45 protein-coding genes and 1 tRNA gene (1 of these 46 running past the window's edge) are annotated in these 57,671 nt (G+C 71.3%); 32 read left to right on the forward strand and 14 right to left on the reverse strand.

Annotated elements, in window-relative coordinates:
• Positions 1 to 247 precede the first annotated feature (247 nt).
• The 4 genes from ACTWQO_RS26565 to ACTWQO_RS26580 all read right to left on the reverse strand — a co-directional run bounded on the left by ACTWQO_RS26565 (position 248) and on the right by ACTWQO_RS26580 (position 4,070).
• Positions 248 to 1,273 carry an L-idonate 5-dehydrogenase gene (locus tag ACTWQO_RS26565; protein ID WP_443239878.1) on the reverse strand — a complete coding sequence of 342 codons (1,026 nt, stop codon included), beginning with the start codon at positions 1,271 to 1,273 and terminating at the stop codon, positions 248 to 250.
• A 16-nt stretch (positions 1,274 to 1,289) separates the two neighbouring features.
• Positions 1,290 to 2,051 carry an SDR family oxidoreductase gene (locus tag ACTWQO_RS26570; RefSeq protein WP_443239879.1) on the reverse strand — a complete coding sequence of 254 codons (762 nt, stop codon included), beginning with the start codon at positions 2,049 to 2,051 and terminating at the stop codon, positions 1,290 to 1,292.
• 29 nt (positions 2,052 to 2,080) lie between these two features.
• On the reverse strand, positions 2,081 to 3,478 hold the full coding sequence (locus ACTWQO_RS26575; RefSeq protein WP_443239880.1) for a GntP family permease: 1,398 nt from the start codon (positions 3,476 to 3,478) through the stop codon (positions 2,081 to 2,083).
• 73 nt (positions 3,479 to 3,551) lie between these two features.
• On the reverse strand, positions 3,552 to 4,070 hold the full coding sequence (locus tag ACTWQO_RS26580) for a gluconokinase (RefSeq protein ID WP_443239881.1): 519 nt from the start codon (positions 4,068 to 4,070) through the stop codon (positions 3,552 to 3,554).
• A 147-nt stretch (positions 4,071 to 4,217) separates the two neighbouring features.
• Here ACTWQO_RS26580 and ACTWQO_RS26585 point away from each other — a divergent pair, with 147 nt between their 5' ends.
• Positions 4,218 to 4,919, forward strand: a complete 702-nt coding sequence (locus ACTWQO_RS26585) for a FadR/GntR family transcriptional regulator (protein ID WP_443239882.1) — start codon at positions 4,218 to 4,220, stop codon at positions 4,917 to 4,919.
• Here ACTWQO_RS26585 and ACTWQO_RS26590 read toward each other — a convergent pair.
• Positions 4,916 to 5,341 carry a YchJ family protein gene (locus ACTWQO_RS26590; protein ID WP_443239883.1) on the reverse strand — a complete coding sequence of 142 codons (426 nt, stop codon included), beginning with the start codon at positions 5,339 to 5,341 and terminating at the stop codon, positions 4,916 to 4,918. The two genes, ACTWQO_RS26585 and ACTWQO_RS26590, sit on opposite strands and share 4 nt — an antisense overlap.
• A gap of 367 nt (positions 5,342 to 5,708) precedes the next feature.
• On the opposite strand from ACTWQO_RS26590, the gene ACTWQO_RS26595 reads away from it, so the two are divergent.
• The 20 genes from ACTWQO_RS26595 (at position 5,709) to ACTWQO_RS26690 (ending at position 35,123) form a co-directional block, all read left to right on the forward strand.
• Positions 5,709 to 7,574, forward strand: coding sequence for a phage tail sheath family protein (locus ACTWQO_RS26595; RefSeq protein ID WP_443239884.1), 1,866 nt, complete (start codon positions 5,709 to 5,711; stop codon positions 7,572 to 7,574).
• A 20-nt stretch (positions 7,575 to 7,594) separates the two neighbouring features.
• Positions 7,595 to 8,119, forward strand: coding sequence for a phage tail protein (locus tag ACTWQO_RS26600; RefSeq protein WP_004003113.1), 525 nt, complete (start codon positions 7,595 to 7,597; stop codon positions 8,117 to 8,119).
• 23 nt (positions 8,120 to 8,142) lie between these two features.
• Positions 8,143 to 8,943, forward strand: coding sequence for a hypothetical protein (locus ACTWQO_RS26605; protein WP_443239885.1), 801 nt, complete (start codon positions 8,143 to 8,145; stop codon positions 8,941 to 8,943).
• Positions 8,936 to 9,673, forward strand: coding sequence for a hypothetical protein (locus ACTWQO_RS26610; protein ID WP_443239886.1), 738 nt, complete (start codon positions 8,936 to 8,938; stop codon positions 9,671 to 9,673). Before ACTWQO_RS26605 ends, ACTWQO_RS26610 begins: the two co-directional genes overlap by 8 nt.
• Positions 9,674 to 9,721: 48 nt before the next feature.
• Positions 9,722 to 10,543, forward strand: coding sequence for a Pvc16 family protein (locus ACTWQO_RS26615; protein WP_443239887.1), 822 nt, complete (start codon positions 9,722 to 9,724; stop codon positions 10,541 to 10,543).
• Between the two features lie 33 nt (positions 10,544 to 10,576).
• Positions 10,577 to 12,568 (forward strand): ATP-binding protein, encoded by a 1,992-nt coding sequence (locus tag ACTWQO_RS26620; protein ID WP_443239888.1) that lies wholly within the window; start codon positions 10,577 to 10,579, stop codon positions 12,566 to 12,568.
• 17 nt (positions 12,569 to 12,585) lie between these two features.
• Positions 12,586 to 12,876 (forward strand): hypothetical protein, encoded by a 291-nt coding sequence (locus ACTWQO_RS26625; RefSeq protein WP_443239889.1) that lies wholly within the window; start codon positions 12,586 to 12,588, stop codon positions 12,874 to 12,876.
• Complete coding sequence (locus ACTWQO_RS26630) at positions 12,873 to 19,346, forward strand: eCIS core domain-containing protein (RefSeq protein WP_443239890.1); 6,474 nt, start codon at positions 12,873 to 12,875, stop codon at positions 19,344 to 19,346. The genes ACTWQO_RS26625 and ACTWQO_RS26630 overlap by 4 nt, the downstream gene beginning before the upstream one ends.
• A gap of 33 nt (positions 19,347 to 19,379) precedes the next feature.
• Positions 19,380 to 20,072, forward strand: coding sequence for a hypothetical protein (locus ACTWQO_RS26635; protein WP_443239891.1), 693 nt, complete (start codon positions 19,380 to 19,382; stop codon positions 20,070 to 20,072).
• On the forward strand, positions 20,069 to 20,755 hold the full coding sequence (locus ACTWQO_RS26640; protein ID WP_443239892.1) for a hypothetical protein: 687 nt from the start codon (positions 20,069 to 20,071) through the stop codon (positions 20,753 to 20,755). The genes ACTWQO_RS26635 and ACTWQO_RS26640 overlap by 4 nt, the downstream gene beginning before the upstream one ends.
• A gap of 7 nt (positions 20,756 to 20,762) precedes the next feature.
• Positions 20,763 to 21,137, forward strand: coding sequence for a hypothetical protein (locus tag ACTWQO_RS26645; protein WP_443239893.1), 375 nt, complete (start codon positions 20,763 to 20,765; stop codon positions 21,135 to 21,137).
• 43 nt (positions 21,138 to 21,180) lie between these two features.
• A complete protein-coding gene (locus ACTWQO_RS26650; protein ID WP_443239921.1) occupies positions 21,181 to 22,272 on the forward strand; it encodes a hypothetical protein in 1,092 nt (363 codons plus the stop codon).
• A 46-nt stretch (positions 22,273 to 22,318) separates the two neighbouring features.
• A complete protein-coding gene (locus ACTWQO_RS26655) occupies positions 22,319 to 22,852 on the forward strand; it encodes a phage baseplate assembly protein V (protein WP_443239894.1) in 534 nt (177 codons plus the stop codon).
• Between the two features lie 19 nt (positions 22,853 to 22,871).
• Positions 22,872 to 23,216, forward strand: a complete 345-nt coding sequence (locus tag ACTWQO_RS26660) for a hypothetical protein (RefSeq protein WP_443239895.1) — start codon at positions 22,872 to 22,874, stop codon at positions 23,214 to 23,216.
• Positions 23,213 to 23,593: a GPW/gp25 family protein gene (locus ACTWQO_RS26665; protein ID WP_443239896.1), complete on the forward strand. Its 381-nt coding sequence runs from the start codon at positions 23,213 to 23,215 to the stop codon at positions 23,591 to 23,593. Before ACTWQO_RS26660 ends, ACTWQO_RS26665 begins: the two co-directional genes overlap by 4 nt.
• Positions 23,590 to 26,688, forward strand: a complete 3,099-nt coding sequence (locus ACTWQO_RS26670) for a putative baseplate assembly protein (protein ID WP_443239897.1) — start codon at positions 23,590 to 23,592, stop codon at positions 26,686 to 26,688. The genes ACTWQO_RS26665 and ACTWQO_RS26670 overlap by 4 nt, the downstream gene beginning before the upstream one ends.
• Positions 26,685 to 30,446 carry a putative baseplate assembly protein gene (locus ACTWQO_RS26675; RefSeq protein WP_443239898.1) on the forward strand — a complete coding sequence of 1,254 codons (3,762 nt, stop codon included), beginning with the start codon at positions 26,685 to 26,687 and terminating at the stop codon, positions 30,444 to 30,446. The genes ACTWQO_RS26670 and ACTWQO_RS26675 overlap by 4 nt, the downstream gene beginning before the upstream one ends.
• On the forward strand, positions 30,446 to 32,602 hold the full coding sequence (locus tag ACTWQO_RS26680; RefSeq protein WP_443239899.1) for a hypothetical protein: 2,157 nt from the start codon (positions 30,446 to 30,448) through the stop codon (positions 32,600 to 32,602). The genes ACTWQO_RS26675 and ACTWQO_RS26680 overlap by 1 nt, the downstream gene beginning before the upstream one ends.
• Positions 32,603 to 32,679: 77 nt before the next feature.
• The gene (locus ACTWQO_RS26685) at positions 32,680 to 34,227 is read left to right on the forward strand and encodes a DUF6519 domain-containing protein (RefSeq protein WP_443239900.1); all 1,548 of its coding nucleotides are present in this window, start codon (positions 32,680 to 32,682) and stop codon (positions 34,225 to 34,227) included.
• On the forward strand, positions 34,227 to 35,123 hold the full coding sequence (locus tag ACTWQO_RS26690) for a peptidoglycan-binding protein (RefSeq protein ID WP_443239901.1): 897 nt from the start codon (positions 34,227 to 34,229) through the stop codon (positions 35,121 to 35,123). The genes ACTWQO_RS26685 and ACTWQO_RS26690 overlap by 1 nt, the downstream gene beginning before the upstream one ends.
• 15 nt (positions 35,124 to 35,138) lie before the next feature.
• Here ACTWQO_RS26690 and ACTWQO_RS26695 read toward each other — a convergent pair whose 3' ends face one another.
• The 3 genes from ACTWQO_RS26695 to ACTWQO_RS26705 form a co-directional block, all read right to left on the reverse strand.
• Positions 35,139 to 36,518 carry a M1 family metallopeptidase gene (locus ACTWQO_RS26695; protein ID WP_443239902.1) on the reverse strand — a complete coding sequence of 460 codons (1,380 nt, stop codon included), beginning with the start codon at positions 36,516 to 36,518 and terminating at the stop codon, positions 35,139 to 35,141.
• 68 nt (positions 36,519 to 36,586) lie between these two features.
• Positions 36,587 to 40,453: a Pls/PosA family non-ribosomal peptide synthetase gene (locus ACTWQO_RS26700; protein WP_443239903.1), complete on the reverse strand. Its 3,867-nt coding sequence runs from the start codon at positions 40,451 to 40,453 to the stop codon at positions 36,587 to 36,589.
• Between the two features lie 292 nt (positions 40,454 to 40,745).
• Positions 40,746 to 40,833, reverse strand: a tRNA-Leu gene (locus tag ACTWQO_RS26705).
• Positions 40,834 to 41,019: 186 nt separating this feature from the next.
• Between ACTWQO_RS26705 and ACTWQO_RS26710 the strand changes: the two genes are divergently transcribed.
• The 3 genes from ACTWQO_RS26710 (at position 41,020) to ACTWQO_RS26720 (ending at position 43,640) form a co-directional block, all read left to right on the forward strand.
• The gene (locus tag ACTWQO_RS26710) at positions 41,020 to 42,345 is read left to right on the forward strand and encodes a M20/M25/M40 family metallo-hydrolase (RefSeq protein WP_443239904.1); all 1,326 of its coding nucleotides are present in this window, start codon (positions 41,020 to 41,022) and stop codon (positions 42,343 to 42,345) included.
• A 145-nt stretch (positions 42,346 to 42,490) separates the two neighbouring features.
• On the forward strand, positions 42,491 to 42,724 hold the full coding sequence (gene chpH, locus ACTWQO_RS26715; RefSeq protein ID WP_362943711.1) for a chaplin ChpH: 234 nt from the start codon (positions 42,491 to 42,493) through the stop codon (positions 42,722 to 42,724).
• Positions 42,725 to 42,839: 115 nt separating this feature from the next.
• The gene (locus tag ACTWQO_RS26720; protein WP_443239905.1) at positions 42,840 to 43,640 is read left to right on the forward strand and encodes a chaplin family protein; all 801 of its coding nucleotides are present in this window, start codon (positions 42,840 to 42,842) and stop codon (positions 43,638 to 43,640) included.
• Between the two features lie 68 nt (positions 43,641 to 43,708).
• On the opposite strand, the gene ACTWQO_RS26725 is transcribed toward ACTWQO_RS26720, so the two are convergent.
• Positions 43,709 to 43,897: a DUF5703 family protein gene (locus tag ACTWQO_RS26725; RefSeq protein WP_005485166.1), complete on the reverse strand. Its 189-nt coding sequence runs from the start codon at positions 43,895 to 43,897 to the stop codon at positions 43,709 to 43,711.
• Between the two features lie 47 nt (positions 43,898 to 43,944).
• On the opposite strand from ACTWQO_RS26725, the gene ACTWQO_RS26730 reads away from it, so the two are divergent.
• Positions 43,945 to 44,703 carry a hypothetical protein gene (locus ACTWQO_RS26730; RefSeq protein WP_443239906.1) on the forward strand — a complete coding sequence of 253 codons (759 nt, stop codon included), beginning with the start codon at positions 43,945 to 43,947 and terminating at the stop codon, positions 44,701 to 44,703.
• Between the two features lie 90 nt (positions 44,704 to 44,793).
• Here the strand turns inward: ACTWQO_RS26730 and ACTWQO_RS26735 are convergent, their stop codons facing one another.
• Together ACTWQO_RS26735 and ACTWQO_RS26740 are read right to left on the reverse strand one after the other, a co-directional pair.
• Complete coding sequence (locus ACTWQO_RS26735; RefSeq protein ID WP_443239907.1) at positions 44,794 to 47,097, reverse strand: helix-hairpin-helix domain-containing protein; 2,304 nt, start codon at positions 47,095 to 47,097, stop codon at positions 44,794 to 44,796.
• Entirely contained in the window at positions 47,094 to 48,077 is a 984-nt protein-coding gene (locus ACTWQO_RS26740; RefSeq protein ID WP_443239908.1) for an aldo/keto reductase, read from the reverse strand. The genes ACTWQO_RS26735 and ACTWQO_RS26740 overlap by 4 nt, the downstream gene beginning before the upstream one ends.
• Before the next feature lie 119 nt (positions 48,078 to 48,196).
• Here ACTWQO_RS26740 and ACTWQO_RS26745 point away from each other — a divergent pair, with 119 nt between their 5' ends.
• Together ACTWQO_RS26745 and ACTWQO_RS26750 are read left to right on the forward strand one after the other, a co-directional pair.
• Positions 48,197 to 49,252 (forward strand): LLM class F420-dependent oxidoreductase, encoded by a 1,056-nt coding sequence (locus ACTWQO_RS26745; RefSeq protein WP_328367642.1) that lies wholly within the window; start codon positions 48,197 to 48,199, stop codon positions 49,250 to 49,252.
• A 219-nt stretch (positions 49,253 to 49,471) separates the two neighbouring features.
• Positions 49,472 to 50,260, forward strand: coding sequence for a ferritin-like domain-containing protein (locus ACTWQO_RS26750; RefSeq protein WP_443239909.1), 789 nt, complete (start codon positions 49,472 to 49,474; stop codon positions 50,258 to 50,260).
• Between the two features lie 25 nt (positions 50,261 to 50,285).
• On the opposite strand, the gene corA is transcribed toward ACTWQO_RS26750, so the two are convergent.
• Entirely contained in the window at positions 50,286 to 51,284 is a 999-nt protein-coding gene (gene corA, locus ACTWQO_RS26755) for a magnesium/cobalt transporter CorA (protein WP_443239910.1), read from the reverse strand.
• A gap of 62 nt (positions 51,285 to 51,346) precedes the next feature.
• Here corA and ACTWQO_RS26760 point away from each other — a divergent pair, with 62 nt between their 5' ends.
• The 4 genes from ACTWQO_RS26760 (at position 51,347) to mshC (ending at position 54,854) form a co-directional block, all read left to right on the forward strand.
• Positions 51,347 to 52,033, forward strand: coding sequence for a histidine phosphatase family protein (locus ACTWQO_RS26760; protein ID WP_443239911.1), 687 nt, complete (start codon positions 51,347 to 51,349; stop codon positions 52,031 to 52,033).
• Positions 52,034 to 52,132: 99 nt separating this feature from the next.
• The gene (locus ACTWQO_RS26765) at positions 52,133 to 52,723 is read left to right on the forward strand and encodes a DUF3090 domain-containing protein (protein WP_301978567.1); all 591 of its coding nucleotides are present in this window, start codon (positions 52,133 to 52,135) and stop codon (positions 52,721 to 52,723) included.
• A complete protein-coding gene (locus tag ACTWQO_RS26770; protein WP_443239912.1) occupies positions 52,687 to 53,508 on the forward strand; it encodes an SCO1664 family protein in 822 nt (273 codons plus the stop codon). Before ACTWQO_RS26765 ends, ACTWQO_RS26770 begins: the two co-directional genes overlap by 37 nt.
• A gap of 116 nt (positions 53,509 to 53,624) precedes the next feature.
• Positions 53,625 to 54,854 (forward strand): cysteine--1-D-myo-inosityl 2-amino-2-deoxy-alpha-D-glucopyranoside ligase, encoded by a 1,230-nt coding sequence (gene mshC / locus ACTWQO_RS26775; protein WP_443239913.1) that lies wholly within the window; start codon positions 53,625 to 53,627, stop codon positions 54,852 to 54,854.
• Between the two features lie 57 nt (positions 54,855 to 54,911).
• Here mshC and ACTWQO_RS26780 read toward each other — a convergent pair whose 3' ends face one another.
• Together ACTWQO_RS26780 and ACTWQO_RS26785 are read right to left on the reverse strand one after the other, a co-directional pair.
• Positions 54,912 to 55,475 (reverse strand): hypothetical protein, encoded by a 564-nt coding sequence (locus ACTWQO_RS26780; RefSeq protein WP_443239914.1) that lies wholly within the window; start codon positions 55,473 to 55,475, stop codon positions 54,912 to 54,914.
• A 35-nt stretch (positions 55,476 to 55,510) separates the two neighbouring features.
• Positions 55,511 to 57,238, reverse strand: coding sequence for a S8 family peptidase (locus ACTWQO_RS26785; RefSeq protein ID WP_443239915.1), 1,728 nt, complete (start codon positions 57,236 to 57,238; stop codon positions 55,511 to 55,513).
• 318 nt (positions 57,239 to 57,556) lie between these two features.
• Between ACTWQO_RS26785 and ACTWQO_RS26790 the strand changes: the two genes are divergently transcribed.
• Positions 57,557 to 57,671, forward strand: partial view of an SMP-30/gluconolactonase/LRE family protein gene (locus ACTWQO_RS26790; RefSeq protein ID WP_443239916.1) — the start only. Its footprint extends 854 nt past the window's final position; only the first 115 of its 969 coding nucleotides appear in the window; it begins with the start codon at positions 57,557 to 57,559; the stop codon falls past the right edge of the window.

Raw genomic sequence — 57,671 nt, forward strand, 5'->3', positions numbered from 1 at the left:
GGGCGTGACTGAATAAGCCCGCGCCCAGGAGGTCCCCCCATGATGGGACGCGCGCCCCTGTCCGGGAAGCGGCTTCACCCAGGCTGCGAAAGATGGGGCAAACCGGTACTCAAGAGACGAAGTCGAGCAAGCGCTCCGCGGGAAGTGCCGCGATGGGGCATCTTTCGTCCGCGGCACCGTTGTGGCTGGTCGCGCCCACGCGGCGGAGCCGCACATTGATACAGCCCCGCGCCCCTTCGGGGGCGCCTCAGTCGCCGAAGTCGAGCAGCACCTTGCACGACCGGCTCCGGTCGGCGGCGAGGGCGAAGGCCGACTCGGCCTCCCGCACCGGCACCACCGCACTCACCAGTCCGTCGAACGACGGCTCGGCCGCGAGCAGCGTCAGGGCCTCGTCGAACTCCGTGTCGAAGCGGAACGCCCCGCGCAGGTCGATCTCCCGGCTCACCACCAGGTTGCCCGCGAAGGGACTCTGACCCGGCGGCAGCATCCCGAGTTGTACGACGGTTCCGCCGCGCCGCACGAGCCGCAGACACGCGTCCAGGCCCGCGGCCACTCCGGACGCCTCGACTGCGGTGTCCACCTCGGACGGCCACCCGGGGTCGGACGGATCATCGGCCCGTACGACGGTGTCGGCGCCGGCGACCCGCGCGTACCGCAGCGCTTCCGGCAGCAGGTCCGTCACCGTGACGCGTCCAGCCCCGGCCGCCTTCGCCGCCGCGACCACCAGGCAGCCGATGGGCCCGGCACCGGTGACCAGGACATGCCTCCCGGCCACCGCTCCGGCCCGGCGCACGGCGTGCAGGGCCACGGACAACGGCTCGGCGAGCGCCGCCCGGCGCGGTTCCAGGCCGGCGGGGAGGGGCCGCACCTGCTCCGCGGGCACCGTGAAGCGGCCCGCGAATCCGCCCTGGACGTGCGGGAATCGGGCCGCGCTGCCGAGGTACCGCGTGTCCCGGCAGACGTTCCGCCGCCCGTCCGCGCACTCCGGGCAGACCCCGCAGGGCGTGGCCGGGTGCACCGCGACGGCCGTACCGGGCAAGGGACCCGAGGCGCCGGCGCCGTACGAGACGACCGTCCCGACCACCTCGTGCCCGAGCACCATCGGCTCCTTGAGGCGGAAGTCGCCGACCCCGCCGTGCCGCCAGTAGTGCAGGTCGGAGCCGCAGACCCCGCCGTAGCGGACGGCGACGAGAGCTTCGCCGGGGCCGGGGGAGGGGGCCTCCAGCTCGGCGACGCGCAGATCGCCCTGACCGTGGATCACACAACCCAGCATCAATGCCTCCCGGAAGTCACAGCACGCTGGTCATGCCGCCGTCGACGTACAGCACTTGCCCGCTGATGAAGTCCGCGGCGGGCGAGGCGAGGAACAGCACCCCGCCCACCAGGTCCTCCGTACGGCCCCAGCGGCCGGCCGGGGTGCGCCGCCGGACCCAGGCACTGAACTCCTCGTCCGCGACCAGGGGCCCGGTCAGCTCCGTCTCGATGTAGCCGGGGCCGAGGCCGTTGACCTGCACGCCGGAAGGGCCCCAGTCGGCGCACATGCCCTTGGTGAGCATCTTCAGGGCGCCCTTGGTGGCGGCGTAGGGCGCGATACCCGGCCGGGCCACCTCGCTCTGCAGCGAGCAGATGTTGATGATCTTGCCGTGGCCGCGTTCCGTCATCCGGCGCGCCGCCTCGCGGCCGACCAGGAACGCGCTGGTCAGATTGGTGTTCAGGATCCGGTGCCAGTCCGCGTCGGTGAACTCCAGGAGCGGTGCCCGCAGTTGCATGCCCGCGTTGTTGACCAGGATGTCGAGCGGGCCCACCCGCTCTTCGACATCCGCTGTGCCGGCCGCCACCGAGGGGCCGTCGGTGACGTCGAACACCGCGGTGTGGACGTCGCCGGGCAGTTCGGACGCGGCCTTGGCAAGGCGCTGTTCGTCCCGCCCGTTGAGGACGACCGTGCAGCCTGCCTCCAGCAGTCCGCGGGCGAGCGCGAGGCCGATGCCGCGGCTGGAGCCGGTGACCAGGGCCGTGCGGCCGGTGATGTCGAAGAGGGGGTGAGCCGTCATCGTCGTACGCCTCCTACGTCGCCAAGTCCCTAAATCACCAAGGACAACAGCAGGACGATGCCGCCCGCGACCACCGAGATGATCGTCTCCATGACGGACCAGGTCTTGATGGTCTGGCCGACGTTCAGGCCGAAGTACTCCTTCACCAGCCAGAATCCGGCGTCGTTGACATGGCTGAAGAAGAGCGAGCCGGCGCCGATGGCGAGGACCAGCAGGGCGGTCTCCGTGGTGGACATGCCGGCCGCGAGCGGGGCGACCAGACCGGCCGCCGAGACCGTCGCCACCGTCGCCGAACCGGTCGCGAGCCGGATCGCCACCGCGATCAGCCAGGCCAGCAGCAGGGCCGGTATCGACCAGTCCTCGGAGATCTCCAGGATCATCTGGCCCACGCCGGAGTCGATCAGCGTCTGCTTGAAACCGCCGCCCGCGCCGACGATCAGCAGGATGCCCGCGATGGGTGCGAGGCCCTTCTCGACCAGCCCGGAGACCCGCTCCTTGGCGAAGCCCGCGGGCCGCAGCAGCGTGAAGATGCCCAGGAGGACGGAGGCGAGCAGGGCGATCAGCGGGGAGCCGATGACGTCGAAGACGCGCTGCGTGGTGTTCTCGGGGTCGTCGATGACGATGTCGACGAGCGCCTTGGACAGCATCAGGACGACCGGTAGCAGGATGGTGGTGAGGGTGGCGCCGAACCCGGGGCGCTTCTCCAGTTCCTCCGAGGCGCGCTGCGGGATCATCTTGTCGGGAGCGGGGACGTCGACCCAACGGGCCGCGTACCGCGAGAAGAGCGGACCGGCGATGATCACCGTCGGGATGGCGACCAGCACACCGAGCGCCAGCGTGACACCCAGGTTGGCCTTGACCGCGTCGATCGCGACCAGCGGGCCGGGGTGCGGCGGAACCAGACCGTGCATCACGGACAGGCCCGCGAGCGCCGGGATGCCGATGCGCATCAGGGAGTAGTTGCCGCGCTTGGCGACCATCAGCACGACCGGGATCAGCAGCACCACGCCGACCTCGAAGAACAGCGGCAGACCGATCACCGAGGCGATCAGCACCATCGCCCACGGCATCGAACGGCCGCTCGCCCTGGCGAGGATCGTGTCGACGATCTCGTCCGCGCCGCCGGAGTCGGCGAGCATCTTGCCGAGGATCGCGCCCAGCGCGATCAGCACACCCACGCCCGCGACCGTGGTCCCGAGTCCGGTGGTGAAGCTGGTGATCGCCTTGTCCAGCGGCGCCCCGGCGAACGCGCCGAGCGCCAGCGACCCGATGGTCAGCGACAGAAAGGCGTGCAGCTTGAACTTGGTGATGAGCAGGACGATGACGGCGATGCCCGCCAGGACGGCTATGCCCAGCTGAGCGTGGCCGGCCGAGGTGATGGGCTCGACGGTGTCCGCTGCCAGCAGCTCGGCGTTGAGTCTGGTCACGGGGGTTCCCTTGCAGGTACGGGGGATGGGGGGAGGGCGTGGGGGGTTGCCCGGATCACCGGGAAAATGGGGGTTACTGAGTCGGCTCGGGGAGAGCCGTGAGAGCGGTCATGGCCCGCTGGGTGATGTCCTCGGGGCTGCCGGAGACGTCCACCGCGACGCCCGCCTCGTCCGGCTCCAGTGGCTGGAGCGTGGCGAACTGGGAGTCGAGGAGCGCCGTCGGCATGAAGTGCCCCTGGCGGTGTGCCATGCGGTCCTCGATGAGGGCACGGTCGCCGGTGAGGTGCACGAAGACGACGCCGGGGGCCGCGGCCCGCAGCCGGTCGCGATACGACCGTTTCAGCGCGGAGCAGCTGACCACCCCGCCCAGCCCCGCCCGCCCGTGCGCCCAGGAGCCGATGGCGTCCAGCCAGGGCCACCGGTCCTCGTCGGTGAGCGGGGTGCCGGCCGACATCTTGGCGATGTTGGCCGGCGGATGGAAGTCGTCGCCCTCGGCGTACGGGACGCCGAGCCGGGCGGCGAGCAGGGGACCGATGGTGGTCTTGCCGGTGCCCGCGACGCCCATGACCACGACGACATGGGGGGTACTCATCGCTGCCTCACTGTCTGCAATGTCTTCGTCGACACGTGCCTCAAAAAATCTGAGTGAACTGAAACCCATTAGGTACGACGAATTCAAGAGTCTGTGACAAATAAGTCTGACTTTTTGGTTCCGTGACCTTCCCCGTACGCTGAGTGCATGAGCACACCGGGCCGGGGGCTGCACGGCCATGTACTGGAATGCCTCGGCCCCGCGATCACCGCGGGCGAGTACCCGCCGGGCAGCGTCCTGCGCACGGACGAACTGGCCCAGCGGTTCGACGTGTCACGCTCGGTGATGCGCGAGGCGGTCCGTGTGCTCGAATCCATGCACCTGGTCGAGTCCCGCCGCCGCGTGGGCGTCACGGTCCGGCCCAAGGCCGAGTGGAATGTGTACGACCCTCAGGTCATCCGCTGGCGGCTGGCCGGCGCCGACCGCCCCCAGCAACTGCGCTCCCTCACCGTGCTGCGCTCCGCGATCGAGCCGGTCGCCGCGGGCCTCGCCGCCAAGCACGCCACCGCCGAGCAGTGCGCCGAACTCACCGAGTGCGCCCTCGGCATGGTCGCCCACTCCAAGGGGCACCAGCTGGAGGGCTACCTCCTCCATGACGTCGCGTTCCACCGGGTGATCCTCAACGCCTCCGGCAACGAGATGTTCGCCCGCCTCGGGGACGTCGTCGCCGAGGTTCTCGCGGGCCGCACCCATCACGACGTCATGTTCGAGGACCCCGACCCGGCCGCCGTCACCCTGCACGTCCAGGTCGCCGAGGCGGTCCGCGCGGGCGACGCGGCCCGCGCCGAGCACCTGACAAGGGAAATCACCGAGGGCGCCCTCCAGGAACTGGACATCCTCGCCCCCTAGTCGGCCAGGAACTCCCCGTCGACGTACACCCACGCCCCGTCGACCCGCTCGAACCGGCTGCGCTCGTGCAGTGAGCCGCCCCGGTACGAGGCGCGGAAGGTGACCGTCCCGGTGGAGTGGAACGCCGACCCTTCACCCGTGCCGAGGATCTCCAGCCCCGTCCACTTCATCCCGGGATCGAACTCGACCCGCGCGGGCCGGGTGCGCGGATGCCAGGTGCGCAGCAGATACGCCTCGTCCTGTTTCGTAAAAGCGCTGTAACGCGAGCGCATCAGTGCCTCGGCGGTCGGTGCCGTCGCGTCACCCTGATGAAACCGGCCACAGCACTTCTCGTACGTCTCCGCAAGACCGCACGGGCAGGAACGTGTGTGCGCGGCGGTGGAAGCGCGTTCTGGCCGGTGAGCCGCGTTGCGTCGGGACATGCCCCCATTCTGCGGCAACACCGGGTGTGGAGGGACTGTGGAGCATCCGTTCCGACACGCGCACATCGTGTGCGAGTCACGTTCGGCACCCTTCATGGAACCTTCTCCAGGGCTGGCGTGAACACGCCTTGTATGCCAACTGCTCACTCACCAAGGTGGGTTGAGCACATGAGCATCAGGAGTCACAAGCGCGCTGCTTGTCCTGGACGGCCGTCCGTCCGGGAACTGACGGGGGAAAGCTGATGCGGTGTCCGTGGACCGGCCGCGTCGTCACGCGCCGGGGGTCTCCGCGTGCGCCGGAACGGACGTCACCCTCTGCCGCCTCTTGGTGCCTTTGACCGGTGCCTGAGAAGGGATTGGAGGGGGAATGCCGACGAATGCAGTGAGCGCCGCCAGGCCGACGTACCCGGGCGTCTACGTCGAAGAGCTTCCCAGCAGCACCCGCACGGTCTCCGCCGTGACCACTTCGGTGACCGCCTTCGTGGGTCACACACGGCGCGGTCCGCTGAACGAGCCGGTGCGCGTCACCGGCTTCGCCGAGTTCGAGCGCCGCTTCGGCGGGCTCAGCTCGCAGAGCGCCGTCGCGTACGCGGTGCACCAGTTCTTCGCCAACGGCGGCTCCGTCGCCGTGATCGTCCGGGTCGCCAAGGCCGGCAGCGGCAAGGCCGCATGCGTCGTCCTGGAGTCCACCGAGGGCCACAGCGAGTCCCGCGTCCTCGAAGTCCACGCCAAGGAACCCGGCGTGTGGGGCAACGGCCTGCGCGTCGCCGTCGACTACGACACGCCCCACCCCGACGAGACCTTCAACCTGCGGGTGTACGACGCCAAGGGCGACGCCCGCGAGAGCTTCACCGGCCTGTCCATGGACACCTCGCACGGCCGGTACGCGCCGACCGTGATCAACGCCGGCTCGAAGCTCATCCGCGTCGAGGCGGTCGGCGAGGGCCGCCCCGACCCGTCCGGCACCGTCTCCAAGCCGTTCGGCGACGAACTGCCGAACCTGGAGGTCGACCTCACCGTCAAGATCGGCGACGTGGAGCGCGAGTTCAAGCTCTACGACCCCGACTGCGACGGCGAAGCCCCGTGCAGCGTCGCCGAGTTGGCGCTGCTCCTCGAACGCAAGCTGCGCGCGCTGCCCGACGCGCCCGGCAAGCACGCCTTCGCCGGCGCCGAGGTCACCGCCTTCGGCCGGCGCATCCAGGTCGTCGCGGGCTCCACCGACCCCGAGGACGTCGTCCGCTTCCTCGGCGAGTGCGCCAACGACCTGGGCCTGGAGGCCTCGGTCAACCCGCCGGTGTTCCCGCTGGAGGGCGGCGAGGACGGCGAGGCGCCCGGCCCGCGCGACCTCATCGGCTCCGAGGCCGACAAGACCGGCATCCAGGCGCTGCGCGGCGTCGCCGACGTCAACCTTCTCGCGCTGCCCGAGCTGGCGGCGTACGAGAACACCGAGGACATGGTCACCGTCGTGTCGGCGGCGCAGCGGCTGTGCCAGGAGCGGCGGATCTTCCTGCTGGTCGACGCGCCCAGCACCTGGGTCAGCGTGGACACCGCACGCGCCGGGCTCGCCGCCTTCGACGCGGTCCGCGGCAACCACGCCGGCCTGTACTTCCCGCACGTCCAGCTCACCGACCCGCTCACCGGGCGGCTGCGGGCCTTCCCGCCGTCCGGCGCGGTCGCCGGCGTCATCGCGCGCACCGACTCCGAGCGCGGCGTGTGGAAGGCACCGGCCGGCACCGAGGCGCGGCTCGCGGGCGTGCGCTCGCTCACGGTCGACCTGACCGACCGGGAGACCGGCCTGCTCAACCCGCTCGGCGTCAACTGCCTGCGCACCTTCCCGGTGACCGGCCCGACGGTCTGGGGCGCGCGCACGCTGGAGGGCTCCGACGCCCTGGACAGCGAGTGGAAGTACGTGCCCGTGCGGCGGCTGGCGCTGCACGTGGAGGAGAGCCTCCAACGCGGCCTGCAGTGGGTCGTGTTCGAGCCCAACGACGAGTCCCTGTGGCAGCAGATCCGCCTCAGCGCCTCCTCGTACCTGCACACGCTGTTCCGCCAGGGCGCCTTCAAGGGCAAGACGCCGCGCGAGGCGTACTTCGTCAAGTGCGACCACGAGACCACCACCGACGAGGACATCGCCAACGGCGTCGTCAACGTCCTGGTGGGCATTGCTCCGGTCCGCCCGGCCGAGTTCGTGATCGTCAGGATCCAGCAGACGTCCGGGCAGTTCGAGCTCTAAGGAATCCCGAGGACATTTCGATGGCAGAGTTCACGGTCAACGCCCATCGGTTCGACCCGTACAAGAACTTCAAGTTCCTGGTCCTCTGGGACGGTCGTACGGTCGCGGGCATCAGCAAGATCAGTCCGCTGAAGCGGACGACGGAGGTCGTCAAGCACCGGCACGGCGGCGACCCGTCGTCGCCGCGCAAGTCGCCCGGCCGCTCGGAGTTCGAGGGCATCACCCTGGAGCGCGGGGTCACCCACGACCCGGAGTTCGACCGCTGGGCCAACAAGGTCTGGCAGGTCGGGGCGGGTCTCGGTTCGGAGGTGTCCCTCGCGGACTTCCGCAAGGACATCGTGATCCAGGTGCTCAACGAGGCGGGCCAGGTCGCCGTCTCGCACAAGCTGTACCGGACCTGGCCCAGCGAGTACCAGGTGCTCGGCGAGCTGGACGCCAACGCCAACGCGGTGGCCATCCAGTCGCTGAAGCTCGAGTGCGAGGGCTGGGAGCGGGACTATGAGGTGCCCGAGCCGGAGGAGCCGTCGTTCCTCAACCCGGCCTGAACTGAAGGACGTTGGGGGAGCTGATGGCTGGGGCGGCTGATCTGCTGGCCACCTGGGAGGCCGGGCTCGGCGCGGCGCCGGCCGGGCGCGCGTTGCTGCTGCACGGCACCGCGCGCCCGGACCTCGACGCCGGTACCCTGCCCCGGCTTCCGGTCGGGGAGCGCGAGTCGGACCTGTTCGCGTTGCGCCGGGCGCTGTTCGGCGAGCGGATGCAGGTGCGGCTCGCGTGCACGGCGTGCGGCGAGGACATGGAGTTCGACCTGGACGCCGGGGAGTTCGCCGGAAACGGTTCGGCAGCGACCCAAAGGGGCGCGGGGAACTGCGCGACCAGCCACGACGGCGCCGCAGCCGACGAACAACAGATCGCGGCCCATCCAGCGGAGCGCTTGGTGCGGGTGTCCGAGGGCGGCTGGGAGGTCGAGTTCCGGCTGCCCGGCGTCGCCGACCTGACGGCGGCGGCCCGGGCCGCGGACCCGCGCGGGGAGCTGATCGCGCGGTGCCTGGTCTCGGCCGCGTACGCCGGCGAGGTCCGCCCCGCCGACGCGCTGCCCGCGCCCGTGCAGCACCGGATCGCCGAGGCGGTCGAGGCCGCCGACCCGGGGGCCGACGTGACGCTCAACGTGGCCTGCCCCGAGTGCGGGCAGGCCACCCGGGCCGAACTGGACATCGCCTCCTACCTCTGGACCGAACTGGACGCCTGGGCACGGGACGTGCTGCTCGACGTCCATCTGCTCGCCACCGCCTACGGATGGAGCGAGCCGGAGATCCTGGCGCTCAGCCCGCTGCGGCGCCGCTACTACCTGGAGCTGTGTGCGGATGTCTGACGCCGACGGGGCGCCGGTCCCCGACTTCCTCGACCGGCTGCTCGCCCGGCACGCCGCCCCAGCCGCGGCGCCGCGGCCGGGTGTGGTGCGGGTACAGCCCCGGCTGCCCGGCCCGTTCGAGCGGATCGAGGCGGTACGGGCCGGGGCGCCGGACCCGGACGGCACCGACCTGCTGTGGCCGGCCCCGGCCCCGACGGCCGCCCCACCGCGGGACGTACCGCGCCCGGCGCCTGCCCCGGCGGGACCGCGCACGGAACGCGAGCGGACGATCGTACGCACCGAACGGGCACTCGCCGACCCGGTGGTGCGCAACATGCCTCCCGTCGTGGCGGAGGCACCCCTGCTGCGCCCCGCCACGCCGGTCACGCCGGGCCCGCGTGCCGTGCCGGACGCCACCCGGCGCACGGCGGGCCCGGGCCGCGGGGACCAGGACACGTCCCGGACCGCGGCGTCCGTGCCCATCCCCCCGGGTACGGACGCCGCCCCCCGCACCGCACCACCGGCCCTGCGTCCCAGCGCGGCCGAGACGGCGGCGGCCCGCGAGGCCGTACGGCAGGCCGCGGCACGGCGTCCGGGGCGGGCGGCCGAGCAGGTGGTGCAGGTGCAGATCGGGCGGTTGGAGGTCACGGCGGCGCCCTCCGCGAACGGCGCCCGGCCGCGGGCCGGGGCGGCGCCGCGGCAGGCCGCGACCGTGAGCCTCGCCGACTACCTGGCACGGGGGCACGAGTGAGCCGTACGCCCACAGCAGCAGGACGAGAGAAGCCGAGGAACTGACGTCATGAGCAACGCACTGGCCATCGCCCATGTCACCCAGGCCCTCGCCCTGCTGATCGAGAACAACGTGGGGCCGGAGTTCGGCGAGGCCGTCAAGGTCGAGCCGCGCAAGCCGCCGGCCGACCCGCAGCTGGACCAGCCCACGATCTCCGTGTTCCTGTACCAGGTCACGCCCAACACCTCGCAGCGGAACAACGATCTGCCGACCCGCGCGGCCGACGGCACGCTCGTCAAGCGGCCCGCGGCGGCGCTCGACCTGCACTTCCTGATCAGTGCGTACGGCGACGAGAAGGAACTGGTCGGCCAGCGGCTGATCGGCTCCGTCGTGCGCACGCTGCACGAGATTCCGGTGCTGCCGAAGGACGTCATCGAACAGGCCGGTGAGCGGCCCTACTTGGCGGGCAGCGATCTCGCCGAGGCGGCGCAGCGGGTGCGGTTCACGCCGACCGTGATGGACGTCGACGAGACGTCGAAGCTGTGGGGGATGCTCTACCAGACGCCGTACGCGCTGTCGGTCGTCTACCAGGCGGCCCTGGTCTTCATCGACGGCCGCGAGGGCCCGGTCCCTGGCAAGCCCGTGGAGCGGCCCGAGGTGCGGGTGCTGCCCTTCGGGGCGCCGGGCGCGCCGGTCCCTCCGGGGGCGGAACCGAGGCCCGAGACACCGCCGGCTGCCGTGCCGGACGGGGCGGTGGTGAAGGCGGCGGCCGAAGAGCCCGCACCCTCAGGTGCCAAGAAGGCGACGAAGGCTGTCGCCAAGACCGCCGCCAAGTCCCCGGCGCGCGCCCGCAAGACGACACCCCGGGCGCCCAAGCCCGCACAGGACTGAGACGGCATGGAAACAACGGGGGCAGGTGAGGACATGGGGACGAACGAGCACAGCGGGCAGGCGAGCGCGGCCACGCTCACCGCGGAGATCCAGCGCGTCCTGGCCCGTGTCGACGCCCACGCGGCGCGGGCCGCGGAGAGCGACACATCCGCTGCGGCTGCCGGAGACGGCCAGACACCCGCCGCCGGAAACGGCGCGACACCCGCCACCTCCCTGGTTCCCGCCGCGGGCCCCGGCACCGCCCCCCTCGAAGCCCTTCTCGCCTGCTTCGGGCTCACGCCCTTCGAGCGGGACCTCGTACTCCTCGCCGCCGCACAGGAGTTGGAGCCCACGACCGCCGCCCGGTGCGCCGCCGCCTGCGGGGACCCCGAGCGGGCGTACCCGACCTTCTCGCTGGCCCTGGCGGCGCTGGCCGAGCCGCACTGGAGCGCGCTCACCCCGGTGGCGCCGCTGCGGCGCTGGCGGATCGTCGAACTCGACGACGAGTCACGGCTGACGCTGTCCCGGCTCCGGCTCGACGAGCGCATCCTGCACTTCCTGCTCGGCTCGCCCTATCTGGACACCCGGCTGCACGGCCAGCTGCGCCGCACCCCGGTGCCCCAGTCGCTGCCGCCCGCCTACGACCTGGCGGCCACCCGGCTCGCCGAGGGCTGGACGAACGGCACCGAGTCACCGCTCGTCGAGCTCACAGGCGGTGATCTGCGCAGCCGGGCCGACATCGGCGCCGCGGCGGCCGCCCGCTCGGGGCTCGGGCTCTACTCGATGAGCGCCGAGGACGTCCCGACCGACCCCGCCGAGCGCGACCGGCTCGCCCGGCTGTGGCAGCGCGAGGCGATCCTGCTGCCCGCCGCGCTGCTCGTCGAGGCGGGCGACCTGGACCGCGACCAGCGGGCCGCCACTGAGTCCTTCTTGGCCGGGGCCGCCGTACCCGTCGTCGTGTCGAGCGAGGACCCGCTGCGGTCCGAGCGCTCGTACGGCGCGCGGATCGCCGTACCCCTGATGGACGACGAGGAACAACTCGGCCTGTGGACCGACGCGTTCGAGGAGCTCGACCTGGACGAGGGCGAACTGCGCTCCCTCGTCGCCCAGTTCCAGCTGCCGCCGCACGTCGTGCGGTCCGCGGCGGCCACCGTACGGCGCCGGCTCCCGCAGGAGGACGAGCTGGACGCCGCCGAACTCGCCTGGCGGGCCGGGCTCGACGAGGCCCGGATCGGCATGGACGAGCTGGGACGGCGGATCGAACCGCAGGCCGGCTGGGGCGACCTCGTCCTGCACGAGCGGCAGACGAGCGTGCTGCGCGAGATCGTCGCGCATGTGCGGCAGCGGGCGACCGTCCACCAGGAATGGGGATTCGGCGCCACCCTGCGCCGCGGCCTGGGCGTCACCGCCATGTTCGCGGGCGGCTCCGGCACCGGAAAGACCCTGGCCGCGGAGGTGATGGCGAAGGAACTCGGTCTCGACCTCTTCGTCATCGACCTCTCCCAGGTGGTCAGCAAGTACATCGGCGAGACCGAGAAGAACCTCCGCCGTGTCTTCGACGCCGCCGAACGCGGCGGCGCGCTCCTGCTGTTCGACGAGGCCGACGCCCTGTTCGGCAAGCGCAGCGAGGTGAAGGACAGCCACGACCGGTATGCGAACCTGGAGGTCAGCTATCTGCTGATGCGCATGGAGGCCTACCGGGGCCTCGCCATCCTCACCACCAACATGAAGAGCGCCCTCGACACGGCCTTCCTGCGACGCATCCGCTTCGTCGTCGACTTCCCCTTCCCGGCCGAGCACGAGCGCGCCGAGATCTGGCGGCGCGTGCTGCCGCCGCAGGCGCCCGTGAAGGACATCGACCCCGGGCTGCTCGCCCAGCTCACCGTCGCCGGCGGCTCCATCCGCAACATCGCCCTGTCCGGGGCCTTCCTCGCCGCCGAGGAGGGCGACCGGCTCCAGATGCGGCACATGCTGGCCGCCGCCCGCACCGAGTATCTGAAGCTGGAGCGCTCCCTGACGCCGACGGAGGTCCGTGGATGGGTGTGAAGGGTGTGAACTCGGGTGTGAACTCCCCCCGGGGCCAGGGGCCTTCGGCGATCCGCGTCGAGATCGGCGAGCTGGCCCTCGACGGCTTCCGGGCCGACCCCGAGCGGGTCTCGGCCGCCTTCGAGCACGAACTGACCCGGCTGGTACGGCTGCACGGCGTGCCGCTGGCCGCGGACGGCCCCCTGTCCGTCGACGCCCTGTCCGCGCTGCCGTCCCTGCCCGCCGGGCTGTCCGCGCGGCGGCTCGGCCAGGAGCTGGCGCGCGTCGTGCACGAAGGACTGAGCGGTCACGGGGAGGTGAGCCGGTGAGTTCCCAGACCCAGGACGCCCGTGCCGAACAGACCGCCGAGCAGCGGCGTCGCAAGCGCAAGGAACGGGCCGCCAAGTCCCGTACGCCCGAACCGAAGAACATCGTCAGCGGTGCCGGCCAGCCTCTCGACCCCGGCCTGCGGCGGGAGTTGGAGGAACAGCTCGGCCACGACCTCGGGCGGGTCCGGCTGCACACCGGCCGGGACGCCGGACAGCTGACCGAGCTGCTCGGCGCGGACGCGGTCGCCGTCGGCCAGGACGTCTTCTTCCGCGAGGGCGCCTTCAAGCCCGGCACCGACGAGGGCCGGCGCCTGCTCACCCACGAGCTCCAGCACACCGTGCAGAACCCGCACGGCCTCGGCACGCTGCGCGCGGGCCGGGAACTGGGCGCCGTCAGCCTGCCGCAGCAGGCCATCGAGCGGGAGGCGGAGGCGGCGGCCCAGGCCGTCGTGCAGGCCTCAGAAGAAGCTCCGCAGGTGGAGGAGGGCCAGGCCACCCCCGGCTGGCTGCGCTACACCACCGTCGACGCCGACCGGATGCGCGCCGAGGCGATCGACCCGGCGACCCTGGTGGACCGGCTCGCGGGCAACGTGCTGCGTTCCTTGCGCGGCGATCCGACCGACGCCTCGGGGCGGGTGCGACTCCAACTGGGCCGGATGTCGGACCGGTTGGCGGAACCGGTCCTCGACCGGCTGGAACAGCGGCTGCTCAGTTCCGAGTACGAGAGGCTCCTCGACCTCTTCGAGGAGTCGGCGTCCTCCGGGCCGCTCGACCTGCAGCCCGGCGATGTGCCGCTGCCCGAGATCGACCTCTTCGAGGAACTCGGCGTCGAACGCACTCAGTGGAAGCGGCAGGAGGAGACACGCCGCGGCTCCGACGACCAGCGCGCGGAGGACGCCCGCGAGGAGCAGAAGGACGCCAAGGACCGCGACCAGCAAGCCGGTTCGCAGCAGAGCAGGGCCCAGTCCGACGTGGCGGCCGAGGACCAGGAGGCCGCGCAGCGCAAGGAGCAGGAGGACGAGCGGGCCGCCTCGCGGGAGCGGGCCGAGGAGGAGCAGCGGCAGGAGGACGAGCAGGCCTCCGGTGAGCGCGAACGCGTCGACGAGGCCGCCGACCGGCGTACGGAGGGCCAGCAGGAGGGCGCCGAGGAGGCCAAGGAGGAGCGCAAGGAACAGCGCGAGCGCGAGGAGGCCGACCCCCAGCAGGCCTCCGCTCCCGGGGCCGACAAGCGTCGCCGCCGCGATCAGCAGACCCAGCCCGCCGCCGGGTCCAAGCGGGAGGAACTGGACCCGAAGGCCAGGGCACAGGCCGGCCGCGTACGCGCCGAGAAGGTCGACGAGCGCGCCGAGCAGCGCGATTCGGCGCTGTCCGAGCACGGCCTGCACGAGAAGGACGAGCACGAGGACGACGTCCGCGAGGAGGAGAAGCCGCTCGGGCTGGAAGCGGGCGCCGACGACGAGGTCAAGGGCGGCGAGGCCGACGAGAAGGGACCGGAGGCCAAGCCCGAGCCGACGATCAAGCCCGAGGACCATCTGCCGGAGGCCGACCTCGACCTCAGTGCCGTACCCACCGCCGATCAACTGCAGCCCGGCGCCGCCGAACCGTCCGTACCCTCCTTCCCCACTCCGCCTCCCACCAAGGCGGAGAAGATCGAGCGGGAGCGGGAGAAGGACGAGCAGGAGCGGGACGGTGACGACGCGGTCGCGGACGGGCCCGAGACCAAGGCCCCCGGGCAGGACGAGGGACCCGTCGAGGGCGAGGCACCGCAGCCCGAGGGCGGCCCCGCCGCCCTTGCCGAGGACCGCGGCGCGAAGGACCTGCAGGAGACCGAGAAGCCCCTCGACCAGGAGGTCGGCCCCGACCCGGTCACCGAGGACAAGGAGCGGCCCGAGCCCGAGGCCGAGAAGCCCGATCCCGCGCAGGAACAGGAACAGCAGCAGGCCAAGGAGCCGGGCGCCGAGGAGGAACCGGACGCGGGCTCCGGCGACGAGGACGAGCGGCCGGACGCGGAGGAGCAGGGGAGCCCTGCCGCTTCCCGGACGGCGCGGACCGCGGCCGAGCCCGCGGAGCGTACGGCGGAAGGGGCGCGGGCAGCCGCCGCACCGGCCGCGCCCGCGGTGAACGCCGCCCCCGCCCCCGTACGCAAGCCCGCCGGTGCCGCCACTCCGCGGACGGCGGTCGAGGACCGCAACCCGTCACCGGCCGCGCGGCGCGCCGCCGCGCCGCCGAAGCCGGAGCGGGAGGCTCCCAAGGCCAAGTCGCAGGTGCCGCAGGAGTCCGGGCCCGTGGCCGCGCCGCGCGCTCCGGTCGGCGGCAGCGAGAAGACGCCCGGGCCGACGGCGGCAGCCGGGCCCGGTGCCGCGCCGTCCGCCGCGCAGACCGGGGTCAGTCCGGCCGCTTCCCCCGAACAGGCACCCGGCACAGCCCAGGCGCCGGCTCCGCAGCCCGAGGCGTCCCTGGAGAAGGACGGCGGGGGCTGTGCGCCGCCCGAACCGGCCGCCGAGCCCGAAGGCGGCGCCAGTTGCGGTGGCGGTGGCGGTGGTCAGGCCGCGGCCGAGGAGAAGAAGCAGGAGCCGCCGGACGTCTCCGGACAGGACCCGAAGGCCGCCGTCCAGACCGTGAGCAAGCTCGCGCCGGACCAGGCCGCCGCCGCCATGCCCGGAGTGGACCAGGCCGCGGACAAGAAGATCAGCGAGGAGCAGCAGCGCCTGGACTCCGCCCCGCCCACGCGGGAACGGCCCTCGGGCGCGCCGCAGACCCGTTCGGCACCGCCGGAGGCGGCGCCCGCGGCGGCCCCGGTCACCGGCAAGGTGGAGAAGCTCGGCCCGGAGGACCAGGCCGACAAGCAGAAGGCCAAGGGCAGCGAGAAGGCCGCGGGCGAGAAGCCGAGCGCGCCTCCGCCGCCGCCTCCCGCCGTGCCGACGGAGGGGCTCAGCGAGGCCGAGGCGCAGAACGTGGAGGCCGCGGCCGACGCCGTGCCCACGCGCGACCCGGCCCTGGAGAACAAGACGGTCGGACCGGCACCGAAGATCCGTCTGGAGGGCGCCAGCGACCCGACCCGTACGGACGACCAGCAGAAGGCGCTCAAGGAGAAGCAGTCCGACATCCAGGCGACCGGCCGTGACGACGCGGCCAAGCCGATGGGCGAGGACCAGATCTTCCCCGACGCGCCGCAGGAACAGCTCACCGGCAAGGCCTCCGGCGGCCCCGGCGGGGGCAAGGGCGGTGCGCTGCGGGCCATGTCGCCGCCCAAGGCCGGGGTCGGCAAGGTCGCCCAGGAGGAGAAGGGCGGCGAGATCAGCGGTGCCGCCGGGCAGGCGCAGGGCGACCTCGCCGCCAAGGAGCAGGAGCAGCGGCAGGGCGAACAGCAGGCCAAGCAGGAGAAGCAGGCCGAGATCGACCGCGAGGTCTCCCAGAACACGGAGAAGCAGACCGCCGAACGGGGCAAGGTCGCTCGTGAGACCCAGGTCCAGCGTGAGCAGTGGCGGTCCGAGCAGGACAAGAAGGTCGAGGAAGCGGACACCAAGTCCGAGGAGGAGCACGGCAAGAAGAACAAGGAGATCGTCAAGGCCCGCGACGAGAAGGACAAGGAGGTCGCGGACCGCAAGGACAAAGACAACGAGAAGATCGACACCGAGCGGGAGAACGCCGAGAAGGAGGCCGAGAAGAAGAAGGAGGAGGAGAAGCCCTCCGGCGGATTCTTCGGCATGCTCGCCGACGCGGTCGGTGACTTCTTCAGTGCTCTGCTCGACGCGGTCACGGCGGTCTTCGAGGCGGCGCGGGCCGCCGTCAACGGGATCATCGACCAGTTCAAGGAGTGGGCCAACGCGGCGATCGACTTCGTCCGCGACCTGGCCATCTCCGCGATCAACGCGCTCGCCGACGTCCTGATCGCGATCGGTGACGTGCTGCTCGCCGCCTTCCCCGAACTGCGGGACAAGTTCCGCAAGGCGATCGAGGGGATGCGGGACGCGGCCATCTCGGCCGTCAATCAGCTGGCGGACGGCCTGAAGAAGGCGGTCAACGCCCTACTGGACGCCTTGGCCGCGGGCCTGAACGCACTGCTGACCGCCCTTGAGGCGGGCGTCAAACTGGTCATCAAGGCTTACCAGGCGGTGATCGAGGGCGCGATCAAGTTCGCGCAGGCCGCGATCGAGGCGCTCGGCAAGTTCGCCGCGCTGATCGCGGACATCGCCCCGGACCCGGGCGGCTGGCTCGCCAAGGCCGGCTCGTCCGCGAAGTCCGGCATCACCGACCACCTTTGGGGCGCCATCAAGGTCGCCGTCAAGCGGTGGTTCGACACCAAGGTCGAGGGCATCCTCGGCCTCGGCAAGGCCGTCATCAACGTCCTCGTCAAGGGCTGCGTCTCGCTCAAGCAGATCGGCAAGATGGCGTGGGACGCGATCGTCGCCTCCCTGCCGATGATGATCGCCTCGTTGGTCATCGAGAAGGTCGTCTCGATGCTGGTCCCCGCGGCGGGCGCCATCCTGACCATCGTCCAAGGCCTGATGGCGGCGTGGCAGAGCATCAGCTCGATCCTGACGGCGTTCTCGAAGTTCTGGGCGTACTTGAAGGCAGTGAAGGCCGGTCCGGCGGCCTGTCTCTTCGCGGAGGCGGTCGCGGCGGGAGTTGTCGCCCTGCTGGACTTCATCGCCAACTTCCTGATGATCCGTCTGTCCTCGGCCACGAAGGGCGTCGGCGAACGCCTCCAGGACATGTCGCAGAAGATCATGAACGGCCTGAAGCGGACCGGGAAGGGCGGCAAGCAGGCGGCGGGCGACGCGGTCAACAACGCGCGGGGCGCGATGCGGAACGCGAACCAGAAGGTTGCCGCACCGGGGGCGGCGACGCCCAAGCCGAAGGGCGCGACGTCTCCTGCGCCGAAGGCGCCGGTGAAGCCCAAGGATGCGGCTACGCCCAAGGGGCCGGCCAAGGCGGATCCGGGGGCGGCGGCCAAGCCTAAGGATGCGGGGCCGGCGAAGTCGGAGGCACCGGGCAAGGACCGTACGCCCGACAGGGACCGCACGCCGGACAAGGACCGCACGCCGGAGCCGTCGAAGGACAAGACGCCGGGCAGCAGGGACAAGACGCCGACCGGGGACAAGACCCCCGACGCCCCGAGCCCCAAGAAGAAAAAGGAGATCGAGGGCCCCAAGCCGAAGAAGCCCAAGAAGCCCAAGTCCCCTGCCAAGAAGGCCCTGTCGAAGGCCAAGGGTGCGGTCAAGTCCGCCTTGAAGAAGGTCGGCAACGCGGCGAAGACCCTCGGCAACAAACTGAAGAAGTCGAAGCTCGGGAAGGCGCTGAAGGACGGTGCGAAGAGGCTTCGCGATCTCTTCAAGAAGAAGAAGGACCGGCTGCGCGACGACAAGAGGCGACAGCAACAGCGCAAGAGGCAGGATCGGGATCGACGGCGTAAGGACGAGAAGTCCCAGGATTCCAAGCAGGAGCGCTTGAACCGAATCCTCCCGCGCCTGCGTCGGAATCTCAAAGAACGCCTCACGCGAGGAATCCCGGAACGCGTCCTTCGCCCCACCCTTGACGCACTACGCCGCCACTACCGCCTGACCAGTCTCACCGCAAGTGGGAATCCTGTCGTCGACTTCGACGTAACGCTCAATCCAGGGCGCGATCTCGGGATCGACGGTGTGCGTGTACAGCCGTCGGACAAGGAAGCGCAGCCCGAGGACATGGAGCGCCCGGAGACTTCCGACCAGCAAATCGAAGAGTCGGAGGAGCAGTCCCCGGCGGGGCTGCAGGCCGAGGCGCCAAAAAATCAGGTGGAGTCGTCCAAGCAGGGTGCCGTCGTTTACGACAGGAACAAGACCGAGAAAGAAGAAGAGGACAAGAACCCGCCTCCCTATTCTCGTATGAAGGTATTCGCCAAACGCCCCGGTGCCGGGTGGTACATGGGGCAGATCCAGAGTGTGGGAAAGAAGACGTTCTCCTTCTACGGTCATGGCAAGGAGGGTCCGGCCGAGTTCGATGTGACAATCAAGAACAAGGGGGCATGGAGCAAGATCGCCAAACCTGGAAACTTCAAGTACGGCAGGAGTTTCGAACAGATCAGGAACGGCGATCCCTGGTCCCAGTATGATCCGGATGCGCGCCAGTCACTCAACTATCGGAAGGCCTACAAGTTCAAGAATCCCGGGGGGCGTAAGTGGAACTGGCATCACATTCATGAGCAGGTGGCCAGCGGGCCGAACACCGTCAAGAACTTGGCGTACTCCAGGGATTATGCGAACCAGGAGTTCAATGTCTGGATGGCACGGAAGCAATCGGGTGTCCAGGCGCCAGACGGCACGCTGCTGCCGTCCACGGGAAGCAAGTCGGTCCGAAAATTCCTCAAGGACACCGGTGCTTCTCCGGAAACGCATCGCAAGTGGGGGCTCGCCTGCATCCGCGTTCTCGGGTACCGAATAGAAGAGATTGACAAGGGACGCGGACTTTTTCAGCAGATCAGAAAGTAGTCGGCCATGCGAGTGACCCAGTTTATTGTGACCATGCCGAGCTCCGAGGTTGAGGAGCTCATGACGAGAAGCGGTACTACTTCACGACGCCCCGGTCAATGGACCGGATCAGCGGAGGCGGTTCTGCAGGCATACGCAGAGCTGCGACAGCGTGGGATCCAGTGTTATCTGCTCCACGAGTTCCGTCCGGACGACACCGATCAGCCCGAGAACTACGGGGCGTTGCTGCCCCTCAACCCGGAGGGTGAGGCGGACGTACGGGAGGACTTCCCTGTGCTCCTGGAGACGGACGACGAAGAAGTCACGCTGGCGAACCGTGCTCTGCTCGCATTGTTGGCACCGCTCAGCAGGGATGTGGAATGGGTCGAGCGAGAAGGCAGCCCACTCTGGGAGCTTGTGCAGGCGCCCCGGCTACCGGAACCGGTGTCGCTTGTCACCACCTTCGGGTTGGAGCAGGGTACGACCGGACTTTGGATGATCTCGCATGATGGGCGGATGGTGCTCACGAAGCGAAACCTTAACTTCCTCGGGCAACATGGAATTGCTTGGTCGGACAGTTATGAAGTGAGTGGGGAAACGTACCCGGTCGCACCCTCCCTGGTCTTCGGAGGGAAAGTCACCCAAACCCTTGTCTCCCACGGCGTGGAGTTCTCCGACCCGCCCATCTATTTGATTGACGAGGTCACGGCGGATGCTGTGGACACGGGCAATGAGGAGGGGTCATGACCCGCTACGCAGACATCCCCAAACCCATCCGCTCCGGCCTGGTCGTAGTCGACCCCGACACCGGCTCCCCCCAGCGCGTCATCGTGCTGCAGTTCAACCCGGACACCCTGGAGCGCTCGCTCGCGCCGCAGGCCGCCGGGGGTCAGGGCGGCGAAGGCGGCGGGACAGGCAGTGGCGACCGGAATGAGGCGCTCCGCCTGAAGGGTCCCGCCGAGGAGACCTGGAAGTTCACCGCCGAGATCGACGCCACCGATCAACTCGAGATCGCCGCGCCCGACGGCATCCACCCCCAGCTCGCCACGCTCGAGATGCTCGTGCACCCCACCACCGCCCAGCTCCGCGAAGCGGCGAAGCAGACGCAGAAGGGGACCATCGAGATCACACCGATCGAGATGCCGTTGACGCTCTTCACCTGGGGGAGCAAGCGCGTGCTCCCCGTGCGCCTCACCGAGCTGTCCATCAACGAGTCCGCCTTCGACGTCAACCTCAATCCGATCCGCGCGAGCCTGAGCATCGGGCTGAAGGTGCTGAGCGTCAGCGACCTGCCCGCCGGGCACCGCGGTGCCGATCTGTACATGGCGCACCTCGCGCAGAAGGAGCGGCTCGCCGCCTCTGCCCGTGGCGGCAGCCTCGGTGCGCTCGGGCTGAGCGGGCGCGGCGCCGTCACCTTGGGAAGGGGCTGACACCGACATGGCCGGTAACGACGGCATCCAGCCGTACGAGAGCGCTCTGGACGCGATACCCGGGGCCCACCCCTACCCCCGCTCCAGCCGGTATCACGACGCGGAGATCGGGGTGCACGTCACCGAGGATGGCACCGAAGTGCGGTACACCAAGCGCCGGCTGCTGCCCCCGCTCGATGCGCAGGAGACCGAGGAGCACACGGTCCGCGAGGGCGAGCGGCCGGATCTGCTCGGGCAGCGGTACTTCGGTGACCCGGGGCAGTGGTGGCAGATAGCGGACGCCAATCCCGCCCTCGATCCACGCGAGTTGACCGACGAGCCCGGCCGGGTCGTGGACGTACCGCTGCCCGGTGGGTTCCCGCAGGGAGGCCGGCGTGCCTGAGGAAGTGCCCGTCGGGGCCGGGCCCGTCCACATGACCCTGCACATGGGCCCCAAGCTCACCCGGCCCGTGCCCGCCGAGGTCATGGAGGCCCTGCTCTCCGCGCAGATCACCGTCACGGCGGGGGAGCGCAGCGGCTTCCAGATGGCCTTCGACCTCAGCAAACGCGGGCTCATTCAGCGGAATCTGCTGCCCGAGGGGTTCTTCGATCCCAAGACGCGGATCATCGTGAGCGTCAGTGTGCGTGGGACTCCTCAGGTCCTCTTCGACGGGCTCATCGTCCGGCAGGAAGTCGGGGCCAGTAACCAGCCGGGGCAGACCACCCTCACCGTGACCGGCGAAGACCTGACCCTGCTCATGGACCTGGAGGAGCGAACTGACCGTTACCCCAATCTCGCCCCTTCCCGCCGCGTCCACGCGATCCTCGGCCGCTACCGCGACTACGGCATCCGGCCCGACGTCAAGGACGAGCAGATCCTGCAACCCCCGCACGAGCAGCTGCGGGTCCACTACCAGGCCGGCACCGATCTGCAGTACGTGAACGAGCTGGCCCAGGCGAACGGGTACGCCTTCTATCTGGAGCCGGGGCCCACGCCCGGGCAGTCCTCCGCGTACTGGGGGCCCGAGGTGCGGCTCGGCACTCGACAGCACGCCCTCAACGTCAACATGGGCCCCAACTCGACCGTCGATCAGCTGACGTTCGCGTACGACGGGACCGCCCGCGAGGAGCCCCAGGCGCGCTGGCAGGATCCGGCGAACCGGCAGGCGACGCTGCTCGGCCAGCCATCGATCAGCCCGCTGCGACCGCCGCTCGGCCGCCGCCCCACCCCCGCGCTGAAGCGCAGGACCCTGACCGGCACGGCCAAGCAGCAGATCCAGCAGGCGCAGGCCGAACTCCTGGCTCGGGCCGCCACTTCCGCTGACGTCATCACCGGCTCCGGCTCCCTCGACGTCACCCGGCACGGCTATCTGCTCCACCCGCGCAGCCTCGTCGGCGTCCGTGGCTCCGGGGCGATGTACGACGGCGACTACTACGTCAAGTCCGTGACGCACACGCTGCGCCCGGGTTCGTTCACCCAGAACTTCACGCTCTCCAGGGAGGGCCTCGTCGCGCGCGGCGACACAGTACGGCCGTGACGGCGGAGCACACCCCGAAGAATCCGAGAAACAGGAGCAGTTCAGCATGGCGGCAGCGAACAACCGGTACATGGGCAAGTTCCGGGGCCGGGTGATCGACAACAACGATCCCCTGGGCATCGGACGGATCACCGTCCAGGTCCCCGATGTGCTCGGCGACGAGCCCTCCACCTGGGCGCTGCCCTGCCTGCCGTTCACCGGCGAGGAAGCAGGGCAGTTCGTGGTGCCGCCGAAGGACGCCGGCGTGTGGGTCGAATTCGAGCAGGGCGACCCCAGCTTTCCGATCTGGACGGGCTGCTGGTGGGGCGAGCGCACCGAGCTTCCCCCCGACGCGCAACGGGAGTTGGCGCGGCCATCGGCCCTGAAGCCGGTCGTCGTGCAGACCCAGCTCGCGCACAAGATCGTGATGAACGACGTGACGGGACCCGACGAGGGGATTCTGCTGCAGGCCAAGGGGGGCGCGTTCATCCGGATCACCGAAGAGGCGATCGTCATCGCCTCGGGTCCGGCCCGGATCACCCTCAAGGACGGCAGGGTCACCGTCAACGAGGGCCAGTTGACCGTGGATTCGAAGCGTTAGGAACGGGGGAACGAGGATCGTGTCCGGGACTTCCGGGAACCTGCTCGGCGCCGACGCCGTGATCATCTGCCCGCATGGGGGGCGCGCCACAGCGGCACACGCGCCGTCTCCGGCGGTGCTGATCGGCGGCCGGGCGGTAGCCACCACAGCCGACACCTACACCGTCGTCGGCTGCACCCACACCGTGAACGGCGTACCGCATCCGTGCGTGTCCGTACGGTTCACGGCATCCGCGAGCGGTGTCACCCTCGCGGGCGCCCCGGCACTGCTCGACACCTCCGCGGGCCAGTGCTTCAGCGCGGCCCTGGTGCCACAGGGGCCGCCCGTCGTCACCGGCTCCCAGCGGGAGGTGTCCGTCCGATGAGCCCACGCCCCCGTACCGACATCGCGTTCCCCTTCCGGGCCGACCGTCGCGGCCGTACCGCGCACGCCCGCCACGGCGAGCACGTCCACGACCTGATCGAGCAGCTGCTGTTCACCAGCCCCGGCGAGCGTGTCATGCGCCCCGACTTCGGCTGCGGCCTGCTGGACCTGGTCTTCGCGCCGAACAGCCCCGAGCTGATGAGCACCCTCGAACTCTCCGTCCAGGCCTCCCTCCAGCGGTGGCTCGGCGACCTCATCGACGTCGAGACCCTCGACGTGGTCAGCGAGGACCACGTCGTCCGCGTCTATCTGTCCTACGTCCTGCGCGCAGACGGGGCCCGCCGCGACGACGTCTTCGAAGGGAGGGCCACCGCATGACGGACACGACAACTCCCCGCCGAGCCAAGGTGAGAGCCGCCCAGCTCAACGGCGTCGACGCCGTCGAGGTCAGCGACGACGGGCTGCTGCTCACCGTCACCTTCCTCGGCAAGGCCCCGCACGGCCTCGGCCCGGAGAACATCCGCATCGACGGCGGCCGTCGGATCACCGGCATCACCGCCGTCGACGTCAGCGTCGAACGCGAGGAGGACCCGGAGCTCGACGACCGGCTCTACGTCACCCTCGACCGGGCCGGCGACACCTCCCGCTACCGGTTCGCCCTCGTGGAGACGGACCCGTACGGCCGCCCGGGCACGGAGCCTTACCGCGGCTTCGACCAGCGCTACCACAGCGCGGCCTTCTCCTTCCGGCCCGACTGCCCGACTCCCTTCGACTGCAAGGACGACGGCGACGAGACCCCGGACTTCCCGGACGCCCCCGTCGTCGACTACACGGCCCGCGACTACGACACCATCCGCAAGCTCCTCTTCGACCGGCTCGCCCTCACCACCCCCGACTGGGTCGAGCGCAACCCCGCCGACCTGGGTGTGACCCTCGTCGAGCTGCTCGCGTACACCGGCGACCAGATCAGCTACCAGCAGGACGCGGTCGCCACCGAGGCCTATCTCGACACCGCGCGCCGCCGGGTCTCCGTACGCCGCCATGTCCGCCTCATCGACTACGCGATGCACGACGGCTGCACGGCCCGCGCCTACGTCGCCGTGGAGACCGCGGGCGACCACACGCTGGCCCCCGGCACCTACCGCTTCGCCTCCGTCGACGTCCGCACCCTCGACCCGCACGACCGCCCAGAACCCGGCACGGTCATCGGCGAGATCGACCTCGGCGACCTCGACGAACGCGGCTCGGTGGAGGTCTTCGAACCTGTCCTCACCGTCGACCCGCTGGAGCTGCGGGTCGCGCACAACGCGATCCGCCTGTGGACCTGGGGCGGCGAGGTGTGCACCCTGCCCAAGGGCGCCACGGCCGCCACGCTCAGGGACGAGTGGCAGGACCCGGAGACCTGCCGGGACCGCCAACTCGACCTGAAGCCGGGCGACTTGCTGATCCTGGAGGAAGTGAAGGGCCCGCGCACCGGCACTCCCGGCGACCAGGACCCGGCCCACCGCCAGGCCGTACGCCTCACCTCCGTCACCCCGGCCGTCGACCGCATCGAGGACCAGCCGGTCCTGGAGGTCACCTGGGCCGCCGAGGACGCCCTGCGCTTCCCGCTCTGCCTCACCACGCGCGGCGGACGCGACTGTCTGCCCGTCGAGGACGTGAGCCTCGCCCGCGGCAATGTCGTCCTCGTCGATCACGGCCGTTCCCTGACCGGGCTCCCCGAGACGGTCACCGTGCCCCAGGAGCCCGCCGTGGTCGCCCCCTGCGACCCCCCGGCCTTCGGCTGCCACGACCGCGAGGAAGGCAACGCGCCCGCGCGGCTCATCAACTCCCTGTCGGACAAGGCGGAGGACGGCCAGGCGCTCACGCCCGACGACGTCCGCGAGCTGTTCGAGGTGGTCGGCGAGGCCGCGACCGTACGCGCCGGACTCGGTCTGGAGCGGGCGGGGCAGCGGCACGAGCGTGTCGTCCCCGGCACCGCGTACGCCCAGGCCGCCGCCCTGCGCACCCTGCTCGCCCAGTCCGTCTACCCGGGGATCCGGCCTCGCTTCCGGCCGGTCCTCGGCCGTACGCCCGTCACCCAGGCCGTCCCGTTCCCCGACCCGCGGACCGTGTCCGCCGGACAGGCGGAGCGGATCGCCGCCATCCCCGGGCGGATACGGCAGCGGCTCGTCGAACTGTGGCGCAGCGCGCGGGACCGGGACGGGCTCGGCGACGAGGAGATCGCCGAACTCACCGTCGTCTACGGCCTGAAGATCCTCGAGCGCCTGGAACTCCGCCTGCATCCGGTCCGGGCCCTGCGGGAACTGCTGTACCGCAGCGACCAGTTGCTCGACGCCAAGCTCCAGCGCGTCGAGGTGCTCGCCGCTCGGGCCCGTGCGGGCACGGTCCTCGACGGCCATATCGCCTGGGAGATCGCGCACAGTTGGGGCCCGTCGTACGCGGCCGGGCTCCACCCCGACGAGCCGGTGCTCCGTGGCTCCGCGACCGCCGGGCTCGCGCAGGATCCGCGCCGCGCACTGCCTGCCGTACGCGCCCTCGAAGGCGACGACGTCGTCTGGGAGCCGCGCAGGGATCTGCTCGACAGCGGCTCCCGCGACCGGCACTTCGTCGGCGAACTGGAGGACGACGGCCGTATCGCGCTGCGCTTCGGCGACGGACGGCACGGGGCGAAACCGACCCCCGGCTCGCGCCTCGCCCTGCACTACCGGCTCGGCGGCGGCACCGCGGGCAACGTCGGCGCGGAGGCCATCAACCACCTCGTCGTCCAGGACGACTGCGAGCCGCCACCGGCCGCCGTGGTCCGCAACCCGCTGCCCGCCATCGGCGGGACGGAACCCGAACCCGTCGAGCAGGCACGCCAGTTGGCCCCGCTCGACCTGCGCCGCACCCGGCTGCGCGCGGTCACCGCCGAGGACTACGCGGCCCTCGCCTCCGCCCTGCCCGGCGTACAGCGGGCCGCCGCGGAGATCCGCTGGACCGGCAGCCTCCAGGAGGCCCACATCGCGATCGACGCGTACGGCACCGGCGCCCCGTCGGCGACGCTGCTCGCCTCGGTCGAGCAGGCACTGGAGCCGTACCGGCGCATCGGCCACGACCTCGTGGTCGGCCCTGCCCGGCTGGTCCCGCTCGACATCGCGCTGACCGTGTGCGCCCGGCCCGGCCATCAGCACGGGCAGATCCTGGCCGAGCTGTACCGGGTGCTGGGCACCGGCCGCAACGGCTTCTTCCACCCCGACGCGCTCAGCTTCGGCGAACCCGTCCGGCTCAGCCGGCTGGTCGCCGTGGCCGCCGCGGTCGCGGGCGTGGAGAGCGTCCGGGTCACCCGGCTGCGGCGGCTGTTCGAACAGGACCGAGGAGAGAGGGAGGACGGCGTGCTGCGGCTCGGCCCGCTGGAGATCGCCACCTGCGACAACGACCCGGACCGGCCGGAGAACGGCCTGCTGGCGATATCCCTGGGAGGTGCCCGATGAGCGACGCGTGCTCCTGCGGCGGCGCATGCGGCGGCCACGACGAGCGCCTCGCCCCCGCCCCGCTCCACAACCCGCCCGGCCGCACCGCGCTGGACTACCGCGTCGGCGAGTACGGCTCCTTCCTGGCGGCCCTGCTCGACCGGCTCGCCTCACCGGCGTACCCGGCGCTCGACGGCTTGACCGTCCGCACCCCCGACGACCCGGCGATCGGCCTGCTCGACGCCACCGCCGTCCTCGGTGACCTGCTCACCTTCCACTCGGAGCGGATCGCCGACGAGGCGTACGTCCGTACCGCGAACGAGCACCGGTCGCTGGTGCTGCTCGGGCGGCTCGTCGGCCACCGGCCCCGCCCGGGCGTCGCTGCGGCCACGCATGTCGCCTACACCCTGGAACGCGATCCGCGCGCCGAGACGCTGCCGGTGGTCATCCCGCGCGGCGCGCGCAGCCACAGCGTGCCGGCGTCCGCCGACGAGCAGTCCCAGACGTTCGAGACCAGCCGGGATCTGGTGGCGCGCTGGGACTGGAACGAGCTGAAGGTGCGTCGGCGTCGGCCGTCGCTGGTGACCCCGGCGGATCTGGAGCGCCGGTCGGAGTTGTTCGTCGAAGGCACGGCGAACTCTCTGCAGACCGGTGACCAGTTGCTGTTCGTGTTCGGTGAACGGGCCGGTGGCGAGCGGAAGTTGCTGCCGGTCGCCAAGACGCGGGTCGATCGTGATGATGAGATCACGGCGATCTCGCTGCCGAAGTCGGCGCCGCCGACCTTGAAGGAACTCGTCGACGAGGTACGGCGTTGGATCGCCGAGCCTGCGGTGCCGGGCGAGCCGGGTGATGAGCCGCCTACCCCGGAGGTTCCTAATCCGCGTCCGGTCAGTCGGCTGATCGAGGACTTCGAGGATCAGGTTCTTGCGCCGTTGCGGGCCGATCTGGGTGCGGTGAAGACGCCAGAGCAATTCGCTGCGCGGCTGAATGAGCCGGTTGCGAGGCTTGGTGAGGCGCAGGTCTTGGCTACGCCGTATGAGGATGTGGCGGAGTGGTTTGCTCAGCTTGAGGCGGTGCTTGCGGAACTGGGTGAGCGGGCCTTGGAGTTGGCGCCTGCGCAGACAGTTGAGTCGGGTGGTTTGGCGGGTGCGGCGCCGTCTGGGCTGGTCGCGCAGTTCCCCGCGCCCCTTCAGGGCGATTCTCGTGCCGCTGCTCTTAAAGCCCTGAGCGCTGTACTGCCCGCCCTGCGTTCCTCCGCCCCGGCCCAGAGCAGTGCTCCACGCCGAGCCGCCGACCCTGCCCGGATGCTCTCCGCTCTCAATCCCGGTCTCTATCCGGCCTGGCGCACCGCCGCCGCCCCCGGCGCCCCCCAACTCCTCCGCGAACTCCTCGCCATGCGCGTCACCACGGCGCCCTTCGGGGCCGCCGCTCCGCTCAAGCCGGTGCAGGACGAGCGGGGGCGGGTGATTCGTACGGCGGACTGGCCGCTCACGGGGGCGGCGCTGACCAGCATGCGCATCGTGTACGACACGGCGGGGAAGGTGCCGGTCCGGGGGGAGTTCCAGTACGTCGAGGGCAGCAGCTCCGATCAGCGTGCCGAGAATCTGCCCGTGCCGCAGTTCGTGAACTTTCCGCTGGGTCCGGGGCAGGTCGAGCTGTCGGTCCGGGCCGGGCAGGACAGGGACCTGAACTGGCTCAACCGGCGGCCCGCCGACTCCCAGGAGCCGGGCGTCACCGTCCGGATGCACTCGGGTCTGCCCGAGCGCACCCTGCATGTGTCGCGGCCCGACAACGACGGCCTCGTCCACGTCGGCATCAACAACGGCACGGCCGAGGAGGTCGCGCTGCGGCCGGGCGGCAGCGAGCAGTTCACCCATGGCGAGTACGAGGTGAGCGTGCGCTACACCGTCGGCAGCGCCGAGCCCAACGTCGAGGTGGTCATCGCCAGCAAGCCGCAGCCCATCAACCGCCGTGTGCTGCAGCTCGACTCCGTCCACACCGGCATCACGGTCGGCAGCTGGGTCGCCGTCCAGCGCCCCAAGAAGGGCGCCGAGGGCGGCATCCCGGGCGACGACAAGCTGGCGTTCGTCACCACCCAGGTGGTCGCCGTCCGCACGGCCGCGTACACCAACTACGGCATCACCGGCCGCGGCACCGAACTCACCCTCGCCGACCCCTGGCTGGACGAGTTCGACGTCCTGCTCTCCCACATCCGCGACACCACCGTGCACGCCGCGGGGGAGCCGCTGCGCCTGGCGGACGAGCCCCTGGCCGAGGACGTGTACGGCAACGAGATCGAACTGGCGCAGCTGTACGACGGGTTGCAGCCGGGGCGCACGCTGATCGTCACCGGCGAGCGCACCGACATCCCCGGCGTGGCCGGCGTCACCGCCACCGAGGTCGTCACCATCGCCTCGGCCGACCCGGCCGTCGACCCGCAGCTGCCCGGCGACCACGTCCACACCGCGCTGACCCTCACCGCCGACCTCGCCCACCGCTACCGGCGCGCGACCGTCCGCGTCCTCGGCAACGTCGTCGAGGTCACCCACGGCGAGAGCCGCGAGGAGGCGATCGGCAGCGGCGACTCGGACCGGGTGAACCAGACGTTCGCGCTCTGGCAGTCCCCGCTCACCTGGCTCGCCGACGACAACCCCCTCGGTGCCACACCGGTGCTGGAGATCCGGATCGACGGGGTGCTCTGGCACGAGGTCGACAGCCTGGCCGGACGCGGCCCGAACGAGCGGGTCTACATCACCGGCAGCACCGCGGACGGCCGGACCACCGTCACCTTCGGCGACGGCATCCACGGCGCCCGTCTGCCCAGCGGCCACGAGAACGTCCGCGCCCGCTACCGCTTCGGCACCGGCAAGGCCGCCAACGTCGCCGCCGACCGCATCACCCAGCCCCTCACCCGGCCGCTCGGCGTCACCGCGGTCACCAACCCCCGCCCCGCGACCGGCGGTTCGGACGCGGACGGGCCCGGCCTGACCCGCCGTACGATCCCCCTCGCGGTCTCGGCCCTGGACCGGCTGGTGTCCACGCCGGACTACGAGGACTTCGCCCGCTCCCGCGCCGGCATCGGCCGGGCCGCCGCACGGGAACTCTTCGACGGGCGGCGGCGCGTGGTGCACGTGACGGTCGCGGGCACGGACGACGTACCGCTCGGCGAGGAGACGCTCCGGCCGCTGCGTGCCGCCCTCACCGAGTACGGCGACCTGGGCCTGCCGGTCCGCGTGGATGTGCGCGAGCTGGTCCTGCTCGTCGTCGCGGCCAAGGTGAAGGTCGCTCCCGACCACGCCTGGGAGATCGTGGAGCCGCGCCTGCGGCAGGCACTGCTGCGCCGGCTCGGCTACGAGGGACGGGAGTTGGCGCAGCCCGCCCGGCTCTCGGACATCCTGGCCACGGCCCACACCGTGCCCGGCGTCGACTACGTGGACGTCGACGTCTTCACCGGCATCCCCGCGTCCGCAACCCCGGACCGGCTCACCGAGCTGCTCACCCGCCCCGGCGCTCCGCGGACGAGCGTGCCCGCGCACCCGGCGACGTACGACGAGACGGTCCACACCGTCCGCGCCGACGACGGCGAGACCCTGAGTGCCATAGCGGCTCGTTACGGCGTTCCGCTCGCCGAACTCCTGCGCCTCAACCCCGACATCACCGACACCCGGCGCCTGCCGAAGGGCCGGTCGGTGTTCGTCTTCCGCGGTATCCGCCCGGCGCAGCTCGCGCTGCTGTCACCGAGGGCCGCCGACACCCTGATCCTGACGGAGGTCAAGTGATGGCCGTGAACTCGACGGATGTCCAGTTCGAGACGACGACCGCCCCCGCGACGTCCAGGGAGCCCGACGGCCTGGCCGCGCTGCTGCCCCGCTGGCACCTGCTGCGGGACGCCGAGGAGGGCGAGGCGCTGCGCGCGCTGCTCGCCGTGATCACCGAGCAGCTGGACCGGGTCCGCGACGGTGTCGAGCAGGGCTACGAGGACCTGTTCGTGGAGACGGCGGCGCCCTGGGTGCTGCCGTACCTCGGCGACCTCGTCGGCTACCGCACCCTGCCCGGCTATGAACGCGTCCTCACCACGGGCCTGCACGAGGGCGGCCGGGCGGCACTCGCCGAGGCCGTCGCCCCGCGCGCCGACGTGGCCGCGACCGTCGCCAACCGGCGCCGCAAGGGCACCCTCCACCTCCTGGAGGAACTCTCCGAGCAGATCACCGGCTGGCCCGCCCGCGCCGTCGAGCTGTCCCGCCTGGTCGCCCACAACCAGCCCGTGAAGCTGTACGGCGGCACGGAGCGCGCCGTCCGCGGGCGCCTCGTCGACCTGCGGAACTCATCCGAACTCGCCCTCGCGGGCGGCCCGTTCACCACATCGGCCCGTACGGCCGACGTCCGCAGCGCCGACTCCCGCCACCGGCAGGGCGGCTGGACCCCGGCCGGCGTGGGGCTGTTCGTGTGGCGGCTCAAGGCGTACTCGCTGACGTCGTCACCGGCGTACTGCATCGACCGCGCCCGCCACCTCTACACCTTCTCGATCCTCGGCAACGACAGCCCCCTGGTCACCAAACCCGTCCCGGAGCCGTCGCCCACCCACATCGCCGCGGTCGACAACGTGCCCGCGTTCATCACCCGCCGCATGCTCCACGACCGGCTGGCCGACTACTACGGCCCCGGCAAGAGCTTCGTCGTCCGGCGCGACGGCGAGGACAAGCCCGTACCGCCGCAGGACATCGTCGTGGCCGACCTGTCCGAATGGCGCTACCGGCCCAAGCGCGGGCAGGTGGCCGTCGACCCGGAGCTGGGCCGGATCGCGTTCGGCGCCCGGTCGGCGCCCCGGCAGGGCGTGTGGGTGGACTACCACTACGCGTTCGGCGCCGACATGGGCGGCGGCGAGTACGAGCGGAACAGGGAGCCGCGCCCCGACGCGGAGACGTACCGGGTCGGCCCCGGACAGCCGTACCGGCAGATCATGGACGCCTACCGGGCCTGGCAGCACGACCGCCGGGCCGACCGGACCGGGCCCGAGGGCATCATCGAGATCACGCACAGCGGCGCCTACCAGGAGCAGCTGGACTTCGACCTCGACCCGGGCGACCGCCTCGAACTGCGGGCCGCCGAAGGCACCCGGCCGGTGATCCGGCTGCTCGACTGGTACAGCAACCGCCCGGACGCCCTCAACATCCGTGCCGTGTCCGAGGACTGCGCCCCGCACGAGCGGCCCCGCCTCGTCCTCGACGGGCTCCTCGTCGCCGGCCGCGGCATCAACGTCACCGGCCCGATGGGCGCCGTCGTCGTACGCCACTGCACGCTGGTGCCGGGCTGGTCGCTGGAGCCGGAGTGCGAGCCGCACTCGCCCGAGGAACCCAGCGTCGTCCTGGAACGCACCACCGCCTGCCTCCAGGTCGAGCACAGCATCCTCGGCACCATCGAGGTCATCGGCGACGAAGTCACCGAGGAACCCCTCGACATCCATCTGCGCGACAGCATCCTCGACGCCACCGGCGACGACCGCGAGGCCCTGTCCGCCCCGGACTGCCGGCACGCCCACGCCGTGCTCCATCTGCACCGGACGACGGTGATCGGCGAAATCCACACACACGTCGTGGAGATCGTCGAGAACTCCGTCCTCACCGGGAAGCTGCACGTGGCCAGGCGCGGCATCGGCTGCCTGCGGTACTCGGCCGTGCCCGCCGGCTCGCGCACCCCCCGACGTCACCGCTGCACGCCCGTACGGGCGTTGTTCGCCGCCGTGCGCTACGGGACGCCCTGGTACGGGCAGTTGGCCGACCGGGGCCCCGAGGAGATCCGCCGCGGATCCGACGACGGTGCCGAGATGGGCGCCTTCCACGACCTGTACCGGCCGCAGCGCGAGGACGGTCTGCGCGCGCGGCTGGAGGAGTACACGCCCGCGGGCACGGACGCCGGGATCTTCTTCGTGACATGACCGGGATCTTCTTAGTGACATGAGCAGTGCCGCCGTACGCCCTACCCGCACTTTCCTGAACCAGGGGGACCCCCTTCATGCACGCTGACCTCTCCCGCTCCACGTTCCGCCCGGAGCGGCACTACTCCGCGGTCATCGCCCAGCAGGGCCGTGTCCAGCTCGACGCCGACGCCAACGAGCAGACCGCGATCCAGCTCCACCAGGCGCGCACCCTCGCCGCCGACCTGATCGGACAGCACGGCGGTCCGCGCGACGCCGCCGGCTTCCGGATCGAGTACGTGGGCGGCAAGCACGACATCGACACCCTGCACATCCACGGCGGCCGCTACTACGTCGACGGCATCCTGCTCGACGCGAACCGTCCAGGGCCTGGCACACCCGTCCCCGACGAGGACGCCGACGAGCAGGAGACCGCGCAGCCGCCCGCGCACTGGACGTACTGGGACCAGCCCGACGGCTTCCGTGACCCGGAGAAGCCCGGCGACCGGCTGCCCTCGCCCGCCCAGTCGCCGTTCCTCGTCTATCTGAAGGTGTGGGAGCGCGCGGTCAGCGCCGCCGAGGACCCGGCGCTGCGCGAGGTCGCGCTCGGCACGGCGCTGCCCGACACCGCCGCCCGCGTGAAGGTCGTCTGGCAGGTGCTGCCGCTCTCGCTCGCCGCGCTGGAGATCGAGGACGCCAACCCGCCGAAGGAGGACGTCCGGTCCGCCTTCACCCAGTGGGCGCTGAAGCAGTCCACCCCCACCGCCCGGCTCGCCGCCCGCAGCGAACGGCCCGACCACGCCGACGAGGACCCGTGCCTGGTCAAGCCCGACGCCCGCTACCGCGGCCCGGAGAACCAGCTGTACCGGGTGGAGATCCACGAGGGCGGCGAGGCCAAGGACGCCACCTTCAAGTGGTCCCGCGAGAACGGCTCCGTGGTCTTCCCGGTGGACGAACTCGACGGCACCTGGGTTCAGTTGGCGACCCTCGGCCACGACGAGAAGCTGGACCTCGACGTCGGCGACCACGTCGAGCTCACCGACACCGCGTACGCCTCCCGCCTCGAACCCCTGCCGCTGCTGCGGGTCGAGGAGCTGGACCTGCCGGGCCGCCGGGTGCGGCTGTCCGCCGAGCCGGAGGGGCAGGTCGGGCGGCTGCCTCACCTCAACCCGTTCCTGCGCCGCTGGGATCACCAGGGGGGCCCGAAGCGCAAGGGCCGTACGGCAGCCCTCAAGGGTGGCGCGGTGCGGATCGAGGAGGGGGAGTGGCTGCCGCTGGAGGACGGTGTGGAGGTCTACTTCGCCAAGGGCGCCACGTACACGACCGGTGACCACTGGCTGATCCCCGCCCGCACCGCCACCGGCAGCGTCGAGTGGCCCACCAATCAGGCCCGCCGCCCCCTCCTCAAGGCCCCGGCCGACATCGTCCGCTCCTACGCCCCGCTCGCGCTGGTGAAGGGCGAGGGCGGCACCGTGGACCTGCGGCTCGCGTTCACCGCCCTGGCCAGCAGCATCCCGCCGGCGGACGAGGCGGCCCTGGCGGCCGAGGCCCAGGCGCGCCGGGAGGAACTGACGGCGGAGGATCCCTCGGGCGGGCGGTCGCAGACCACGGCGGATGCCGAGCGCGCGGCGGAAGGAGACGAGTGATGGCCAAGCCACTGAGCGCGTCCAAGATGGTGGAGATCCTGCGTGCGGAGGGCCTGACGGTCCACGAGGTCCGCAACTGGCGCTCCCACAACCGCAACGGCAAGGGCCCCTGGGGTCCGGTCAACGGCGTGATGATCCATCACACCGTCACCTCCGGCACCAACGCCTCCGTCGACATCTGCTACGACGGCTACTCCAGCCTGCCCGGCCCCCTCTGCCACGGCGTCATCGACAAGAAGGGCCACATCCACCTCGTCGGAAACGGCCGCGCCAACCACGCGGGCCTCGGCGACAACGACGTCCTGCGGGCCGTGATCAACGAGACGAAACTGCCCCACGACAACGAGGCCGACACCGACGGCAACCGCCACTTCTACGGCTTCGAGTGCATCAACCTCGGCAACGGCAAGGACCCCTGGCCCGAGGTCCAGAAGGAAGCCATCGAGAAGGTCGCCGCCGCGATCTGCCGCCACCACGGCTGGACCGAGCGCTCCGTCATCGGCCACAAGGAGTGGCAGCCCGGCAAGGTGGACCCCCGCGGCTTCACCATGGACGGCATGCGCAAGCGCATCGCCCAACGCCTGGCCGGCAAGGGCGGCGACACCGGCGGCAAGGAACCCGACCCCAAGCCCGCCCCGCCCAAGCCGACCTACGAGCCCTTCCCCGGCAGCGGCTTCTTCCACGTGGGCCAGAAGTCCCCCATCATCACCGCGATGGGCCACCGCCTGGTCGCCGAGGGCTGCGGCCGCTACGAAGAGGGCCCCAGCCCCGAATGGACCGAGGCCGACCGCCGCTCCTACCAGGCCTGGCAGCACAAACTCCGCTTCAAGGGCAAGGACGCGGACGGCATACCGGGCAAGGTCAGCTGGGACAAACTGAGGGTGCCCCACAGCTGACCCTGCGGGGGAGGCCTAGGAGGAACCGGTGCCGGTCGGTGGGTGGGCCGGCCGCACCGGTACCCGAACGTCCTGCTCAGGCAACGGCGGCAACGCCCCCTTCTGCAACCAAGCCGTGAACAAGTCCCCCAACGGCTCCGACGTGAACCGCCCCGCATGCGCGGTGAACACCCCCGTGCTGACCGCACCATTACGGTGCAGCCCCGCCCACGCACGCAGCATCCGGAAGAAGTCGGCGTCACCCATCGCGCACCGCAGCGCATGCACCGTGAGCCCACCCCGCTGGTACAGCCGGTCGTCGAACATCAACTTCCGCCCGGGATCGGCCAGCTTCAGATCCTGCGGCTGCCCGGCAAGCAAGCGGTGAGCCGCCGCGGCATGCTGTTGCGCCGTAGGCCCACCCGACCGCTCCGACCACAACCACTCGGCGTACTTGGCGAACCCCTCGTTCAGCCAGATGTGCCGCCAGTCCGCGATGGACACACTGTTCCCGAACCACTGATGCGCCAGCTCATGCGCGATCAGCCGCTCCCAACCCCGCGCCCCGTCCACATGGTTGGCGCCGAACAGCGACAACCCCTGCGCCTCGACGGGCACATCGAGCTCTTCCTCCGTCACCACGACCGCGTACTCGTCGAACGGATACGGCCCGAACAGCTCCTGGAACAGTTCCATCATCGCGGGCTGCCGTGCGAAGTCCCGCGAGAACTCCGGCAGCAGATGCGCCGGAATGTGCCCGTGCTGCGGCACACCGCCCGGCCCCGGGTCGCCGAGCAGCACGGTCTGGTACTTGCCGATCGACAGCCCGATGAGATAGCTCGACGTGGGCGCGGCCTGCTCGTACACCCAGGTGGTCGTCGACGCCTTGGTGGTCCGGGTCAGCAGCCGCCCGCCCGCGACCACCGAGTACGCCGACGGCGTCGTGATGGAGATCTGGTACGACGCCTTGTCCGCGGGCCGGTCGTTGCACGGATACCAGGACGGCGCCCCGATCGGCTGGCTCGCCACCAGTGCCCCGTCCTCCAGCTCCTCCCAGCCGAGTCCACCCCAGGGGCTGTTCACCGGCTTGGGGTTGCCCGACCAGTGCACCTCCACCGTGAACGCGGCCCCGGCACGGATCGGCTTGGCGGGCCGGATCCGCAGCCGGCCACCGCGATGCGTGTAGTGCGGCTGCCGTCCGTCCACCCGGACCCGGCCGACCTTGAAGTCGGCCAGGTTCAGCTGGAACTCGCCGACCGGCGAGCGGCCCGCTATGGCGTTGATCCGGGCCGTGCCGGCCAGCCGGTTCGGCCCCGGGCGGTAGTCCAGCGCGAGTTCGTACCGATGCACCCGATAACGGGGATCACCGTTGTCGGGGAAGTACGGGTCCGCACCCACGGACTGCTGAACTGCCACTGCTGCGTCTGCTCCTCGCGCTGCACTCGTACGACGTCCTTCATCCCCCGACGTCGACACAGTCGCGGTCACCGACGCCATGCTTCGATCGGGTTGCCCAGCCAGCGCGTGTCGTCGGGAACGGATTCCGCGGCCATCACCAGTGACGCGGGACCCAGTGTGGTGCGGGCCCCGATCGCGCTGCCCGGCAGGACGATTCCGCCAGGACCCAGCGTCGCGCCCTCACGGAGGACAACAGTATCCGTCCGCAAGATCCGGTCGTGGAAGAGGTGCGTCTGCAGCACACAGCCCCGGTTCACGGTCGTGGCGTCCTCCAGGGTCACCAGATCCGTCTCGGGCAGCCAGTAGCTCTCGACCCACACGCCCTTGCCGATCCGCGCGCCCAGGCCCCGCAGCCACGCCGTCATCACCGGCGTACCCGGCACCGACCCGGCCAGCCACGGCACGGCGACCACCTCGACGAAGGTGTCGGCCAGCTCGTTGCGCCACACGAAGGAACTCCACAGCGGGTGCTCCCCGCTGCGGTGCCGCCCGACCAGCGCCCACTTGGCGGCGATCGACAGCAGGCCCGCAAGCCCGCCCGCCCCGAGCAGCACCAGTCCGCCCAGCAGCCAGGCCCAGCCGCCCAGCGCGCTCAGCGCCGCCACCGTCAGCACGGCCAGCGCCGCCGAGCAGAACACCGGCACGATCCGGCACAGCTCCACCAGCCCGCGCGCCCACAGCAGCCGCGCCGGCGGGTCGTACGTCCGGCTCTGGTCGCCGTCGCTCGCGCTGCGCGGCAGCTTCATCGGCGGCAGCCCCAGATACGACGTGCCCTTCTTCGCCTTCTTCGGCGTCGCCGACAGCACCCCGACCAGACCGCCGTCCGGCACGCTCCGCCCCGGCGCGGTCATCCCCGAGTTGCCGAGGAAGGCCCGCCGCCCGATCTCCGCGCGCCCGACCTTCACCCAGCCACCGCCGAGCTCGTACGGCGCGGTCAGCGTGTCGTCGGCCAGGAAGGCACCCTCACCGACCGTCGTCAGGCTCGGCAGCGCCAGCACGGTCGACACCTCGGCGCCCTTGCCGATCCGCATCCCCAGCAGCCGCAGCCACACCGGCGTGACCAGCCCGGCGTACAGCGGGAACAGCGTCTCCCGGGAGCGGTCCATCAGCTGTGTGACCGTCCACGCCTGCCAGCCGGTGCGGCTGTGCGTCGGATACGTGCCCGCGCGCAGGCCCAGGCTCAGCAGCCGTACAGCGATCAGGATCAGCACGGCGTACGTCAGCCCGAAGGCGAGCGTCGCCGGGACCAGCGCGAGCGCGGCACCCCGCAGGGCCTCGCCCAGCCCGGCGCCCGGCGCCACGAAGGCATCCGCGACCAGCAGGGCGGCGAGCAGCGAGAGGACGGGCAGCAGCGTCAGCGCGATGCCCGTCATGCCGTACATCGCACGCCAGAACGTGCCGCGCCGCGGCCGGTCCTTGGGCCAGTTCCGCTTCGCCTTGCCGAGCTTGACCGCGGGCGCGCCCGCCCAGCGCTGACCGGTCGGAATCTGCCCCGCGACCGCCGACCCCGGCGCCACCTCGGCCCGCTTGCCCACGCGGGCACCCGGGAACAGCATGCTGCGCGTGCCGACCACGGCGTGCGCACCCACCTTGACCGGCCCGATCTCCAGCCGGTCACCGTCCAGCCAGTACCCGGACAGATCGACCTCGGACTCGACGGCCGCGCCCCGGCCCAGCTTGAGCATGCCGGTGATCGGCGGCAGCGAGTGCAGATCGACGTCCTGCCCGATCCTGGCGCCCAGCGCACGGCCGTACCGCTCCAGCCACGACCCGGTCAGCGAGGTCGCGCCACTGAACTCCGCGAGCCGTTCGGCGGCCCAGAGCCGCAGATGGACGCTGCCGCCGCGCGGATACCGCCCGGCCGTCACGCCCCGGAGCAGCAGTCGTGCGCCGCCCGCGGCGATCGCGAGCCGTCCCGGCGGGCTGAAGAGCAGCAGTGCCCCGGACGCGACCAGCCACCAAGGGGCGGTCGGCAGCCAGGAGTACGCGGTCAGTACGTTCCCCAGCGCGGCCAGGGGCACCATCCAGCGCAGCCCGAGCAGCGTGAACAGGGGGAGGAGGACCAGCAGCTGGATCACCTGGGCGCGCTTCGGCACCGGAGCGATCGTCCGCCGGGCGGTGTCGTCCTGTGCGGACTCCTCCAGGTGGCGGGCGAGCTTGCGCAGCGTCGGCTGCTGGTAGATGTCGAGGACGGCCGCGCTCGGGTAGCGGGTGCGCAGCCGCGTCGTCAGCTGGGCGGCGGCCAGGCTGCTGCCGCCGATCGCGAAGAAGTCGTCGGAGGCGCTGCCCACCGGGATGCCGAGGACTTCCGTCCACTGCTCGGCGAGCCAGGCCTCGGTGCCGTAGAGCTGCTCGGCCTTGCCGCCCGACTCCATGCCCTCCAGGGGCCAGGGCAGCGCGTTGCGGTCGACCTTGCCGCTCGTCCGCGTCGGCAGGTCCTCGACCGGCGCGAGCAGCGGCACCAGGGCCGCGGGCAGCTCGGCCCGCAGCTTCTCGACGGCGGCCGCGTGGTCCCAGCCGTCCTGCGTGACGACATACCCGACGAGCAGCTGATTGCCGCTGCGGGCGGTGCGTACGGCCGCCGCGGCACCGGCGACACCGGGCAGCGCCTGCAACGCGGCGTCCACCTCGCCCAGCTCGATCCGCCGCCCGCCGAGCTTGATCTGCTCGTCGGCCCGCCCGAGGAAGACCAGCCCCTCGGGCTCCGCCTTGACCAGGTCACCACTGCGGTACGCCCGCTCCCAGCCCAGCGAGTCCAGCGGCGCGTACTTCTCCGCGTCCTTCTCGGCGTCCAGGTACCGGGCGAGTCCGACCCCGCCGATCACCAACTGGCCGCTCTCGCCCATCCGCACGGGCTGCCCGGCCTCGTCGACGACGGCCAGCTCCCAGCCGTTGAGCGGCAGCCCGATCCGGATCGGCTCCTCGCCGCTCATCAGCGACGCACACGCCACGACGGTCGCCTCGGTGGGCCCGTAGGTGTTCCACACCTCGCGCCCCTCGGTCACCAGCCGCTGCACCAACTCGGGCGGGCAGGCCTCACCGCCGAAGATCAGCAGTCGTACGTCGTTGAGGGTCTCCGGCTCCCACAGCGCGGCCAGCGTCGGCACCGTCGACACGACGGTGATGTCCTGCTCCACCAGCCAGGGCCCGAGATCGGCACCGCTGCGCACCTGCGAGCGGGGGACGGGCACCAGGCAGGCGCCGTAGCGCCAGGCCAGCCACATCTCCTCGCAGGACGCGTCGAAGGCGACCGACAGGCCCGCCATGACCCTGTCACCCGGACCGATGGGGTCATCGGTGAGGAACAGCGCGGCCTCGGCGTCCACGAACGCGGCGGCGTTCTCGTGGGTGACGGCGACGCCCTTGGGCTTCCCGGTCGACCCGGAGGTGAAGATGATCCAGGCGTCGTGCTCGACACCGGGCCGGCCCGCGGGAACGTCCGCCCTGCTGTGGGCGGTGATGACATGGTCGGCACCGATGACGGCCCGCACGTCCGCCTCGCCGAACACCAACTCGGCCCGCTCGTCCGGGTCCTCGGCGTCCACCGGCACGTATGCGGCGCCCGCGGCCAGTACGGCGAGGATCGCGACGTACAGATCATTGGTCCCGGACGGCACCCGCACGCCCACCCGGTCACCGAGTCCCACACCCGCGTCGGCGAGCCCGCGCCGCAGCGCCGCGACCTCGACGGCCAGCGCACGGTAGGTCAGGCTCCGTGTGCCGTCGTCCAGGGCGAGCTCGTCCGGGTACGACCGGACGGATGCCTCGAAGATGTCGACAAGCGTCCGGGGAGAGGCCGCGGCCCCGCCCGAGAAACGTGCGCTACTACCGAATCGTTCGCGGATCTCTTCATCGAGCAGGCCGAGAGCACTGCTCTCGTGTATGGCTGCCATCGGGTCCTCGCGTCTCGATCCCGGAAGCCTCCGGGGCGCTGGTGGGCCCGCAGGTTTGCCTGGGGTTGTCCGGCTCCAGCTCCGACAAGCCGGAAATTTTAGTCCGACGTTAGCTTTCGCGTTACCTCGCGGCCACTTGGGTGAGCTCTCCGGGCCGCTGGGGGAGGGATGGCCGGGTGCTGTGACCTCGGTGTCTGCCCGCCCGGCGAGAGATGGCACACACTTGATCGCGGAGCGTGTCCGGCATCGGTGGCGGACAGCAGAAAACCCCACGTGGAGTGGGGTTTTCAGGTGGTGTCCGAGGGGGGACTTGAACCCCCACGCCCGATAAAGGGCACTAGCACCTCAAGCTAGCGCGTCTGCCATTCCGCCACCCGGACAAGGTGTGTGTCGTGCGGGGGTTCCCCCGCGGCGACGAAGGAAACATTACCAGGCTCCGGAGGGTGGCCGATCACCCCCTGTCGCCGCGTGAACGGCGTGTGACGGGGCGGGCGGGGTCTTGGGGCGGACCGGCGGGGGAGGGAGGATGAGGGGGACCACCAGCAGTGACAGTGGGAGGAAGCAGCGTGAGCGGGACGGACACGGCCAGCAGCGTCACCGGCGAGGACGAGGTCGTGGACCTCTGCCGCGAGCTCATCCAGATCGACACCAGCAACTACGGCGACCACTCGGGACCCGGCGAGCGCAAGGCGGCCGAGTACGTCGCCGAGAAGCTCGCCGAGGTGGGGCTCGAACCGCAGATCTTCGAGTCCCACCCGGGACGCGCGTCCACGGTGGCCCGGATCGAGGGCGAGGACCCCTCCCGGCCCGCGCTGCTCATCCACGGGCACACCGACGTCGTACCGGCCAACGCCCAGGACTGGACCCACCACCCCTTCTCCGGCGAGATCGCGGACGGGTGCGTGTGGGGCCGCGGGGCCGTCGACATGAAGGACATGGACGCGATGACCCTCGCGGTCGTCCGCGACCGCCTGCGCAGCGGACGCAAGCCCCCGCGCGACATCGTCCTCGCCTTCCTCGCGGACGAGGAGGCGGGCGGGACGTACGGTGCCAAGCACCTGGTCAAGAAACACCCGGACCTCTTCGAGGGCGTCACCGAGGCGATCGGCGAGGTCGGCGGGTTCTCCTTCACCGTCAACGAGAAGCTGCGGCTGTATCTCGTGGAGACCGCCCAGAAGGGCATGCACTGGATGCGGCTCACCGTGGACGGCACGGCCGGGCACGGCTCGATGACGAACAACGACAACGCCATCACCGAGCTGTGCGAGGCCGTCGGGCGGCTCGGGCGGCACACGTGGCCGGTACGGGTCACGAAGACCGTACGGTCCTTCCTCGACGAGCTGTCCGACGCGCTCGGCACCGAACTCGACCCCGAGGACATGGACGAGACGCTGGCCAAGCTCGGCGGCATCGCCAAGATGGTCGGCGCGACGCTGCGGAACTCGGCGGCGCCCACGATGCTCGGCGCCGGCTACAAGGTCAACGTCATCCCCGGCCAGGCGACCGCGCACGTCGACGGGCGCTTCCTGCCTGGCTACGAGGAGGAGTTCCTCGCCGACCTCGACCGGATCCTCGGCCCGCGGGTGCAGCGGGAGGACGTGCACGGCGACAAGGCGCTGGAGACCGACTTCGACGGCAAGCTCGTCGACGCCATGCAGAGCGCCCTGAGCGCCGAGGACCCGATCGCCCGGGCCGTCCCCTACATGCTCTCCGGCGGCACCGACGCCAAGTCCTTCGACGACCTCGGCGTCCGTTGCTTCGGCTTCGCGCCGCTGCAGTTGCCGCCGGAGCTGGACTTCGCGGGCATGTTCCACGGTGTGGACGAGCGGGTGCCCGTGGAGGGGCTGAAGTTCGGGGTGCGGGTGCTCGACCGCTTCATCGACGCGTCATGAGGTGTTGACGTCGGTATTCGCCCGCCCGTACGGAGATCTCCCGGGAAGGGTGAAGACGACCATAAGCTCGTAGCCCTATTCATTCCTCCTCGTTACAGCTGATGTGATCCGCGACTTTGGATCGCATTGCCAACAAGGAGGAATAATGATCAAGAAGGTCGTCGCCGCTGCTGCCGCCACTGGCGGTCTGGTTCTCGCGGGTGCGGGCCTTGCCGTTGCCGACTCGGGTGCCCAGGGTGCTGCCGTGCACTCCCCCGGCATTGCTTCGGGCAACGTCGTCCAGGCGCCGGTTCACGTCCCGGTGAACGTCTGCGGCAACACGATCTCGGTCGTCGGGCTGCTGAACCCCGCCTTCGGCAACACCTGCGTCAACAAGTGACGCTGCCTCTCTGAGGTTCTCGTGCACACCGCCGGTCCCGGAGCGCACAGCAAGCGCTCCGGGACCGGCCGGTCTTTCCGCGTCGGTAACGCAGGGACAAGGCAGGTAAGCAGCAATGAGACAGGTCACCCGCAAAGGCCTGATGACCGTGGCGGCCGCGACCGGCGTGATCGCCGCCGCCGGCGGCCACGCGCACGCCGACTCGGGCGCGAACGGCTCGAGTTCGCACTCGCCCGGCGTGCTGTCGGGCAACACGGTGCAGGCGCCGGTGGACGTGCCGGTCAACGTCTGCGGCAACACGGTCAACGTCGTCGGGATCCTCAACCCGGCGATGGGCAACAAGTGCGTCAACCAGGGCGGGAACAGCGGTCACGGCGGCTCCGGCGGCGGCTCGCAGGCCGACGGCCACGCCAAGGACTCCCCGGGCATCGGCTCGGGCAACCACGTCCAGGCGCCGGTCCACGTCCCGGTGAACGTCTGCGGCAACAGCGTCGACATCATCGGCATCGGCAACGGCACCAAGGGCAACGACTGCGCGAACAACGGCGGTTCCGGCGGCGGGCAGCCGAGCACACCTCCCGGCGGGGGCGACCACGAGACGCCGCCGCCCGGAAATCCGGACGAGCCGGGCAACCCCGAGCAGCCCGGCGACCCCGGGCAGCCGGGCGATCCCGGCCAGCCCGGCAACCCCGTGGAGCCCGGTACGCCGCCCGGCGTGGACGACGAGACGCCGGACGGCGGCGACGGCTCCTCGCGGGGCAACCAGCCCGGCGCCCAGTCGATCCCCCAGCCGCAGGGCAGCGCCCAGCTCGCCCACACCGGCGGTGACCTTCCCCTCGGCCTCGTCCTCCCGGTCGGCGCGGGAGCACTGCTGGCGGGCACGGTCCTCTACCGCAGGGCACGCGCCTCGGCGTAGCGACACCGCACGGAAACGGAGCGGGCCCCGCCGTGGCGGGGCCCGCTCCGTTTTTCTCCTGCCTCAGCTCACCACGTGGCGCGCACCTGGCGGATGATCCGTCGGCGCAGCCGCACCCTGCGGCTTCCGTCCCGCAGCAGACTCAGGCGGTCCAACTCCCAGTGTCCGTACTCGGCATGGTCCGTCAGCAGTCGTGTGGCGTCCTTGCGAGAGACCCCGCGCGGCACGTACACGTCGACAAATTCGTATTCCGGCATCGCATCTATTGTGCGGGCAGAGCCCCTGTACGGATAGCGTCTGCCCTATGTCTGATGCTGAGCAGCCCACCGCTGCCGAGGTACGCGCCGCCGCCGAGGCGGTCAAGACCGCGCTCGACCGCCACCTGGCCGCGGTCGAACGCCGGTCGGGGGAGGACGACCCGACCGTCTACGAGGCGTTCAACCAGCTCGCCGCGGCCGCCGAGGCGTACGACGAGCTGCTCTACGACCGCTACGACGAGGTCACCCCCTTCGAGATCCCCGGGACCGAAGACGCGCTGCCGCCGTACGCGGGGCCCGAGGAGCCGAACGCGCTGAGCGTGCTGATCCGCCGCGACTACGCCGTGGTGGAACCGCAGCGGCTGCTGGCGCAGGCCCAGCGGGTCGAGGCGGCGGACGACGAGAGCCGGGACGGTGCGGGGGCCTCCGGCACCGTGCACGGGGCGCTGGGCCTCCTGTTCGGCGAGTTCGAACCGGACGAGATCGCCTCACGGCACAAGGAGTTCGGCCTGGAGGAGGGCGACTCCACGCTCTGGGTGACCGCGGCGGACGACCCCGCCGATCCCGGCGAGTGGCTGGAGGCACCCTTCGAGGCGATCGACCCGCAGCAGGTGGTCTGCCGGTTCGACGTCAGTGCCGTCTTCGACGACGAGATCGAGGACGACGTGGACGACGATCTCGAGGACGAACTCGACCCGGACGAGGACGAAGAAGAGCCCGAGGACGAAGCGGACGACGAGGCCGAGGACGAGGTCGAGGACGAGGTCGAGGAAGAGGACCTGGAGCGGCTGGACGCGGACCGCTGACGGGCTGAACACCGACCGGTACGACGGCGGTGGTCACGGAGGTTCCGGCCTCCGCGGCCACCGCCGTCGTCCGTGTCGAGCGTTTCCGTGTCAGCCCGCCGCCGGGATCTGCGGGGCCAGCAGAACGGGCAGGCGGGTCGTCCTGGGCTTGGGCGGGACCTCGGCCACCGCGCGCGGGAGCGCCTGCTCGACGCCGTGGACCACCGACAGATGGCGCTCCGCCCGGCCGAAGGCGGTGTAGACCCAGGGGCGGCTGAGGACCTGCGCGGCGTCGCCGGGCAGCACCACGACCACCGCGGGCCACCGGGCACCCACCGCCTGGTGCGCGGTCAGCGCCCACCCGTGCCGCACGGACTGCTCCACCCGCTCCTTCGGTACGACGACCTGGGCGCCCGCACACGACAAGTGCAGCCCGTCGGCGTCGGCCTTCACCACCTGGCCCGGCAGCGTACGGCCCGGCGCGGGGGAGTAGGCGATCCGGTCGCCGGGGTCGAAGCCACCGAACCGGCCGGGGCCGGGGTTCAGCCGCTCCTTCAGTGCCGTGTTCAGCGCGCGCGTACCGGCCGCACCGCCGTGGCCCGGCGTGATGACCACGGTCTGTTCGGCCGGCACGCCGATCGCCCGCGGCACCGAGTCCGCGACGAGCTGCACGGTCCGGTGCACGGCCTCGCCCGCGTCCCGCACCGGCACGATCACCAGCTCCTTGCCGGGGGAGTCCACCTGGTTCAGCTCGCCGATGCCGATTCCGGAGACCAGCTCGCCCAGCGGACCGGGGTCGGGCTGCCGGGAGGCGATCTGCGGGCAGACCCGCGCCGCCAGCAGATCCGCGAACACCCGCCCCGGGCCCGTCGACCACAGCACCCCCGGATCCCCGGCCAGCAGCAGCCGCGCCCCGTCCGGCAGCGACTCCGAGAGCAGCGCCGCCGTCTCCACGTCCAGCTGCGGAGCGTCCAGCACCACGAGGAGGTCGAGGTCGAGAGCACCGTCCGCGTCCCGGCCGGGGCCCTCGGCACCGGAGAGGAGGCCGGACACGGTGGTGACCCGGGAGTCGCCCGGCTCGCTCACCAGCGCCGCGAACCGCGTACGGCCCAGCGGGCTGTGGGTGGCGGCCCAGGCGCGGAGGCCGAGTTCGGAGGCCGTGCGCAACAGTGCCGCCGGTTCGGTCAGGGACGCCTCGCCGCCCGTGTGCAGCACGAGACCGTGGGACGCGACCGCGCGGATCAACTCGCCCGCGGAGCCCGCTTCCGACGCGGCCCGCTCCCACTCGCCGGCCGAACCGTCCTGCTTGGGCACCGAGTTGATCAGCCGGGCCAGTCCGTCGGCGAGGCTCTCCTCGGCGAGGGCGTACCGCTCCAGGCCGACCAGGACCCGGACCGGCCGCTCCTCGTCGCCCTCGTCGGCCGCGTCGCCGCCCTTGTCGTCCAACGCGTCCTGGAAGGCCAGGGCCTCGCCCTCCGCGAGGGCGTTCTGTACGGCGGTGTCCGCGTCCGGCACGCCCCGCTGGGTCAGTGCGGCGGTGAGCGCCGGCCGCTCCAGGGCGGTGTGTCCGGCCAGGGCGGCCTGCTCCAGCAGCCAGACGGTGAGCGCACGGCCGCGCCGCTCGTCGTCCGGGCCGGACTCGGCGCCGAGCAGCGCCCGCGCGAACCCGTCGGCCTGCTCGGGACGCACCCCGGTGACCCGCAGCAACTGCCAGGGGTCCGCCCGCAGCACGTCGCCCGCGCTCTCGCCGAGGGCCGTGGCGACCTGCGGGGCGAGCGTCTCCGGGGCGCCGCCGTCGGCCAGCACACCGCGCACGGCGTCGACGGCCTTGACCGCGCCGGCCGTCTGGGCCGCCTCGGTCTGCGGGCGGCGCACCGGCTCGGAGGCGGGGCGGCGAGGCGTCGGCTCCGGCTCGCTGAACACGGTGGCCGCGGGCTTCTCGCCGCTCTCCACGGCGCGCACGGCCGCGAGCAGATCGGCGGCCGTTCCGCTGAGCTTCGCCCCGGCCGTGATGGGCGCCGCCTTCTCGGCCTTCCGACGCTCGATCCGCTCCCGCTCGATCCGCTGCGCGGCAAGCTCGGCCTCGGCCTCGGACAACTTGGCGGCGGCAGCGACTTCATCGTCCTGGCTCTGGACCTCGCCGGACTCGGCTGGGCCCTGTTTCTGGGTCTCGCCTGCGTCGGCTGAGTCCCGGCTCTGCGTCTCGCCCGCATCGGCTGTGCCTTGGCCGCCGTCCGCGTCGGCCCCGCTCTCGTCGGCGTCGGCCCCGGCCGACTCGCCCCCGACGTCTCCGCCGTCCCCGGCCGACTCGACCTCCCTGGTCCCCGTCTCCCCGGCGGCGCCCTCCCGCGCGGCGCCCGGGGTCCCCGGCTCGGCGTGCGCGGCGTCCTCGGTGGGCTCGGGCTCCGTGCTCACAGCATGCTCCAGTCGTGATCGGGATAGCGGTGCACGGGCGCTGACACATCGTCGAGCGCCCGGCAGATCTCGTCAGGAAGACTAAGGGCCTCCACTGACAATGCCGCCGTGAGCTGCTGCGCGTTGCGCGCGCCGACGATGGGCGCGGCCACCCCGGGCCGGTCGCGGACCCAGGCGAGGGCCACCTGGAGCGGCGTCACGGCGAGCCCGTCCGCCGCCGTCGCCACGGCGTCCACGATCCGGCTCGCGGTGTCGTCGAGGTACGGCGCGACGAACGGCGCCAGATGCTCGGACGCGCCCCGCGAGTCGGCCGGCGTCGCGTTGCGGTACTTGCCGGTCAGGACTCCGCGGCCGAGCGGGGAGGAGGGCAGCAGGCCGATGCCGAGGTCGAGGGCGGCGGGCAGCACCTCGCGTTCGACGCCGCGCTGGAGCAGCGAGTACTCCAGCTGCGTACCGGCCAGCCGGGTCCGTGCGCCCGGCGCCGTCAGCTGCCAGGTGGCCGCCTTGGCAAGCTGCCAGCCGCAGAAGTTGGAGACGCCCGCATAGCGCGCCCGGCCGCTGCTGACCGCCATGTCGAGGGCCTGCAGGGTCTCTTCCAGCGGGGTGAACGGGTCGTAGGCGTGGATCTGCCACAGGTCGACGTAGTCCGTGCCGAGCCGGGCCAGCGAGGCGTCCAGCGCGGCGAGCAGATGGCCGCGTGAGCCGTCGACGCGGACATCCGGGTCGGGCACGCTGCCCGCCTTCGTGGAGATCACCAGGTCCCGGCGCGGGACCAGGCCTTCTATGAGTCGTCCGAGCAGATACTCGGCCTCCCCGTCGCCGTACACGTCGGCCGTGTCGATGAGCGTCCCGCCCGCTTCCCAGAACGTCTTCAAGAGGTCCGCGGCGTCGTGCTCGTCGGTGTCCCTGCCCCAGGTGAGGGTGCCGAGCCCGATGCGGGACACGCGCAGGCCGGTGCGGCCGAGATGCCTCTGCTCCATGGACGCCGAGATTACTGGCCACGACCTGTGATGTGGGGGCCTGTGGATGACCAGTTTCCCCACCCCCACGCTAAGGTCTCCGGACAAGGGACGTTACTGATCGGTAAGGGGAATCCGCCATGCAGCTCGGGATCAACCTCGGCTACTGGGGCGCCGGAATGGACGCGGACAATCTCGCGGTCGCGAAGGAGGCCGACCGGCTCGGGTACGCCGTCTGCTGGGCCGCCGAGGCGTACGGCTCGGACGCGGCCACCGTGCTCACCTGGGTCGCCGCCCAGACCGAGCGCATCGACGTGGGCTCGGCCATCTTCCAGATCCCGGCCCGGCAGCCGGCGATGACCGCCATGACCGCCGCCACGCTCGACTCGCTCTCCGGCGGCCGCTTCCGGCTCGGCCTCGGCGTCTCCGGGCCGCAGGTCTCCGAGGGCTGGTACGGCGTCAAGTTCGACAAGCCGCTCTCCCGGACCCGCGAGTACGTGGAGATCGTACGGAAGGCGATGACGCGGGAGCGGCTGTCGTACGACGGCGAGCACTGGACGCTGCCGCTGCCCGGCGGCCCCGGCAAGCCGATCAAGCTGACCGTGCACCCGGAGCGCGAGCACATCCCGCTGTACATCGCCGCGATCGGCCCCAAGAACCTGGAGCAGACCGGCGAGATCGCCGACGGGGCGCTGCTCATCTTCCCCTCCGCCGACCACCTCGAGGACACCGCGATCAAATATCTGCGGGCCGGGCGGGAGAAGGCCGGGAAGACCATGGACGGGTTCGACGTCTGCCCGACGCTGCCGCTCGCGGTCGGTGCCGACAAGGACGTGACCGCGCTGGCCGACGCCTTCCGCCCGTACACCGCGCTGTACGTCGGCGGCATGGGCAGCGCCAAGCAGAACTTCTACAACCAGCTCGCCCGGCGCATGGGCTACGAGCAGGCCGCCGCCGAGATCCAGGAGAAGTACCTCTCCGGCGACAAGCAGGGCGCCGCGGCCGCCGTACCGCACGAGCTGATCGACCGGACCACGCTGCTCGGCTCCGTCGATCGCATCGCGGACCGGATGAAGGCCTACGCCGCCGCCGGGGTCACCACCCTGTCCCTCAACCCGGCGGGCTTCACGCTGGACGAGCGGCTCGCCTCGCTGCGGGCCGGCACCGAGGCGCTGGAACGGGCCGGGCTGGCGTAACGGCGTGACACTGGGGGAAGTTCTGCGGCCGTGGTGGGGGCTCGGGGGTCTTCCCCGCCACGGCCGTCACGCAGCACAACGCGCCGCAGCGCGCGCGGTTACGCCCTCGGCGGAGCCCGGGGTCATCCTTTTGGCGGAGTTGTCCGACACAGCTGTTGCAGCGTCCCTCGCACCGCATTTGACTCGTTCTTTGCGGAATCCTGCAGAGAGGTGCGCACGATGCTTTCGGCCAAGAGTCTGTTCCAGGAGATCCTCGACAACGACGAGTCCTTCCGCCTGTTCTGCTCCATCGCCGCAAGCGGGGAGTCACAGGGCGGCTGGGAGAACGCCCGTATCGCCGCGCTCGTTCCGGACAGCGAGCGCGCACTCGCCCCCAAGATCACCCGGCATGGCGCGGACGAGGACAAGCACGGGCGGATCTTCAACGCCCTGATGAAGAAGCGCGGCCTCGATCCCGTCCCCGTACCGCCCGAGACCGACTACACCATGCTCCTCGAGAAGAACGGCATCGGCCTCGCGCACGACAAGCTCAAGCGCGACGAGCCGCTCACCGTCCAGGACATCGTCACCTACCTCTCGCACAGCCGGGTCACCGAGCAGCGCGCCTCCGAGGAGATGGAGCTGCTGCGCAAGTACTTCGCCGACCACCCCGACGTCGGCCGGGCGGTGAAGATGATCTCCAACGACGAGGACAACCATCTCGCCTACTGCCACGAGGAACTGCTGCGCTTCGCCCACGCCGGGCACGGCCGGGCCATCCAGCGGACGCTGCGGGAGTGCGCGCTCGCCGAGATCCGGATCTACCGGGACGTCAGCCTCGCCGTCATGTCCCACATGGGGCGCATCCTCGGCTGGCCGAAGCCGAAGGCCGCGCTGCTCGCCGCGGGCATCCACGCGATGTACGCCTACGAGCGGATCGCGGGCTGGCGCCGCATGGTCAGCCTGAAGATGCCGGAACGCCGCGACGCACTCGGCGGCCCCGCCACCTCGGCCCCCGAGTTCGCCTGACGTCTGAAAGATCTGAAAGAAGCGCCTACAACCAGCCCCGGCTCTTGAACAGGCGGTAGAGGAAGACCTCCAGGGCGGCCATGGCCAGGATCAGCGCCGGATACGACCACACCCAGCGCAGCTCCGGCATGTGGTCGAAGTTCATGCCGTAGATCCCCGCGATCATCGTGGGGACCGCGGCCATGGCCGCCCACGCGGAGATCTTCCGCATGTCGTCGTTCTGCCGGACGCTCATCTGGGCCAGATGCGCCGACAGGATGTCCGACACCAGCCGGTCCAGGCCCTCGACGGACTCGTTCACGCGCATCAGGTGGTCGTTGATGTCGCGGAAGAACGGCTGCGCCTTCTCCGGCACGAAGGGCACCCGCAGACCGAACAGGCCGGTGCCCGCGAGCCGGTCCAGTGGCTGGGCCAGCGGTCCGGTGGCCCGGCGGAACTCCAGGATCTGCCGCTTGAAGTTGTAGATGCGGGACGCGGTGTGCCGGGTGCCGCCGCCGGTCGGCGAGAACACCTCCGCCTCCAGCTCCTCCAGGTCGGTGCTCAGCTCGCCCGCCACGTCCACGTAGTGGTCGACGATCGCGTCCGAGATCGCGTACAGCACCCCCGTGGGGCCGTGCCGCAGCATCTCGGGCTCCGCCTCCAGCCGCTTCCGTACCGCCGTGAGCGGTGCCTCCTCGCCGTGCCGCACGGTCACCACGAACGAGTCGCCGATGAAGATCATGACCTCGCCGGAGGTGACGTTGTCGCTCTTGGGCTCGTACGCGACCGGCTTGAGGACCATGAACAGCGAGTCGTCGTACACCTCCAGCTTGGGGCGCTGGTGGGCGGTCAGGGCGTCCTCGACGGCCAGCGGGTGCAGCCCGAACTCCTCCGTCACCTGGTCGAACTCGCGCTCCGTCGGCTCGTACAGCCCGATCCACACGAACGCGTCCCCGCCCACCCGGCACTGCGCCAGGGCGTCGGAGAGGTCCCGCGGCCCCTCCGTGCGCATCCCGTCCCGGTAGATGGCGCAGTCGACGATCACGGAGCGTATTCTCCCGCCCCACGCCCCGAAGTGCACCCGGACGGACGCCTACCCTTGGCCGCATGCCTACGCTGATCCTCGTCCGGCACGGACGATCCACCGCCAATACCGAGGGACTGCTCGCCGGGTGGACGCCCGGGGTCGCCCTCGACGAGCGTGGCGCCGCGCAGGCCGCGGCGCTGCCCGGGAGGCTCGCCGAGCTGCCGATCTCCGAGGTCGTCACCAGCCCGCTGCAGCGCTGCCAGGAGACGATACGGCCGCTGCTGGACGCCCGGCCGGAACTGACCGCCCACACCGACGAGCGGATCGGGGAGTGCCACTACGGCGACTGGTCCGGGCGCAAGCTCGCCGAGTTGATGGACGAGCCGCTGATGGAGGTCGTGCAGGCGCATCCGTCGGCGGCGCAGTTCCCCGGCGGTGAGTCGATGCGGGCCATGGCGACCCGTGCCGCCGAGGCGGTGCGCGAGTGGAACGCGCGCGTGGAGCGCGACCACGGCGCCGATGCCGTCTATGTCATGTGCTCGCACGGCGACCTCATCAAGTCCCTCGTGGCGGACGCGCTCGGACTCCATCTCGACCTCTTCCAGCGGATCTCCGTAGAGCCGTGTTCCATCACCGCGATCCGTTACACCCGCCTGAGGCCGTTTCTCGTTCGCCTCGGTGACACCGGGGATTTCGCCTCCCTTGCGCCTCGCGCGGAACCTCCGTCAGGAGAGGCCAGGGTCGGGGGCGATGCGGGCGCACCGTGATCGTCAACCGCAGTAGGGTGAAGCGGTCGAGGTGGCCCTGACTTGAGTTCCGGTGGCCGCAGCGGCCGGTCCCGATGTCGATTCCAATGGAGACAGGACGTGTCCCGTCAGGTGTTCCTCTACGATCCTCCGGACCGCTTCGTGGCCGGCACGGTCGGACTGCCCGGGCGCCGTACGTTCTTCCTCCAGGCCATCGCAGGATCCCGGGTGACCAGCGTGGCTCTGGAGAAGACCCAGGTCGCCGCGCTCGCCGAGCGCATGGACGAGCTGCTCGACGAGGTGGTACGACGCAGTGGCGGCAGCGCCGCCGTCCCTGCCGTGGCGCCCACCGAGGTCGCCGACACGGCCCCGCTGGAAGCCCCCATCGAGGAGGAGTTCCGGGTCGGCACCATGGCCCTCGCCTGGGACGGCGAGGAACAGCGCATGATCGTCGAGGCGCAGGCCCTCGTGGAGCTGGACGCCGACTCCGAGGAGGACCTCGCCGAGGCCGAGGAGCGGCTGCTCCAGGACGAGGAGAACGGGCCCCCGATGCTGCGGGTCCGGCTCACCGGCGCCCAGGCCCGCGCGTTCGCCAAGCGCGCCCTGGACGTCGTCAACGCCGGGCGGCCGCCGTGCCCGCTGTGCAGCCTCCCGCTCGACCCGGAAGGACACGTATGTCCGCGCCAGAACGGATACCGCCGCGGAGCGTGACCACGGCCCAGCTGCTCACCCGGGGTGAGCTCACGGTCCGCGGGCAGATCCGGGACGCCTCGAACGCGGTGCTGTACTGCTCCGTCTCCCACGAGGGGGAAGCGGCCCACTGCGTCTACAAGCCCGTCCGCGGCGAGCGCCCCCTCTGGGACTTCCCCGACGGCAACCTCGCCCGGCGCGAGGTCGCCGCGTACGAGGTCTCCGAGGCCACCGGATGGGGCCTGGTGCCCACCACCGTGCTGCGCGACGGGCCGTACGGCGAGGGCATGGTCCAGCTGTGGATCGAGGCGCAGCCGGAGGAGAGCGAATTGCTCGCCCTCGTCGACGGTGAGGAGCCGGAGGAGGGCTGGAAGGCGATCGGCTTCGCCGAGGTCGGCGACGGAAAGACGGCGCTGCTGGTGCACGCCGACGACGCTCGGCTGCGCCGCCTCGCCGTCCTCGACGCCGTGATCAACAACGCGGACCGCAAGGGCGGCCATCTGCTGCCGGCCGCCGACGGCCGGCTGTACGGCATCGATCACGGCGTGACCTTCAACACCGAGAACAAGCTGCGCACGCTGCTGTGGGGGTGGGCGGGCGAGCCGCTCACGGGTGAGGCCGTCGATGTCCTCAAGGGCCTCAAGGACGCCTTGGGGGACGGCGGAGCCCTGGCGGAGCGTCTGGCCGGGCTGATCACCGGTGCCGAACTCGACGCCACGCGCGCGCGTGTTGACGCGTTGCTCACCGCGGGGGTCCATCCGGTGCCGAGCGGCGAGTGGCCCGCCATTCCGTGGCCGCCGGTGTAGTGCCGCCGATGTAGGGAACAACGGGCACGGCCGGCGACGTTCCGCAAGAGTGCGCTACCGGCCATCCGGCCTGGTCCGGTTCGAATACGGAACTTCCGTCCGGTTAGGCTCATGACATGCATGCCTGGCCCGCTTCCGAGGTCCCCGCCCTGCTTGGTCAGGGCCGCGACCTGAGGATCCACGACACAGCGACCGATGGGCTCGTCACCCTCGACCCCGGTCCCGTCGCCCGTATCTACGTCTGCGGCATCACCCCGTACGACGCGACCCACATCGGTCACGCGGCGACCTACAACGCGTTCGACCTCGTGCAGCGCGTGTGGCTCGACACCAAGCGGCAGGTTCACTACGTCCAGAACGTGACCGACGTCGACGATCCACTGCTGGAGCGCGCCCAGCGGGACAACGTCGACTGGGTCGCCCTCGCCGAGCAGGAGACGGCCCTCTTCCGCGAGGACATGACCGCCCTGCGGATGCTGCCGCCGCAGCACTACATCGGCGCGGTGGAGGCGATACCCGGCATCGTGCCGCTCGTCGAGCGACTGCGTGACGCGGGTGCCGCCTACGAACTCGAAGGGGACATCTACTTCTCCGTCGAGTCCGACCCGAACTTCGGCAAGGTCTCCCGCCTCGACGCGGCCGCCATGCGGCTGCTGTCCGCCGAGCGCGGCGGCGACCCCGACCGGCCGGGCAAGAAGAACCCGCTGGACCCGATGCTGTGGATGGCCGCCCGCGAGGGCGAGCCCAGCTGGGACGGCGGTTCGCTCCGCCGCGGGCGGCCCGGCTGGCACATCGAGTGCGTCGCCATCGCCCTGGACCACCTCGGGATGGGCTTCGACATCCAGGGCGGCGGCTCCGACCTCGCCTTCCCGCACCACGAGATGGGCGCCTCGCACGCCCAGGTGCTGACCGGCGAGTTCCCCATGGCCAAGGCGTACGTCCACGCCGGCATGGTCGCGCTGCACGGCGAGAAGATGTCGAAGTCCAAGGGCAACCTGGTCTTCGTCTCCACGCTCCGCCGCGAGGGCGTCGACCCGGCCGCGATCAGGCTGGCCCTGCTCGCCCACCACTACCGGGCCGACTGGGAGTGGACCGACCAGGTCCTGGAGGACGCCGTCGCGCGCCTCGACCGCTGGCGTGCCGCCGTCTCCCGCCCCGACGGACCGCCCGCCGAGACGCTGGTCGCGGAGATCCGCGAGGCCCTTGCGAACGACCTGGACGCCCCGGCCGCCCTCGTCGCCGTCGACCGCTGGGCGGCGCTCCAGCAGGAGCGGGGCGGCACGGACGAGGGCGCCCCCGGCGTCGTATCGCGCGCGGTGGACGCTCTGCTGGGCGTGGCCCTGTAATCAGGCGGAAGGGCGCTTCCTCCCCTAGGGAGGAAGCGCCCCTTTTTCACATGCGCGTCAGATCCGCTGGATCCGTACGCTGCGCAGCACGTTCGGCGACTGGGTGTCCCAGATGCCGACGACCTGGTGGCCGAACGCGAAGGCCTGCTGGATCTGCTGGTGGATCTGCGGGTTCGGGTTGTTGAGGACCCGGAACTGGTTGTTGATGCGCAGGAAGATCTGGTGCGGCTGCCCCTGGAGCGGGTGGACGATGTCGATGAAGCCGTTCGCCACGCCGGAGGCCAGGGCCTGCGCCTGCACCTGCTGGACGACCTGCTGCACCGCCAGCAGCGCGACCTGCTGCAGTTGCTGCTGCACCTGCTGCTCGGCCTGCTGAGCCTGCTGGTCCTGCTGGGGAGCGAACTGCTGCTGCTGGCCCAGCTGCTGAAGCAACTGCTGGTACGGCTGCTGCTGGCCGAGCTGCTGGAGCTGCTCCAGCGAGCCGCTCATGCCCATGCCGTACGGCTGTTGCTGACCGTAGCCCTGCTGCTGCCCGAACGGCTGCTGCTGGTACGGCGACGTGCTGGGGAACTGCTGGCCCTGCTGTAGTCCCATGTGACTCATCTGCGGGGTGGTGCTCATACGGGTGTCACCTTCCCTTGATGTGATGGGCTGCGTCAGCCGGTGATCACCAGGCCGACGATCTCGTCGTCCGAGAACCACACTCGGACATCGGGCCGTCCCCCCGCGAAGGCGGTGTGCACCGCCTGGCGGATGTCGGGGGACGGGTGGTTCAGGTTGCGCCAGGCGCCGGCCACGAACAGCCGGAGCCGCGGCGGGAGTTCACGGGGGTACGGGAGCAACTCGTCCCAGTACCGTTCGGCCCGGCCCGAGCCGACCGCCTGCGGCAGCAGCTGGGTCACCGCCGCCTTGATGTCGGGCCGGTTGCCGATCCGCTGGGATGCGGGCCGGCCCGGTGCGTCCTGCTGCGGGGAACCCGTGGCCCGCAGCACCGCACGGGCACGTTCCGGTGTCATCGGGGGCTGGCCGGCCGCCTTGAGCATGCCTTGCAGCGCGGCCAGTGCGCCGACAACCACCGGGGAGGCGGAGGACGTACCGGAGAACGTGTCCGTGTACCAGGCGATCTCCTCGGGCCCGCCCTGCAGATCGCCGGGCCGGTCCCAGAAGCCGCCGGTGGTCGTGACCTCGCGGCCCCAGCCCTGGGCGTCCAGCCGGGCGCCGTAGTTGGAGAACGCGAGCCGTGACCGGTCCGGGCCGTGATCGCGGCCGTGCGTGCCGGGCGGCGGTGCGCCCGCACCGACCAGGACGGCGCCGGAGGACTGGTTGGAGGGGTTGAAGGGGTTGCGCCAGGTCTCCGGGAACTCGTCCGGGCGGCGCTCGTAGACGGCGTCGTCGAGGGACTCGCCGCCGTTGCCGGCGGCCTCCACGACGAGCACGCCCTTGGCGGTGGCGTAGCGGATGGCCGCGTAGTCGTCCGGCCACCACTCGATCGCGACGTAGCCGTGCTGGTCGTCGCGCTCGGCGAAGTCCAGCCGCGGGCCCGGGCGATGGAGCTCGATCAGCACGATGTCGCCCGGCGCGAGCCGGTCGGCGGCGGCGTGGATCGCCGCCGCGGTGCCGATGCCGTGGAAGGACGCGGCCGCGGTCACCGCGTCGGGCACGATGCCGTTGACGCCGTACTCGTTGCGGTCGCCGCCGATCACGCCGATCACGGCGGTGCCGTGGTTGCGCCAGGCGACGTCGGTCAGCGGGGTGCCGACGACGACGCCGGCGAGCTTGGCGGCGAGGTCCTCATGGCCCAGCTGCCAGGCGCCCTCGACGTCGATCACGGTCACGCCGTGGCCGGTGCCGCCGGGCCGCTGCCAGGCCCAGTGCGCGTCGATGCCCTCGGGCGCCGGACGCAAGTAGCCCTGCCTGCTGCTGAAGTCGGGTGTGACCGGGGCGCCTTCCTTCAGCCGCCGGTTCTCCTCGGAGCTCTGCAGGGAGGCGGGCACGGCGCCGGGTTTCACATACGCCGTGTCGATCCCCGGCAGTGCGGCGATCCGTGAACGCAGCTCCTGTGCGCGGCTCTCGCCGCCGCGTACGCGGTAGAACAGCGCGAGGTCAGGAGTGTCCTCCGGACCCGCGGTGGCCGACTGCTGGAGCCGTTCCTCGCTGCCGAACAGCGGTTCCAGAGCGAGCTGTTCGTCGCTGAGGAACATGTTGAGTGCCGTCACATCGGCGCCGGCGGCCGAGCGGACGCCCTCGGTCTGGGCACGCAGCCGGGCCTCGGGCCGTGCGACGACGATCAGTTCCTGCTCGGCTCCTCGATAGGTGAATCCCGCTCCGTCGGGCCCCGGCCCGGATGCCCCCGGGCCCTGCGCCGGCTGTACTGGGTCGGTCATCGGGTACCGCTCCCTTCGGTCCGTGCGGATGCCAAGTAGCGGATGGTGCCGAGTCGTACGGGTACGGGTGACAACCAAGCACTCCCACGGCGACTCGTCCACCCCCGTGTTCGTCAACTGGGTTTGGAAACAAGTTGAATTGGGTACCGTGTGCAATTGGCGTGAAAGAGATGTCCCGTAACAATCCGGCCAGAAGCTGTCTACTGGCTGTCGAGGGACTGGGGAGAGCTGCGGAGCCATCCGGCATGTGATGGGGTGGACGCGTCAGTTGACCGTTGGACCAGCCAGTCGGCCGGTCCCTCCGCGGAAGGACGCACAGTGGCACCCACGCATCGCTCCTTCGCACATGGCCTCACCCGCCGCAGACTCCTCACGGCCGGTGCCGCGACCGCCGGTGCCGTCCTCGCCGGGGCCACGACGGCCTCGGCCTCCG

Origin of the sequence: Streptomyces sp. 4N124, from assembly GCF_052245395.1 — a bacterium.
In the GTDB taxonomy this organism is placed as follows: Bacteria; Actinomycetota; Actinomycetes; order Streptomycetales; family Streptomycetaceae; genus Streptomyces.

Bases quoted from the DNA above. Each gene is read 5' to 3' on its own strand.
- ACTWQO_RS26600 (WP_004003113.1), top strand. From the start codon at position 7,595: ATGGCAGAGTTCACGGTCAACGCCCATCGGTTCGACCCGTACAAGAAC.
- chpH (WP_362943711.1), top strand. From the start codon at position 42,491: ATGATCAAGAAGGTCGTCGCCGCTGCTGCCGCCACTGGCGGTCTGGTT.
- ACTWQO_RS26690 (WP_443239901.1), top strand. From the start codon at position 34,227: ATGGCCAAGCCACTGAGCGCGTCCAAGATGGTGGAGATCCTGCGTGCG.
- ACTWQO_RS26785 (WP_443239915.1), bottom strand. From the start codon at position 57,238: ATGACCGACCCAGTACAGCCGGCGCAGGGCCCGGGGGCATCCGGGCCG.
- ACTWQO_RS26585 (WP_443239882.1), top strand. From the start codon at position 4,218: ATGAGCACACCGGGCCGGGGGCTGCACGGCCATGTACTGGAATGCCTC.
- ACTWQO_RS26640 (WP_443239892.1), top strand. From the start codon at position 20,069: ATGACCCGCTACGCAGACATCCCCAAACCCATCCGCTCCGGCCTGGTC.
- ACTWQO_RS26740 (WP_443239908.1), bottom strand. From the start codon at position 48,077: ATGGAGCAGAGGCATCTCGGCCGCACCGGCCTGCGCGTGTCCCGCATC.
- ACTWQO_RS26565 (WP_443239878.1), bottom strand. From the start codon at position 1,273: ATGCTGGGTTGTGTGATCCACGGTCAGGGCGATCTGCGCGTCGCCGAG.
- ACTWQO_RS26700 (WP_443239903.1), bottom strand. From the start codon at position 40,453: ATGGCAGCCATACACGAGAGCAGTGCTCTCGGCCTGCTCGATGAAGAG.
- ACTWQO_RS26570 (WP_443239879.1), bottom strand. From the start codon at position 2,051: ATGACGGCTCACCCCCTCTTCGACATCACCGGCCGCACGGCCCTGGTC.
- ACTWQO_RS26645 (WP_443239893.1), top strand. From the start codon at position 20,763: ATGGCCGGTAACGACGGCATCCAGCCGTACGAGAGCGCTCTGGACGCG.
- ACTWQO_RS26725 (WP_005485166.1), bottom strand. From the start codon at position 43,897: ATGCCGGAATACGAATTTGTCGACGTGTACGTGCCGCGCGGGGTCTCT.
- ACTWQO_RS26730 (WP_443239906.1), top strand. From the start codon at position 43,945: ATGTCTGATGCTGAGCAGCCCACCGCTGCCGAGGTACGCGCCGCCGCC.
- ACTWQO_RS26745 (WP_328367642.1), top strand. From the start codon at position 48,197: ATGCAGCTCGGGATCAACCTCGGCTACTGGGGCGCCGGAATGGACGCG.
- ACTWQO_RS26665 (WP_443239896.1), top strand. From the start codon at position 23,213: ATGAGCCCACGCCCCCGTACCGACATCGCGTTCCCCTTCCGGGCCGAC.
- ACTWQO_RS26685 (WP_443239900.1), top strand. From the start codon at position 32,680: ATGCACGCTGACCTCTCCCGCTCCACGTTCCGCCCGGAGCGGCACTAC.
- ACTWQO_RS26760 (WP_443239911.1), top strand. From the start codon at position 51,347: ATGCCTACGCTGATCCTCGTCCGGCACGGACGATCCACCGCCAATACC.
- ACTWQO_RS26605 (WP_443239885.1), top strand. From the start codon at position 8,143: ATGGCTGGGGCGGCTGATCTGCTGGCCACCTGGGAGGCCGGGCTCGGC.
- ACTWQO_RS26620 (WP_443239888.1), top strand. From the start codon at position 10,577: ATGGGGACGAACGAGCACAGCGGGCAGGCGAGCGCGGCCACGCTCACC.
- ACTWQO_RS26650 (WP_443239921.1), top strand. From the start codon at position 21,181: ATGGGCCCCAAGCTCACCCGGCCCGTGCCCGCCGAGGTCATGGAGGCC.
- ACTWQO_RS26580 (WP_443239881.1), bottom strand. From the start codon at position 4,070: ATGAGTACCCCCCATGTCGTCGTGGTCATGGGCGTCGCGGGCACCGGC.
- ACTWQO_RS26680 (WP_443239899.1), top strand. From the start codon at position 30,446: ATGGCCGTGAACTCGACGGATGTCCAGTTCGAGACGACGACCGCCCCC.
- ACTWQO_RS26635 (WP_443239891.1), top strand. From the start codon at position 19,380: ATGCCGAGCTCCGAGGTTGAGGAGCTCATGACGAGAAGCGGTACTACT.
- ACTWQO_RS26615 (WP_443239887.1), top strand. From the start codon at position 9,722: ATGAGCAACGCACTGGCCATCGCCCATGTCACCCAGGCCCTCGCCCTG.
- ACTWQO_RS26780 (WP_443239914.1), bottom strand. From the start codon at position 55,475: ATGAGCACCACCCCGCAGATGAGTCACATGGGACTACAGCAGGGCCAG.
- mshC (WP_443239913.1), top strand. From the start codon at position 53,625: ATGCATGCCTGGCCCGCTTCCGAGGTCCCCGCCCTGCTTGGTCAGGGC.
- ACTWQO_RS26750 (WP_443239909.1), top strand. From the start codon at position 49,472: ATGCTTTCGGCCAAGAGTCTGTTCCAGGAGATCCTCGACAACGACGAG.
- ACTWQO_RS26770 (WP_443239912.1), top strand. From the start codon at position 52,687: ATGTCCGCGCCAGAACGGATACCGCCGCGGAGCGTGACCACGGCCCAG.
- ACTWQO_RS26670 (WP_443239897.1), top strand. From the start codon at position 23,590: ATGACGGACACGACAACTCCCCGCCGAGCCAAGGTGAGAGCCGCCCAG.
- ACTWQO_RS26590 (WP_443239883.1), bottom strand. From the start codon at position 5,341: ATGTCCCGACGCAACGCGGCTCACCGGCCAGAACGCGCTTCCACCGCC.
- ACTWQO_RS26610 (WP_443239886.1), top strand. From the start codon at position 8,936: ATGTCTGACGCCGACGGGGCGCCGGTCCCCGACTTCCTCGACCGGCTG.
- ACTWQO_RS26595 (WP_443239884.1), top strand. From the start codon at position 5,709: ATGCCGACGAATGCAGTGAGCGCCGCCAGGCCGACGTACCCGGGCGTC.
- ACTWQO_RS26720 (WP_443239905.1), top strand. From the start codon at position 42,840: ATGAGACAGGTCACCCGCAAAGGCCTGATGACCGTGGCGGCCGCGACC.
- ACTWQO_RS26655 (WP_443239894.1), top strand. From the start codon at position 22,319: ATGGCGGCAGCGAACAACCGGTACATGGGCAAGTTCCGGGGCCGGGTG.
- ACTWQO_RS26675 (WP_443239898.1), top strand. From the start codon at position 26,685: ATGAGCGACGCGTGCTCCTGCGGCGGCGCATGCGGCGGCCACGACGAG.